This is a genomic window from Stutzerimonas sp. LR2 (assembly GCF_055755175.1).
Genome location: NZ_JBVTRR010000001.1, coordinates 675,288 through 731,338, shown reverse-complemented (window position 1 = coordinate 731,338; position 56,051 = coordinate 675,288). Strand labels below are relative to the sequence as shown.

Here is a 56,051-nt window from a genome sequence, read left to right as displayed (position 1 = left end):
TCCTTCTTGTACAGCTCCATCATCGCCTGGGACATCTTCTGGCGATCGTCACCGAACTGTTCCTTCAGCGCCTGCATCTTCGGCGAGACGGCGCGCATGCGCGCCATGGACCGGTAGCTGGCCGCCGACAGCGGGAAGAACGCCAGCTTGATGACGATGGTCAGGACGATGATCGACCAGCCCCAGTTGCCGAGCAGGGCGTGGATGTTTTGCAGCAGCCAGAAGATCGGCTGGGCGATGAACCAGAGAATGCCGTAGTCGACCGTCAGACGCAGGCCCGGCGACAGCTCTTCCAGCTTGTCCTGGCTCTTCGGACCGGCATACAGCGTGGCGCCGGTCTCGCCCTGGGCGCCGGCGGGCACGGTAACGGCCGGGCCGGTGAAACCGATGATGTAGTTGCCCTGGCTGTCCTTGCGGGTCTGCACCTGATTGGTGTCGCCGGCTTGGGGAATCCAGGCGGTAACGAAATAGTGCTGCAGCCAGGCGATCCAGCCACCCTGTACGGTTTCGCGCAGGTTCTTGTCGTCCATGTTGCTCATGGACACCTTGCGATACGGCTCGTCCTTGGTCCACAGCGCCGCCCCCAGATAGGTCGCGGTGCCGGTGGCAGTGCTGGACGACGGGTCGCCGCTCTTGTCGCGCTTGAGCTGGCCGAACAGATAACCGGTCCAGGGCTGCTGGCTCTGGTTATCGATCAGGTAGTTCACCTTCAGCGCATAGTTGCCTCGCTCCAGGGTGAAACGCTTGATGTAGTTGACGCCATCGGCGCTGTAGTTCAGGTCGACGACCAGCGCATCCTGCCCTTCGGCCAGCTGATACTCGGTCTTCTCGCTGCTGTACTGCGGACGGCCGCTGGCCTTGTCCGGGCCGTCGCCGATCAGGCCGCTCTGCGCCTCATAGGTACGCTCGCTGCTGCGCTCGAACAGCTGGAACGGCACATCGGGGCGATCCTGACGGCGCGGATACTGCGGCAGATGCAGTTCGACGATGTCGCCACCACGCGGATCGATGGCCAGGTCGAGCACGTCGGTACGGACGCGGATCAACTGGCTGCTCGGTGCGCTGGTCGGCAGGGCGCTGGCCTGCTGCTGACCGGCAACCGCCGGAACGTCGTTGGCATTGCCCTCGGTCGTTGCGCTCGGGCTGTCCGGCAGCGCCGGAGCGGCTGGCTGGCTTTGCGCGGTTTCGGTCGGCAGGGCTGCCTGACCGTAGTCCTGATTCCATTGAAGAACCATCAGGTAGGCAACGACTGCTAGTGCTACGAGCAGTATCGAGCGTTTGATATCCATGGTTACTCGGCCATCGGAGATGAATTGGAAGTGTTGTGTGTAGGCACGGGGTCGTAGCCACCGGGGTTCCACGGATGGCAGCGCCCCAGTCTGCGCAGACTCAGCCAACCGCCACGCAGCAGACCATGGGTTTCGATGGCCTCGAGCGCGTAGCAGGAGCAGCTTGGATAGAAACGGCAGTGACTGGCCATCATGGGACTGATGGCGTACTGGTAGACCCGGATCGAAGCGATGGCCAATTTACGCATGGGTATTGTTGGCAGCTCCAGGTTCGGCAGCGGTCTTGGCTGGGTTGCGTGACAGTCGCTTCCAGAGCTTGGCGAACTGCTTCGCCAGTTCGGGATTGTCCAGATCAGCCAATCCCTTGCGGGCGATGATCACGATGTCCCAGCCCGCCAGTTCCATCTGATGATGGCGAAAGGTTTCCCGTATCTGCCGCTTGATGCGGTTACGTTCCACCGAAAGCTTGACGCTTTTCTTGCCGATCACCAGCCCTAGGCGGGGGTGTTGCAGATCGTTCTCGCGTGCCAGCAGCAGGACGTTCCTGCCAGGCACCTTACCGGAAGGGGAGTCGAAGACTGCCTTGAATTGGCGGGGAGTCAGCAGACGCTTTTCCCGGCCGAAGCCCCGACTCACTACCTGTTCCGATATCAGACTGTCAGACGCTTACGGCCTTTGGCGCGACGGCGGGACAGAACTTGACGACCGTTCTTGGTGGCCATGCGGGCACGGAAGCCATGGGTACGAGCGCGCTTGATGGTGCTGGGTTGGAAAGTGCGTTTCATGGTGCGGTTACCTGGTGATCCATTGCGGGCCGGAATGGCCCCCTTTTAAGAGACCGGCGATTGTAGAGAAGCTGTCCGGCCAGGTCAATTTCCAACCAGTTCCATCGAGCTGAAAAATAGATAAGAAAGAAAAGAAATATAAGCTCTTAAGATGTAATGCTTATGTATGTGTGCTCGACTTTCTGTGGATACCTTTCTGAAAGCCTCGCCGTTCATGGCCTTCAGCGTTATTGAAACAGGTGGAAAAGCGGTGTGGCTCTGGTGGGAAGGCTCTGTGAAGCCTGGGGATTAAACTTCCACATATCCACAGATGGGATCGTCCGGAGGTTTCCCACAGCCTTAAACACCGCTCTCAGGCAATGTTATCAACATGCTTGCCGAGCAGCTTTTCATGTGCTGGACGCCGCGGATTCGCAGTGGCATGGGTCGGGTTCTTGTGGATAACCGGCCTGCGCACGGCTACAATGGCCGCCTTCTTGCCTCGACAGAGTCGATAGGAGCTTCCGTGTCGGTGGAACTTTGGCAGCAGTGTGTTGAGCTTTTGCGCGATGAACTGCCTGCTCAGCAATTCAACACATGGATTCGTCCTCTGCAGGTCGAAGGCGACGGCGATGAGCTGCGCGTCTATGCCCCCAACCGTTTCGTGCTCGACTGGGTCAACGAGAAGTACCTGTCGCGCCTGCTTGAGCTGCTGTCCGAGCGCTCGACCGGACTGGCACCGGCACTCTCCCTTCTTATAGGTAGCAAGCGCACCTCCGCCGCCGCCCTGCCCTCTGCCGCCGCCGCTGCGCGTGCCCAGCCGCAGCCAGCCGCAGCCGAATCGGCCGCGCCCGCTGCGGCGCTACAACAGCAAGCCCCCCGCTTCGAGCCGCTGGTTGCCGAGACACCGGAGCCGGAGCCGCCGCGTACCGAGCGGACCGTGCAGGTCGAAGGTGGCCTCAAGCACACCAGTTATCTGAACCGCACCTTCACCTTCGAGAATTTCGTCGAAGGCAAGTCCAACCAGCTGGCACGGGCTGCCGCCTGGCAGGTGGCGGACAATCCGAAGCATGGTTACAACCCGCTCTTCCTTTATGGTGGCGTGGGTTTGGGCAAGACCCACCTGATGCATGCGGTGGGCAACCATCTGCTGAAGAAGAATCCGAATGCCAAAGTGGTGTACCTGCATTCGGAGCGTTTCGTCGCCGACATGGTCAAGGCCCTGCAGCTCAACGCCATCAACGAGTTCAAGCGCTTCTATCGTTCGGTGGATGCGCTGCTGATCGATGACATCCAGTTCTTCGCGAAGAAGGAGCGCTCTCAGGAAGAGTTCTTCCATACCTTCAATGCGCTGCTCGAAGGCGGCCAGCAGGTCATCCTTACCAGTGACCGCTATCCGAAGGAGATCGATGGACTCGAGGAGCGCCTTAAGTCGCGTTTCGGCTGGGGGTTGACCGTAGCGGTCGAGCCGCCCGAACTGGAGACCCGCGTGGCGATCCTGATGAAGAAGGCGGATCAGGCCAAGGTGGACCTGCCCCATGATGCGGCCTTCTTCATCGCCCAGCGTATTCGCTCCAATGTCCGCGAACTCGAGGGTGCGCTGAAGCGCGTGATCGCTCATGCCCACTTCATGGGCCGCGACATCACCATCGAGCTGATCCGTGAGTCGCTGAAAGACCTGCTGGCGTTGCAGGATAAACTGGTCAGCGTCGACAATATTCAGCGCACCGTGGCCGAGTACTACAAGATCAAGATTTCCGATCTGCTGTCCAAGCGGCGTTCCCGTTCGGTCGCGCGTCCTCGGCAAGTGGCCATGGCCCTCTCCAAGGAATTGACCAACCACAGCCTGCCGGAGATCGGCGACGCGTTCGGCGGTCGGGATCACACCACGGTGCTGCACGCCTGCCGTAAGATCGCCGAATTGCGGGAAACGGATGCGGACATACGCGAAGACTACAAGAATTTGCTGCGAACTTTGACAACCTGAGTGCGACCCAATCTATAGGCAAGGGACCAGACCATGCATTTTTCCATTCAGCGCGAAGCCCTGTTGAAACCCCTGCAGCTGGTTGCTGGCGTCGTCGAGCGCCGTCAGACCTTGCCGGTGCTGTCCAACGTTCTTCTCGTCGTACAGGGGCAGCAGCTGTCGCTGACCGGTACCGACCTGGAAGTCGAATTGGTGGGCCGTGTCGCGCTGGAAGATGCCGCCGAGCCTGGCGAGATCACCGTGCCGGCGCGCAAGCTCATGGACATCTGCAAGAGCCTGCCGAGCGATGCGTTGATCAGCATTCGCCTGGATGACCAGAAGGTCGTCATCAAGTCGGGGCGCAGCCGCTTCACGCTGTCGACCCTGCCGGCCAACGATTTCCCTACCGTGGAAGAAGGTCCTGGCTCGCTGTCATTCACCGTCGCGCAGGGCAAGCTGCGCAAGCTCATCGAGCGCAGCGCATTCGCCATGGCCCAGCAGGACGTGCGCTATTACCTCAACGGCATGCTGATCGAAGTGTCCAGCGGCATGTTGCGTGCCGTCGCCACCGATGGCCATCGCCTGGCCATGTGTTCGATGCAGGCCGGCATCGAACAGCCCGATCGCCACCAGGTGATCGTTCCACGCAAGGGTATTCTGGAACTGGCGCGCCTGCTCAACGACCAGGATGCCGAGGTCAGCATCGTGCTGGGTCAGCATCACATTCGCGCCACCACCGGCGAGTTCACCTTCACCTCCAAGTTGGTGGATGGCAAGTTCCCCGACTACGAGCGCGTGCTGCCGCGGGGCGGTGACAAGCTGGTGGTCGGTGATCGCCAGCTGCTGCGCGAGGCGTTCAGTCGCACCGCGATCCTCTCCAACGAAAAGTACCGCGGCATTCGGCTGCAGCTGGAAAGCGGCCTGTTGAAGATCCAGGCCAACAACCCGGAGCAGGAGGAAGCCGAGGAAGAAGTCGCCGTCGACTACAACGGCGGTTCGCTGGAGATCGGTTTCAACGTCAGCTACTTGCTGGATGTCCTCGGCGTGATGACTACCGAGCAGGTGCGGCTGATTCTCTCCGACGCCAACAGCAGCGCGCTGGTGCAGGAGTTCGATAACGACGATTCCGCCTACGTCGTGATGCCGATGCGTCTGTAACCCCGCTTAATGTCCCTCAGCCGTCTCTCCGTCACCGGGGTTCGCAATCTGCACCCGGTGACGCTGACCCCCTCCCCGCGCATCAACATCCTCTTCGGCGACAACGGCAGCGGCAAGACGAGCCTGCTGGAAGCCATCCATCTGCTCGGCCTCGCACGTTCCTTTCGCAGTATTCGACTGAATCCGGTAATCACCTACGAGCAACCGGCTTGCACGGTGTTCGGCCAGGTCGAGCTTCCGGACCAGCACAGTCGAGCCCTGGGCGTCTCCAGAGATCGCAGTGGCGAAGTCCGAATTCGTATCGATGGGCAGAGCGTTCGCTCTGCCGCCGAGTTGGCTGACACCCTGCCGCTGCAGCTGATCAACCCTGACAGTTTCCGCTTGCTGGAGGGCGCTCCCAAACTGCGCAGGCAGTTCCTCGATTGGGGGGTGTTCCACGTGGAACATCGATTCATGAGTGCCTGGCAGCGCCTGCAGCAGGCCCTGCGGCAACGGAACTCATGGCTCCGGCATGGTACACTGGACGGCGCTTCGGACGCTGCCTGGAGCCGGGAACTGAGCCTGGCCAGCGACGAGATCGACGGTTATCGCCGGGCCTACATCCAAGCGCTGAAACCGGTCTTCGAGACCACGCTCAAGGCGCTGTTGGACATGGATGGCCTGACGCTGAGCTATTACCGCGGTTGGGACAAGGATCGGCCACTGGTCGATGTACTGGCTTCGTCACTGGAGCGCGATCGCGCAATGGGCCATACGCAGTCCGGCCCGCAGCGCGCGGATCTGCGACTGAAGGTTGGCAGTCATAACGCGGCTGAAGTGTTGTCGCGTGGGCAACAGAAGCTGGTGGTGTGTGCGTTGCGCATTGCCCAAGGTCATCTCGTCAGTGAGGCCAAGCGCGGGCAATGCATTTATCTGGTCGACGACCTGCCCTCGGAGCTGGATGCGCAGCACCGACTGGCGTTGTGCAGGTTGCTCGAACAGCTGAACTGTCAGGTGTTTATTACCTGCGTTGATTCAACCGTTTTGCAAGAAGGCTGGGGTGAACTGACACCAGTCTCAATGTTTCACGTGGAACATGGGCAAATCACCCAGCTCCACGGCCCCTCGGGAGTGAAGGCATGAGTGAGAACCACACGTACGACTCTTCGAGCATCAAGGTACTGAAAGGTCTTGATGCCGTGCGTAAGCGCCCTGGCATGTATATCGGCGACACCGATGACGGCACCGGCCTGCACCACATGGTCTTCGAAGTCGTCGATAACTCGATTGACGAAGCGCTGGCCGGCTACTGCAGCGATATTTCCATCACCATCCATACCGATGAATCCATCACCGTGCGCGACAACGGCCGCGGCATTCCGGTGGATATTCACGAAGAAGGCGTATCGGCAGCCGAGGTCATCATGACCGTGCTGCACGCAGGCGGTAAGTTCGACGACAACTCCTACAAGGTATCCGGTGGCCTGCACGGCGTGGGTGTCTCGGTGGTGAATGCATTGTCCGAGGAGCTGCTGCTGACCATCCGTCGCGAAGGCAAGGTGTGGGAACAGCTCTATCGCCATGGCGTCCCGCAAGCCCCGCTCGCGGCCGTGGGCGAGACCGATACGTCGGGCACGCAGATCCATTTCAAACCATCCGCCGAGACCTTCCAGAACATCCATTTCAGCTGGGACATTCTGGCCAAGCGTCTTCGCGAACTGTCCTTTCTCAACTCCGGGGTGGGTATCGTCCTGCGCGACGAGCGCACGGCCAAGGAAGAACTGTTCAAGTACGAAGGCGGCCTCAGCGCCTTCGTCGCCTACCTGAACACCAACAAGACCGCGGTGAATCAGGTGTTCCACTTCAACGTCCAGCGTGACGATGGCGTCGGCGTCGAAGTCGCGCTGCAGTGGAACGACAGCTTCAATGAGAACATCCTCTGCTTTACCAACAACATTCCCCAGCGTGACGGCGGCACTCACCTGGCCGGCTTCCGCTCCGCACTGACGCGTAACCTGAACAACTACATCGAGCAGGAAGGCCTGGCGAAGAAGCACAAGATCGCCACCACCGGTGACGACGCGCGTGAAGGTCTGACCGCGATCATCTCGGTCAAGGTGCCGGATCCGAAGTTCAGTTCCCAGACCAAGGACAAGCTGGTTTCCTCCGAGGTGAAGACCGCGGTGGAACAGGAGATGGGCAAGTACTTCGCCGACTTCCTGCTGGAGCATCCAAACGAGGCGAAGGCGGTAGTCGGCAAGATGATCGATGCTGCCCGCGCCCGTGAGGCTGCGCGCAAGGCACGGGAAATGACCCGGCGCAAAGGCGCGCTGGATATCGCCGGCCTGCCGGGCAAGCTTGCCGACTGTCAGGAGAAGGATCCTGCGCTGTCCGAACTGTACATCGTGGAGGGTGACTCCGCGGGTGGCTCGGCCAAGCAGGGCCGCAATCGCAAGACCCAGGCGATCCTCCCGCTCAAGGGCAAGATTCTCAACGTCGAGAAGGCACGCTTCGACAAGATGCTCTCGTCCCAGGAAGTCGGCACGCTGATCACCGCGCTGGGTTGCGGCATCGGCCGCGAGGAATACAACATCGACAAGCTGCGGTACCACAACATCATCATCATGACCGATGCTGACGTCGACGGTTCGCACATCCGCACCCTGCTGCTGACCTTCTTCTTCCGCCAGTTGCCCGAGCTGATCGAGCGTGGCTACGTGTATATCGCGCAACCGCCGCTATACAAGGTCAAGCGCGGCAAGCAGGAGCAGTACATCAAGGACGACGAGGCGATGGAGGAATACCTCACCCAGTCGGCCCTCGAAGAGGCCAGCCTGCACGTCAACGAGGACGCCCCAGGCCTGGCCGGCGAAGCGCTGGAAAGGCTGGTCAACGACTACCGTACGGTGATGAAGACTCTGCAGCGCCTGTCGCGGCTGTACCCTCTGGAGCTGACCGAGCACTTCATCTATCTGCCTCGGGTTACGCTCGAGCAGCTGGCTGACCACTCTGCGATGCAGGCGTGGCTCGAGCAGTACAGCGCGCGGCTCAAGGGCGGTGAGCGGTCCGGGCTGATCTACAACCTCAGCCTGCGCGAGGACAAGGAACGCCACCTGTGGCTCCCGGAGGTGGAGATCAGCTCCCACGGCCTGGCCAGCTACATCACCTTCAACCGTGATTTCTTCGGCAGCAATGATTACCGCACGGTGACCGCGCTGGGCGAGAAGCTCAACAGTCTGCTGGAAGAAGGTGCCTACGTGCAGCGTGGCGAGCGCAAGAAGCCGGTCGCCAGCTTCAAGGAAGCGCTGGACTGGCTGATGAACGAGGGCACCCGTCGGCACAGCGTTCAGCGCTACAAGGGTCTCGGCGAGATGAACCCGGACCAACTCTGGGAAACCACCATGGACCCGAACGTGCGGCGCATGCTCAAGGTGACGATCGAAGACGCCATCGCGGCGGACCAGATCTTCAACACGCTGATGGGCGATGCAGTGGAACCCCGCCGGGAGTTCATCGAAACCAACGCACTGGCGGTCTCGAATCTGGACTTCTGATGCGGCGCGTGTAGATCCAGTGTTATGCAAAAGGAACCCCGGCCTCGGCCGGGGTTTTCGTTTCTAGCATAGACAGATCAAATCGAAGCGACTGTTTTAATCAATTTCGGAATAGCCCTACTGCGGAGTAGAGTTTGCCCCATTCGAGTCATTCATCTTAAGAGCCCTCAGGGCCAATACACTTTGACGGGGTAAGTCGCCAATGTTGGAATCCAATCTCAAGACCCAGTTGAAAGCCTACCTGGAGAAGGTCACCCAGCCCTTCGAGATCGTCGCGTCCCTCGATGACGGCGAGAAATCCCGGGAGCTGCTGAGCCTGCTGCAGGACATCGCCGGCCTCAGCGACAAGATCACCTTGAAGACCGACGGCGACGATGTGCGCAAGCCGTCGTTCTCGCTCAACCGCATCGGCGGCAACATCAGCCTGCGCTTCGCCGGCATCCCCATGGGCCACGAGTTCACCTCGCTGGTGCTGGCTCTGCTGCAGGTCGGCGGGCACCCGTCGAAGACCGCGCCGGAAGTCATTGAGCAGATCAAGGCGCTCGACGGCGACTACCGCTTCGAAACCTACTTCTCGCTGTCCTGCCAGAACTGCCCGGACGTGGTCCAGGCGCTGAACCTGATGGCCGTGCTCAACCCGAACGTCAAGCACGTGGCCATCGACGGCGCGCTGTTCCAGGACGAAGTCGAAGCGCGGCAGATCATGTCGGTGCCGAGCATCTACCTCAACGGCGAGCTGTTCACCCAGGGCCGCATGAGCGAGGAAGAGATCCTCGCCAAGCTCGACACCGGTTCCAGTGCCCGTGATGCCGAGAAGCTCAAGGCCAAGGACGCCTTCGACGTGCTGGTGGTCGGCGGCGGCCCGGCCGGCGCCGCAGCGGCCATCTACGCCGCGCGCAAGGGCATCCGCACCGGCGTCGCGGCCGAGCGCTTCGGCGGTCAGGTGCTGGACACCATGGCCATCGAGAACTTCATCTCGGTGAAGGAAACCGAAGGCCCGAAACTGGCCCGCGCGCTGGAAGAGCACGTGCGCGAGTACGAGGTCGACATCATGAACCTGCAGCGCGCCAGCCAGCTGATCCCGGCCGGCGAAGACGGCCTGCATCGCGTCCGGTTCGACAACGGCGGCGAGCTCAAAGCCAAGACCCTGATCCTCGCCACCGGCGCGCGCTGGCGCGAGATGAACGTGCCCGGCGAGCAGGAATACCGCGGCCGTGGCGTCGCCTACTGCCCGCACTGCGACGGCCCGCTGTTCAAGGGCAAGCGCGTGGCGGTGATCGGTGGTGGCAACTCCGGCGTGGAAGCGGCCATCGACCTGGCCGGCATCGTCGCCCACGTGACCCTGCTGGAATTCGGCGAAGACCTGCGTGCAGACGCCGTGTTGCAGCGCAAGCTCAACAGCCTGCCCAACGTCCGCGTGCTGAAGATGGCGCAGACCACCGAGGTCAAGGGCGACGGCCAGAAGGTCACGGGCCTGGTCTACAAGGACCGCACCAACGACGAGGTGCACAACGTCGAGCTGGAAGGCATCTTCGTGCAGATCGGCCTGCTGCCCAACAGCGAATGGCTCAAGGGCACCTTGGAGCTGTCGCGTTTCGGCGAGATCATCGTCGACGCCAAGGGCCAGACCAGCATCCCCGGTGTGTTCGCCGCCGGTGACGTGACCACGGTGCCGTACAAGCAGATCGTGATCGCCGTCGGCGAAGGCGCCAAGGCCTCGCTGAGCGCCTTCGATCACCTGATCCGCACCTCCGCGCCGGCCTGATCGGGCTCGGCAAACAAAAGGGGAGCAACCCTGAGGTTGCTCCCCTTTTTCGCGTTCACGGTCGGCGTTGCTTCAGCCGGCGTATAGCACGCAGCGATTGCGCCCGCCGTGCTTGGCCTGATAGAGCGCCTGGTCGGCCTGTTGCAGTAGGCGTTCGTAGTCGGGGTGACCGTCGTGCACCGCCATACCGATGCTGACCGTCACCTGCAGCACCTCGCCGCTGGACAGGCGGAAGTGCTCGCGGGCGATGCGTTCGCGCAGTTTCTCGGCAGCCGCCAGCGCCTTGTTGGTATCGATGTCCACCAGCACCAGCAGGAACTCTTCGCCCCCCAGGCGGAACGCATAGTCGCCGCCGCGGGTGTTGCTCGCCAGAAGCGCGCCGACCTGCTGAAGAATCTGGTCGCCGGCGTCGTGGCCATGGGTGTCGTTGATACGTTTGAAGTGATCGACATCGATGGCGAGCACACCGAAGGTGTTGTTCGACTGGCGCGCGTAGAGCACTTCCTTGGCCATCACCACCGGCAGGAATTTTCGATTGAGCAGACGCGTCAGGACATCACGGCCAGCCTCCAGATCGTTGGCCTGCTCGAAAAGGCTGTCGAGCAGAAACTTGATCGAGCGCGTCTGCTCGCGGATCTGATGCAGCTTGCCCAGGCGTCCGGCGGCATCGTCCAGCGTGGCGATGACCTTGAGCTCTTCATCGATCTGCGTGATGTAGTCGAGGATGCTCGCGCTCTCCGGCGAGCCCTGGAAGGCATGGGAAGCCTTGTGGCGGAACCACAGGCCGAACTCGGAGCCGGCCAGCTGCGGCAGCGTGCCGGTGAGGTTGCCGATGGCCAGGTCGAACATCAGCTGGTTCTCCCAGTCCAGCAGTGCCGCGCGCTGGCGCTCCTTCTCGACACCGATGTTCTGCGACACGGAGAACAGCCGATAGGCTTCCTCGGCTCGCGAGTTGCGGTCATGGGACTGGGAATAGGCGAAGCAGATGATCTCCACCGCCAGGTCGATCAGGTCGGCCCCCATGCGCGCGGCTTTGCGCCTGATCGGCTCGGCGAGCTCGCGTTGTTCCAGCAGCTGGCGCAGGCGACCCTTGAGCGAGCGGGAGCCGCGCAGCACCAGGCTGACCGGTATCTCGATACGGGCGTGGATGTCGCCGACCTTGCGCTGCAGGTCGATCACGGCATTGAGGTCGCTGTGGGCCGTCGATGAACAGACCGTCACGATCCACTTCTGCATCGATTTGCCGAGGCGGTTCCTCACCTGATCGTGGGACAGGAAGCTGGCCGAATGGGGATCGGCGAGCATCTGCGAATAGAAGTGCTCGGCCAGTTCCTGGCTCTTCTCGGCGGTCACCGCCTGCAGAGCGGCGGCGGCTTCGGCCGGATAGCCGTCCAGCAGGCGCAGCCACTCGGCGACCAGCTGATGGTTGGGTATTTGCTGCATAGGGACTCGCTAGGTTGGGCGGGCGTCCCTGCCGGCCCCGGCGTTGATCAGTGGGTCGGACGACCCTGTACTTCGAGCTGACTGACTTGCGCGTTGACCCAGTCTTCGGCGCGCTGGTTGAGTTCGGCGACAGCGCGCGGGCCTTCGCTCTCGGCCATCATCGGCGGGCCGATGACCACCTGGATGGTGCCGGGGCGCTTGCCCCAGCCTGCCTTGGGCCAGAACATGCCGGCGTTGTGGGCGATCGGCAGCACCGGCAGTCCGGCATTGACTGCCAGCGCCGCGCCGCTGCGGGAGAACTTGGCCGGCTGGCCGACCGGTACACGGGTACCTTCCGGAAAGATCAGCACCCAGGCGCCCTGCTCCAGTCGCTCGTGACCCTGCTTGGCGACCTGGCGCAGCGCCGCCTTTGGGTTGTCGCGGTCGATGGCGATGGGCTTGAGCAGCATGATCGCCCAGCCGAAGAACGGCACCCGTAGCAACTCGCGCTTGAGCACCTGGGTCAGCGGCTCGAAGTAGGCCGAAAGAAAGAAGGTTTCCCAGGTGCTCTGGTGCTTGGCCAGGATCACGCAGGGACGCGCCGGTACGTTCTCCGCACCATGCACTTCGTAGCGCAGGCCGACCAGCGTCTTGCCCAGCCAGATGGCGCAGTGGCACCAGTTCTGCACCACGAAGCGATAGCGGGCGCGAAACGCCATGAAGGGCGCGAACACCAGACTCACCAGGCACCAGACGAAGGCGGTGAAGGCCAGCAGGAAATAGAACAGCACGATGCGGAGGGGAAACAGGAGGCTCATCGAGAACTCTCGAGTAGATGATCGACTACGGCGGCCAGGTCATCGAATACCTGCGTACCCGGCGGCAGCGTACCTTCCAGAGTGCGCAGGCCCTTGCCGGTCCTGACCAGGTAGGGGACGCCGCCCAGCAGCATGCCGGCATGCAGATCGCGATGGCTGTCACCCACCACCGGAACGCCCTTGAGATCGGCCAGGCCGAAGTGCTCGGCGATGGTGCGAAACATCCCGGGCTTGGGCTTGCGGCAGTCGCAACCATCGTCTGGGCCGTGGGGGCAATGCACGATGAGGTCGATGCGCCCGCCCTGCCCCATCACCAGCTGTTGCATTTTGAAGTGCATGTCGCCGAGGGTGCTCAGGTCGAACTTGCCGCGCGCCACGCCGGACTGGTTGGTGGCCACCGCCACCGTCCAGCCGGCCTTGCACAGCCGCGCAATCGCCTCCAGCGACCCGGGAATGGGAATCCACTCCTCCACCGACTTGACGTACTCGTCGGAGTCCTCGTTGATCACGCCGTCGCGGTCCAGCACGATCAGCTTCACGGGCTTAGCCAAGTGCGGAAATATCGGCAACGCCAAGGAACAATCCTCTCAGCCGGGCCAGCAAGGCGTAACGGTTGGCGCGTACCGAAGCGTCTTCGGCATTGACCAGCACCGCCTCGAAGAAGGCGTCCACCGGACCACGCAGGTGCGCCAGACGCTCCAGTGCCTCTCGGTACTGGCGTGCGGCGGCCAGCGGCTGCACGGCCTGTTCGGCCTGCTGGAGCGCCGAATACAGTGAGAACTCGGTGGCGTTGTCGAACCAGCGCGGTTCGACCGCTTCCGGCAGCTTGGCCTCGAACTTGGCCAGCAGGTTGGAGACGCGCTTGTTCGCAGCAGCCAGCGCCTCGGCTTCCGGCAGGGTGCGGAAGGCCTGCACCGCCTGCACGCGCTGATCGAAGTCCAGCGCCGAACCGGGCTGCACGGCACGCACCGAGAGGTAGGCGGCGACGTCGACGCCCTCGTCCTCGTAACGCGCACGCAGGCGGTCGAAGATGAACTCCAGCACCTGATCGGCAAGGCCGGCCGACTTGACCTGGGTACCGAACTGGCCGATGGCGAAGTTCACCGCCTCGACCAGATTCAGGTCCAGCTGCTTCTCGATGAGGATGCGCAGTACGCCGAGGGCAGCGCGGCGCAGTGCATAGGGGTCCTTGGAGCCGGTCGGCAGCATGCCGATACCGAAGATCCCGACCAGGGTGTCGAGCTTGTCCGCCACTGCCACCGCGGCACCGGTCAGGGTGCTCGGCAGCTCGCCACCGGCGCCACGCGGCATGTACTGCTCGTTCAGCGCCAGTGCAACGTCCTCAGGCTCGCCCTCGTTGAGCGCGTAGTAGTAGCCGGCGATGCCCTGCATCTCCGGAAACTCGCCAACCATCTCGGTGGCCAGGTCGGCCTTGCTCAGCAGGCCGGCACGCATGGCGCGCGCCTTGTCGCCGCCGGTGCGCTCGGCGATCAGCCCGGCCAGACGCGAGACACGCTCGGCTTTGTCGTACACGGTGCCGAGCTGGGCCTGGAACACCACGTTCTTCAGACGATCGTTGAAGCGTTCCAGCGGCTGCTTCTTGTCCTGCTTGAAGAAGAACTCGGCGTCGGTCAGACGCGGACGCACGACCTTCTCGTTGCCGGAGACGATCTGCGCCGGGTCCGTCGATTCGATGTTGGCCACGGTGATGAAGCGTGGCAGCAGTTTGCCGTTGGTATCCAGCAGGCAGAAATACTTTTGGTTGTCCTGCATGGTGGAGATGAGCGCCTCCTGCGGCACCTCGAGGAAACGCTCCTCGAACGAGCAGACCAGCGGCACCGGCCACTCCACCAGGGCGGTGACCTCATCGAGCAGCGCCGGCGGCACGATGGCACTGCCGTTCTGCTCGGACGCCAGCTGCTCGACGCGCTTGGCGATCAGCTCGCGGCGCTCGGCGAAGTCGGCGATCACATGGGCGCCGCGCAGGTCTTCCAGGTAGCTGGAGGGTTTGGAGATATGCACCTGACCCGGGCTGTGGAAGCGGTGGCCGCGGGATTCGCGACCGGCGCGCTGGGCGAGGATCTCGCAGTCGATCACCTGCTCGCCGAACAGCATCACCAGCCACTGGGTCGGACGGACGAACTCTTCCTTGCGTGCGGCCCAGCGCATGCGCTTGGGAATCGGCAGGTCGTTCAGCGAAGCCTCGACGATACCCGGCAGCAGCTGGGTGGCGGGCTGACCTTCGATGGTGCGGCTGAACTTGAGCTTGGGCCCGCTGCGGTCGATTTCGTCCAGGTCCACGCCACACTTGCGGGCGAAACCCAGGGCAGCCTGGGTCGGCTCACCGTGGGCGTCGAAGGCGGCCTGCATCGGCGGGCCGTCGAGGTTGATGCTGCGGTCCGGCTGCTGGGTGGCCAGCTGCTCGACCAGCACGGCCAGGCGACGCGGTGCGGCGTAGGCCTGGGCCTTGGCAAAGCCCAGGCCGGCGTCCTTCAGGCCCTTCTCGATGCCGGCGCAGAAGGCTTCGGCCAGCTTGGCGAGCGCCTTCGGTGGCAGTTCTTCGGTACCCAGTTCGACGAGGAAATCCAGTGCACTCATTCTGCAGCCTCCAGCTTGGCCAGCACTTCGTCACGCAGTTCGGGGGTGGCCATGGGGAAGCCGAGTTTGGCGCGGGCCAGCAGGTAGCTCTGGGCGATCGAACGGGCCAGGCTGCGCACGCGCAGGATGTACTGCTGGCGCGCGGTGACCGAAATGGCGCGACGGGCATCGAGCAGGTTGAAGGTGTGCGAGGCCTTGACCACCATCTCGTAGGCCGGCAGCGGCAGCTCGGCGGCCATCAGCCGGTTGGCTTCGCTCTCGTAGAAATCGAACAGTTCGAACAGCTTCGGCACATTGGCGTGCTCGAAGTTGTAGGTCGACTGCTCCACCTCGTTCTGGTGGAACACATCGCCATAGGTCACGGTGCCGAACGGACCGTCGGCCCAGATCAGGTCGTAGACCGAGTCGACACCCTGCAGGTACATGGCCAGGCGCTCCAGGCCATAGGTGATCTCACCGGTGACCGGGTAGCACTCGACGCCGCCGACCTGCTGGAAGTAGGTGAACTGGGTGACTTCCATGCCGTTGAGCCAGACTTCCCAGCCCAGACCCCAGGCGCCGAGGGTCGGCGATTCCCAGTTGTCCTCCACGAAGCGCACGTCGTGCACCGAGGTATCGACGCCGATGCGGCGCAGCGACTCCAGGTACAGGTCCTGGATGTTGTCCGGGTTGGGCTTGAGCACGACCTGGAACTGGTAGTAGTGCTGCAGGCGGTTGGGGTTCTCGCCGTAGCGGCCGTCGGCCGGGCGGCGCGAAGGCTGGACGTAGGCGGCGTTCCAGGTCTCGGGACCGATGGCGCGCAGGAAGGTGGCGGTGTGGAATGTACCGGCGCCCATTTCCATGTCATAGGGCTGCAGGACCACGCAACCCTGCTCGGCCCAGTAGCTTTGCAGGGCGAGGATCAGGTCTTGGAAGGTGCGCACGGCAGGCGTAGTCTGGCTCAAAATTTCACCTGTGCTGGGCTTCGACAGAAAGCCTCGAAGTATACCCCCCGCATGGCTGCGCTTGCGATGGTTTCGGCCATCGGACGAGCCCTGCGCAAGGAGACCACATGCCACGTTGCGCCTGGTGCGGCACGGATCCGCTGTACATCAACTACCACGATCGCGAATGGGGCGTACCGGCCCACGATCCGCAGGTGCTGTTCGAATTCCTCTTGCTCGAGGCCTTTCAGGCGGGGCTTTCCTGGATCACCGTATTGCGCAAGCGCGAGCGCTATCGGCAGGTGCTGTTCGGCTTCGATGCCGAGCGCCTGGCGCGCATGAGCGATGCCGAGATCGACGAGCGCATGCAGGATCCCGGCATCATCCGCAACCGGCGCAAGCTCGAGGCGGCGCGCAGCAACGCGCGTGCCTGGTTGCAGCTGGAGGATCCGGTAGGGTTCGTCTGGTCGTTCGTCGGCGGCGAACCGAAGATCAATCGCTTCGAGCGCCTGGATCAGGTGCCGGCGGTCTCGCCCGAGGCCGAGGCCATGAGCCGCGCGCTGAAAAAAGCCGGCTTCAGCTTTGTCGGCCCGACCATCTGCTATGCCTACATGCAGGCGTGCGGCATGGTGATGGACCATCTGATCGATTGCGAACGGCATGCCGCGCTGGTCGGCGGCGATTGAGCCGTATGCCACCAAGATATGCGCCATTGCTAGCGTCGCGCCTGAACGCAGCCGCCCGATGCAGGTAGACTAGGCGACCTGAAAATTTCGGAGTGCGGTGTGGAAAAGCTCAAAGGTGCCCTGGTCGTCGGTTCCCTGCGACTCTTCGCCCGGTTGCCCTGGCGCATGGTGCAGGGACTGGGCTCGGCGATCGGCTGGCTGATGTGGAAGCTGCCGAACCGCTCGCGCGAGGTGGCGCGGATCAACCTGCACAAGTGCTTTCCCGAGCTGAGTGCCGCCGAACTGGATGTGCTGCTTGGAAAGACGCTGCGGCAGACCGGCATGACCTTCACCGAAAGCGCCTGCGCCTGGATCTGGCCGGCTGAGAAGACCCTCGGGCTGATTCGCGAAGTCGAAGGCCTCGAGGTGCTGCAGGCGGCGCTGTCGTCTGGCAAGGGGGTGGTCGGTATCACCAGCCACCTGGGAAACTGGGAAGTGCTGAACCATTTCTACTGCGCGCAGTGCAAGCCGATCATCTTCTACCGGCCGCCAAAGTTGAAGGCGGTGGACGAGTTGCTGCAGCAGCAGCGCGTGCAGCTGGGCAACCGGGTCGCGCCTTCGACCCGGGAAGGCATCCTCAGCGTGATCAAGGAAGTCCGTCGTGGCGGTGCGGTTGGCATCCCGGCCGATCCGGAACCGAGCGAAGGCAGCGGGATATTCGTGCCTTTCTTCGCCACCCAGGCGCTGACCAGCAAGTTCGTGCCCGGCATGCTCGCGGGCGGCCAGGCGGTCGGCGTTTTTCTTCACGCGTTGCGCCTGGAGGACGGTTCGGGCTACAAGGTGATCCTCGAGGCGGCGCCCGAAGGGATGTATAGCGAGGACGCCGAAACCGGCGTGGCGGCCATGAGCGCGATGATCGAGAAGTACGTGCGGGCCTACCCCAGCCAGTACATGTGGACGATGAAGCGCTTCAAGAAGCGCCCCGCCGGCGAAAAGCGCTGGTACTGATCAGGCCAGAACAAGAACCAACAAGGACGAACCCATGCGCAACCAGCGTCAGCATCCACGTACCAACATGAAGTGCCGTATTCGCATCACCCATCCGGCCTTCGGCGAGGTGTTCGCCCACACCCGCGACCTGTCCGATGGTGGCGTCTATGTGCGGCATCCGGAGTTGGTGGTGCTGCAGCCTGGCGACGAGGTGACCGGTCAGGTTCAGGACCTGCCGATTCCAGCGCCGGAACTGCGGATGGTGGTGATGCGGGTCGATGCCGAGGGGATCGGCCTGCAGTTCCTGCGCGAGGACTGAGCGGGCGCTCAGTCAGGCGTCAGGCGGTCGAGCCGACGCAGAAAGACGCTCATTTCCTTTTCCGCCTGCTTGTCGCCGCGAGCGTTCGCTGCGGCGATGCCGCTTTCCCAGGCCTCGTGGGCGCCCTGCTTGTCGCCATCGGCCTGCAGCGCCTTGCCCAGCAGCTTCCACGCCGCCGAGTACTTCGGATCGAGCTCCACGCAGCGGCGCAGGTGCTGCGCCGCCCTGCCCGGCTGACCGGCATCCAGGTAGCCCTTGCCGAGTCCGAAGCGCAGCATCGGATTGTCCATGCCTTGAGAGAGCATCTTTTCCAGCGATTCGAGCATGATCGGACCTTGATTGGAGCACGGGCGCCCAGGGAGTCCCCTCCACTGTAGTGCAAAGCGACTGCCCGGCAAGATGGTCAGCATACGCCATTGGTCTTAGCGGGTGCGCGCAATCTTGAGCGCGCCGCGTGACAGCCGCGTGGCATCTCAGTGGGCTTCGTTGACTGCGCTGAGAAACTCCCGGGTGCGCTCTTCCTGCGGGTTGTTGAACAGCGCGTCCGGGCTGCCCTGCTCGTGGATCCGACCCTGGTGAAAGAAGCATACGCGGTCGGCGAACTCGCGGGCGAAGCCCATCTGGTGGGTGACCATCAGCATGGTCAGGTTGTGCGCCTCGCCGAGACGGCGAATCACGCTCAGCACCTCGCCGCAGAGCTCCGGGTCGAGCGCCGAGGTCACTTCGTCGAACAGCATCACCTTGGGACGCATGGCCAGCGCCCGCGCAATCGCCACGCGCTGCTGCTGGCCGCCGGACAGCTGCGCCGGGAAATGCTCCAGCTTGTCCTCCAGGCCGACCATCGCCAGCAGCTCCTCGGCCCGTTCGCGCGCCTCGCGCTTGCTCAGTCCGAGCACCTGAACCGGGGCTTCCATGACGTTCTGCAACGCGTTCATGTGCGGGAACAGGTTGAAGCTCTGGAACACCATGCCGACCTTGCCGCGCACCCGGCGCAGATGACGGGCGTTGGCCGGGACCAGTCGGCCATGGCCGTCGGGCATATGGGTCAGGGGTTCGCCGTCCACCTCGATCAGCCCGTCGTCGATGCCTTCCAGGGTCATCAGCACCCGCAGCAGGGTCGACTTGCCCGAGCCGCTGGGGCCGATGATGGCAACCTTCTCGCCCTCCTGGACATCAAGGTCGAGGCCCTCCAGTACGGTCAGCTCGCCATAGCGCTTGGTCACGCTGGCGAAACGCACCATCGGCTGCGCCGGCGCTGCGGCCGCCACGGCGGCGGTGTTCGATTCTTCTGTGGTGGGCATTGGCGTATTCATCGGGCCAGCTCCATGCGATGTTCCAGGCGGCGCACGCACCAGGCGAGGCCGAGGCTGAGAATGAGGAAGAAGACGCCGACCATGGTGATCGGCTCCAGGTAGCGGAAACTCTCGGAGCCGATGTTCTTGGCCCGCTGCATGATTTCCACCACGGTGATCGCCGACAGCACCGGCGTGTCCTTGAGAATCGAGATCAGGTAGTTGCCCAGCGCCGGCAGTACCGGGCGCAACGCCTGCGGCAGGATCACGTCGCGGTAGGCGGTCCAGGGCTTCATGTTCAGCGCGGTGACCGCTTCCCACTGCGAGCGCGGCACCGCGTCCAGGCCGGCGCGGTAGACCTCGGCGGTGTAGCAGGCGTAGTGCAGCGCGATACCGATGATCCCCGCCTGCATGGCGCTGAGGTTGAGGCCGTAATTGGGGAAGACGTAGAACAGGAAATACACCTGGATCAGTAACGGCGTGCTGCGAATGAATTCGATCAGCCCGGTGACCGGCCAGGACAGCCAGCGGTGGCGGCTGCGCCGACCGATGGCGAGAAACAGGCCGAGCACCACGGCGATGGCGAAGCCGGCCAGGGCGATGCCGATGGTGGTCAGCGAGGCGTCCAGCAGCCGTGGCAGGATTTCGCGGGCGAATTCCCAGTCGAAGAAGTTCATGACAGGCCTCCGCGCATCCGGCCACGGGCCAGGCGCTGTTCCAGCCTGCGCATGGCGAAGTTGATCGTCTGGGCGAGAACGAAGTAGATCACCAGCGCCAGGCCGAAGATCTCCAGGGTCATCAGGGTTGCCTGGTCCAGCTGCCGGGCGCGGAAGGCCAGGTCCGACAGGGCGATCAGCGACACCAGCGAAGTGTTCTTCAGCAGTTCGATCAACAGGTTGGTGCCGGGCGGAATCGCCGCCAGCAGCGCCTGCGGCAGGATGATCCGGCGCATGCGGGTCAGCGGCGTCATGTTCAGCGCGTGGCAGGCCTCGTGCTGGCCGCGATGCACCGAGCGGATCGCGCCACGCAGCACCTCGGCGCCGTAGGCACCGATGTTCAGGCCCAGGCCGACCACCGCCACGGCGAAGGCGCTCATCTCGACGTTGAACGGTGGCAGCGGCAGCACGAAGTACAGCCAGAACAGCTGGACCAGCAGCGACGAGCCACGGAACACCTCGACGTAGATGGCGGCCAGCCAGCGCAATGGTGGCAATGGCGAGAGCCGGGCCAGCGCGGCGATCAGCGCGCAGGCGATGGCCAGCAGGGAACCGAGGGCAGTCACCTTGACGGTGACCCAGGTGCCCTGCAGCAACAGGGGGAGCAGTTCGATCATGGTGGCGCTATCCGGTTGTCCGGAGCGCTGAGCGAGGCTGCGCAAGCGGCGGCGCAGCCTTGGTCAGCGTTCGCAGGCGGGCGGCGGGTCGGCGCAGCAAACCGGCCGCCCGACGGGCTTCAGGCGCCGCAGAGCTCGGCGGCGGTCTTGTCGGTCAGGTTGGAGCGGTCGAAGCCGAACGGTTCCACGGCTTTCAGATGCTCCTCGCTGCCCAGCCACTGCTTGAGCTCGGCATTCACTGCATCGCGCAGGGCTTCGTCCTGCGGGCGGAAGGCCAGCGCACCATAGCCGGCACGCGCGGGATCGTCCTCGAAGTCGGCAATGGCCTCGACATCGTTACTGGCCTTGGCCGCCAGCCCGCGCATGGTCAGCTGGGTGCCGATGGCGGCATCGGCGCGGCCGCTGCGTACCGCCTGCAGCTGAGAGGTGGTATCCGGGACCTGGAGGATCTGCGAATCCTTGATGCCGGCCTTGCGCGCATAGCCCAGGTTCACCGTGCCGGACATGATGGCGATCTTCACCTCGGGGTTGCCGGCGATGTCCTCGTAGCTGCGCAGCTCCTTCGGGTTGCCCTGGGCCACCAGCAGGGTGTCGAGCAGGCGGTAATGCGGGTCGGTGAAAAGCACCTGCTTGCAGCGTTCCGGGGTGATGTACATGCCGGCGGCGATGAGGTCGAAGCGCCCGGCGCGCAGGCCGGGGATCAGCGAGCCCCATTCGGTGAGCACCGGTTTGATGGTGCCGATCTCCATGCGCTCGAAGACCTTGCGCACGATTTCCGGCGACTCGCCGGTGACACTGCCATCCAGCGCCGTATAGGCGAAAGGCGTCTCGTTGGCGTAGCCGATGCGGACGCTGTTGCTGTCCTTGATCTTTTCCAGGGTATCGGCCTGGATGACGCTGGCGAAACCGATGCTGGCCAGGGCGGCACAGGCGATCAGCAGCCGGCGGGGGCTTGTCGTGATGGGGCTGTTCCTCATTGGGAGTTTCTCCTGTTCCTTGTAGAGACCCGAGGAATCGGATCGTTATTTGTCTAGGAGTGGTAACTGCGTTGACCGTAGTAAAGGACGCTTGCGAAGCGACAAGGTGCCGTGAACGTTACGGCGGTCATAGCTTCCTTCAATCGAAGCCCTGACGAGACGGTCATTCTGGAGGGTACAAAAGCTGGCCATAAAATGGAAATCTGAGCCCATCTGGCGCGATCTGACGCAATCGAAGCGGATGATGGAAAACACGCCGTAACGGAGCTACGGGTTTTCTGATTGAGAAAACAAAACGGCCCACCATAAGGCGGGCCGTTCGGGTAAAAGCGGCGGGCTTCAGAAGAAGGTCAGGCCGGCCTGGAACAGGCGCTCCACGTCGCGAATGTGCTTCTTGTCCACCAGGAACAGGATGACGTGGTCGCCGGACTCGATTCGGGTGTCATCGTGCGCGATCAGTACCTGGTCGTCGCGGATCACTGCGCCGATGGTGGTGCCTGGCGGCAGGGCAATCTGCTCGATGGCGCGACCCACCACCTTGCTTGAGCGCGGGTCGCCGTGGGCGATCACCTCGATCGCTTCGGCCGCGCCGCGGCGCAGCGAGTGTGCACTGACGATATCGCCGCGGCGCACGTGGGTCAGCAGGGTGCCGATGGTGGCCAGCTGCGGGCTGATGGCGATGTCGATTTCGCCGCCCTGCACCAGGTCGACGTAGGCCGGGTTGTTGATGATGCACATCACCTTGCGCGCACCGAGCCGCTTGGCCAGCAGCGAGGACATGATGTTGGCCTCGTCGTCGTTGGTCAGGGCGAGGAACACGTCCGCCTCGTTGATGTTCTCTTCCACTAGCAGGTCGCGGTCCGAAGCGCTGCCCTGCAGGATGATGGTGCTGTCCAGGGTGTCGGAGAGGTAGCGGCAGCGTGCCGGGTTCATCTCGATGATCTTGACCTGGTAGCGGCTCTCGATGGCCTCGGCCAGCCGCTCGCCGATGTGCCCGCCACCGGCGATGACGATGCGTTTGTAGTTCTCGTCGAGCCGGCGCATCTCGCTCATCACGGCGCGGATGTTGCCGCGGGCAGCGATGAAGAACACCTCGTCATCGGCCTCGATGACCGTGTCGCCCTGCGGCAGGATCGCGTGGTTGCGGCGGAAGATGGCCGCCACGCGGGTGTCGACGTTGGGCATGTGACGACGCAGCTGGCGCAGCTCCTGGCCCACCAGCGGGCCGCCATAATAGGCGCGTACCGCCACCAGCTGCGCCTTGCCGCCGGCGAAGTCGATCACCTGCAGCGAGCCGGGATGCTCGATCAGGCGTTTGATGTAATTGGTCACCACCTGTTCCGGGCTGATCAGCACGTCCACCGGAATGGCTTCGTTGTTGAACAGACCCGAGCGCACCAGATAGGCCGCCTCGCGCACCCGGGCGATCTTGGTCGGCGTGTGAAACAGCGTGTAGGCGACCTGGCAGGCGACCATGTTGGTTTCGTCGCTGTTGGTCACCGCCACCAGCATGTCGGCGTCGTCGGCGCCGGCCTGGCGCAGCACGGTGGGAAACGAGCCGCGGCCTTGAATGGTGCGGATGTCCAGGCGGTCGCCGAGATCGCGCAGGCGATCGCCGTCGGTGTCCACCACGGTGATGTCGTTGGCTTCGCTGGCGAGGTGTTCGGCGAGGGTGCCGCCGACCTGACCGGCACCGAGGATGATGATCTTCACGCGGTCACTCCTGAGCGGCAGCCATCCGCTGCCGCGTCCATGTTGGGGTCGAGCCTGGCCGGCCCGGGTTCGGCTTACTGATGATGGCCACGCGGTTGAGCTGCGATCTTGATCAGCTTGGCATAGTAGAAGCCGTCGTGGCCGTTCTGCTGCGGCAGCAGCTGGCGACCGTGGGGCTGCGTCAGGCCGAAGCCGGCCGGCAGGTCCAGTTCGCGCGCGCCGGGGGTGCGTGCGAGAAAGGCACCGATCACCTCGCGGTTCTCGGTCGGCAGCACCGAGCAGGTGGCATAGAGCAGCACGCCGCCGACTTCCAGGGTCGGCCACAGTGCATCGAGCATCTCGCCCTGCAGTGCGGCCAGTGGAGCGATGTCCTCGGCCTGGCGGGTCAGCTTGATGTCCGGATGGCGGCGGATCACGCCGGTGGCCGAGCAGGGTGCGTCGAGCAGGATGCGCTGGAACGGTTTGCCATCCCACCACTGCGCGGTGGCGCGCGCATCGGCGGCGAGCAGCTCGGCATCGAGCTGCAGACGCTCGAGATTCTCCCGTACCCGCGCCAGGCGCTTGGGCTCGAGGTCCAGCGCAACCAGCCCGGCCAGCTGCGGCTCGCGCTCGAGCAGGTGGCAGGTCTTGCCGCCCGGAGCGCAGCAGGCGTCCAGCACGCGCTGGCCGGGCGCCAGATCGAGCAGCCCGGCGGCCAGCTGCGCGGCTTCGTCCTGCACGCTGACCCGTCCTTCGGCGAAGCCGGGCAGCTGCTGCACATCGCAGGGGCTGGCGAGTCGGATGCCGTCTTCGCTGAATTCGCAGGGGAAGGCGTCGATACCGGCGGTTTGCAGCTCGGTCAGGTAGACGTCTCGACTGGTCTGACGGCGATTGACCCGCAGCATCATCGGCGGATGCGCATTGTTCGCCGCGCAGATGGCTTCCCAGTGTTCGGGCCAGTGTGCCTTGAGGGCCTTCTGCAGCCAGCGCGGGTGGGCCACGCGAATCACCGGATCGTGTTCCAGTTCGGCCAGCAGTGCTTCACCTTCGCGCTGGGCGCGGCGCAGCACGGCATTGAGCAGCCCCTTGGCCCAGGGCTTCTTCAGCTTGTCCACGCAGCCGACGGTTTCGCCGATGGCGGCATGGGCCGGAATACGGGTATGCAGCAGCTGATAGAGGCCGACCAGCAGCAATGCTTCGACATCGCGGTCGGCGGCCTTGAACGGCTTCTGCAACAGTTGGTTGGCCAGCCCCGCCAGGCGCGGCTGCCAGCGCGCGGTACCAAAGGCCAGTTCCTGGGTCAGACCGCGATCACGGGCGTCCACCTTGCCGAGGACCTCCGGCAGGCTGCTGCCCAGAGACGCCTTGCCCGACAGCACGACGCTCAGCGCACGGGCCGCCGCCAGGCGCGGATTCATTGGCCGAGAACCAGGCCGGGGGCGAACTGCTCACGGCGGCTGTTATACAGGTCGCCGAAGCCAAGCGGCTTGCCACCGGGCAATTGCAGGCGAGTCAGCGACAGCGCGCCTTCACCGCAGGCAACGGTCAGCCCTGCCTTGCTCGCGTCGAGGATAAGGCCGGGCACGCCGCGGCCTTCGCCGAGGCGTGCGGCGTGAATCTTCAGCGTTTCGCCGTTCAGCGTGCTGTGGCAGATCGGCCAGGGGTTGAAGGCGCGAATCAGCCGCTCCAGCTCGACTGCCGGGCGGGTCCAGTCTACGCGCGCCTCGTCCTTGCTCAGCTTGTGCGCATAGGTGGCCAGGCTGTCGTCCTGCACTTCGGGCGTCAGGGTGCCGGCGGCCAGGGCGTCGACGGCCTTTACCACGGCGTGCGCGCCGAGCAAGGCGAGACGGTCGTGCAGCGAGCCGCCGGTGTCTTCGTCACTGATCGGTGTGTTGACCTTGAGCAGCATCGGACCGGTATCCAGGCCCGCTTCCATCTGCATCACCGTGACCCCGGACTCGCTGTCGCCGGCTTCGATGGCGCGCTGGATCGGCGCGGCACCACGCCAGCGGGGCAGCAGCGAGGCATGGCTGTTGATACAGCCCAGGCGCGGCAGGTCGAGCACCGCCTGCGGCAGGATCAGACCATAGGCCACGACCACCATCAGGTCCGCCTGCAGCGCGGCCAGCTCCGCCTGAGCCGCCGGATCACGCAGTGTCTGCGGTTGCAGCACCGGAATGTCGTGCTGCACGGCGAGCTGCTTGACCGGGCTGGGCATCAGCTTCTGGCCGCGCCCGGCCGGGCGGTCCGGCTGGGTATAGACCGCAACGATCGATTTGCCCGCATCGAGCAGGGCCTGCAGGTGCTGGGCGGCGAATTCCGGAGTGCCGGCGAAAACGATGCGCAAGGGCTGGGTCATGGGGACTCGCTAAGAAAAAGGCTTGCCGTAGCAAGCCTTTGAGGTTCGGGAATCAAGCCTGCTGGCGGTGGATCTTTTCCAGCTTCTTCTTGATCCGGTCGCGCTTGAGGCTGGACAGGTAGTCGACGAACAGCTTGCCGTTGAGGTGATCGCACTCGTGCTGGATACACACCGCCAGCAGTCCTTCGGCGATCAGCTCGTAGGGCTTGCCGTCGCGGTCCAGCGCCTTGATGCGCACCTTCTGCGGACGATCGACGTTCTCGTAGAAGCCGGGTACCGACAGGCAGCCTTCCTGGTACTGGTCCATCTGGTCGGTGAGCGGTTCGAATTCCGGGTTGATGAAAACCCGCGGTTCGGAGCGGTCCTCGGACAGGTCCATCACCACCACGCGCTTGTGCACATTGACCTGCGTCGCAGCCAGGCCGATGCCCGGCGCTTCGTACATGGTTTCGAACATGTCGTCGACCAGCTGACGGATGCCGTCATCGACCACGTCCACCGGTTTGGCGATGGTACGCAGCCGCGGATCGGGAAATTCAAGGATGTTCAGAATGGCCATATGCGTTTGTGATGCACTTATGGAATAAAGTCAAAAGCCGCTGCTAAGATGCCGAGCAGCATGGAAAACGGCTTAATGCCGCGTTCCAAATGGGTCCGCGGCGCTAGGGCGCTTCACGTGAAGGCACATAATAAAGGGATTCACCACATGAGGAAATCACTACTCGCCCTGCTGCTGGTGGCGGTCGGCGGGCTCGCCCAGGCCGCGGTGCAGCTCAAGGACAATCATCCGGAGCGGTATACCGTGGTGAAGGGCGACACACTCTGGGGCATTTCCGGCCGCTTCCTGCGCGAGCCGTGGAAATGGCCGGAGCTGTGGCATGCCAACCCGCAGATCGCCAACCCTCACCTGATCTATCCCGGCGACACCCTGAGCCTGGTCTATGTCGACGGCCAGCCGCGACTGGTGCTGGACCGCGGTACCTCGCGCGGCACCATCAAGTTGTCGCCGACCGTACGCACCACGCCGATGGCCGAGGCCATCCCGACCATCCCGCTGGAAGCGATCAACAGCTTCCTGCTGAGCAACCGCATCATCGACACCGCCGAGCAGTTCCAGGGCGCTCCGTACATCGTCGCCGGCAATGCCGAGCGCGTGATCAGCGGCGCCGGCGATCGCATCTATGGTCGCGGCGCGTTCGACGCGAACATGCCGGCCTACGGCATCTTCCGCCAGGGCAAGACCTACGTCGACCCGGACACCGGTGAATTCCTCGGCATCAACGCCGACGATGTCGGCTCCGTCGAGATCGTCGAGATCGAAGGCGACATCGCCACCATGCAACTGACCCGGACCACCCAGGAAGCGCGCATCGGTGATCGCCTGTTCCCGGGCGAGGAGCGCGCGGTCAACTCCACCTTTATGCCGAGCGCCCCGTCCACCCAGGTCGAAGGCCTGATTCTGGATGTGCCGCGTGGCGTCACCCAGATCGGCCAGTTCGATGTGGTCACGCTGAACAAAGGTGCTCGTGACGGTCTGCAGGACGGCAACGTGCTGGCGGTGTACAAGACCGGCGAAACCGTGCGCGATCGCGTGACCGGCGAGAACGTGAAGATCCCGGACGAGCGCTCCGGTCTGCTAATGGTGTTCCGCACCTACGACAAGCTCAGCTACGGCCTGGTGCTGCAGGCCACCCGCTCGCTGTCGGTGAAGGACAAGGTCCGCAACCCCTGAACTAAGAAAGCCCCGCGAATGCGGGGCTTTTTCATGCTGCGATAACACCGCAAGGATGCGGTGCCAGGAGACAAGGAGTGTCTTCCATGCCTGCCATTTCCCCCGCCGAGCTTGAAGCCCGGCTGCGCCTTCATCTGTTGCCGGAACTCGGTCCGCGGCGCCTGCAGCGGTTGCTCAGTGCGTTCCCCGATGCCGCATCGGCCCTCAGCGCGCCGGCCAGCGCCTGGCGCTCCCTGGGTCTGCCGGTCAGCTGCGCCGAACCGCGTCGCAGCAGCGAGGTTCGCGAGCGGGCCAGTGCCGCCCTGGCCTGGCTGCAAGCCCCAGGTCGACATGTGATCTGCTGGGACGATCCGGCCTATCCCGCCCTGCTGGCGGAGCTGCCGGATGCCCCGCCTCTGCTGTTCGTCGCCGGCGATCCGACCTTGCTCGAACGGCCGCAGCTGGCGGTAGTCGGCAGCCGCCGCGCCTCGCGAAACGGCCTGGACAATGCCCGCGCCTTTTCCCGCAGCCTGGCCGGCGCGGGTTTCGTCATCACCAGTGGACTGGCGCTGGGAATCGACGGCGCTGCACATCAGGGTGCGCTGGATGCAAACGGCAAGACCGTCGCGGTGCTCGGCACCGGCATCGAACGGCTGTATCCGCAGCGCCATCTCAGCCTGGCCAAGGAGATCGTCGAACATGGCGGTGCGCTGGTGTCCGAATTGCCGCTGGACTGCCCGCCACAAGCGAGCAACTTTCCGCGCCGCAACCGCATCATCAGCGGCCTTTCGCTGGGCGTGCTGGTGGTCGAGGCGAGTCCGTCCAGCGGTTCGCTGATCACCGCGCGTCTGGCCGCCGACCAAGGCCGGGAAGTCTATGCGATTCCCGGTTCGATCCATCATCCTGGCGCACGCGGCTGCCATCAGCTGATCCGCCAGGGCGCGGCGCTGGTGGAGTCGGTAGAGGATGTCCTGCAGGCCCTGCGCGGCTGGCAGCGCCTTGCGCCGCTGGCTGCTGAAGCGTCGAAGCCGCCGCAGACGGATCACCCATTGCTGCGCGAACTGCTGGCGGCGTCGCGCAGCAGCGAGGCGCTGGCTGCCGCGCTCGATCAGCCGCTGGGTCAGGTGCTGGCACAACTGACCGAGCTGGAGATCGAGGGTCAGGTCAGCTGCGACAACGGACTCTGGTCGGTGCTGATGCGCTAGCCGGCATCGGCTGGACGCGGCGGTGCCAGGCGATGCCGGCTCACTGTTGCAGGCGGTTGCGAATCGGCCCGATCGCCCCCTGCTCGACGGCTGGCGCCTTGGGTACACTGCCGGCTTTTCATCCAGGCAGAGGTCGGCATGATTGGCGATTGGCGTGTGCAGCAGGTAGCGCGGGTGGTCCGGGCTGGCGGGGTGATCGCCTATCCGACCGAAGCGGTTTGGGGGGTGGGCTGTGACCCGTGGGACGAAGACGCGGTGATGCGCTTGCTGGCGCTCAAGGAGCGACCCGTGGAGAAGGGCCTGATCCTCATCGCGGACACCGTGGAACAGTTCGACTTCCTGCTGGATGACCTGCCGGAGCGCTGGCTGGATCGCCTGGCAGGGACCTGGCCGGGGCCCAACACCTGGCTGGTACCGCACCGCGGCCGCTTGCCCGAGTGGATCACCGGACGGCATGACAGCGTGGCCCTGCGCGTCACCGACCACCCGCTGGTCAAGCGCCTCTGCGCGCTGACCGGGCCGCTGGTGTCGACCTCGGCCAACCCGGCCGGGCGGCCCGCGGCGCGTTCGCGGCTGCGGGTGGAACAGTATTTCCCGCAGCAGCTAGACGCCGTGTTCAATGGTGCGCTGGGCGGCCGGCGCAATCCCAGCGTCATCCGAGACCTGCGCAGCGGCGAGGTGATTCGTCCGGCCTGACCCGGGCGAATCGATGGCGGCGCGGCTGCCCTGCAGCGGCGGCCGCCACCGTGTTCAGGGCAGCAGAATGGTCGATCCGGTGGTTTCCCCCGCTGCCAGCTTGCGCTGCGCTTCGGCGGCATCGCCGAGTGCGTAGCGCTGGCCGATCTCCACCTTGACCTTGCCGCTGCCGATCATCTCGAACAGCTCGTCGGCCATGGCCTGCAGGCGCTCCGGGGTGTCGGCATAGCCAGCCAGGGTCGGGCGGGTGACGAACAGCGAACCCTTTTGCGCCAGCACGCCGAGGTTGACTCCGGTGACGGCACCCGACGCATTGCCGAAGCTCACCAGCAGCCCGCGCGGAGCGACGCAATCGAGGGATATCTCCCAGCTGTTCTTGCCCACCGAGTCGTAGACCACCGGGCACTTCTTGCCTTCGGTCAGCTCCAGTACGCGCTGCACCACGTCTTCGCAGCTACGGTCGATGGTCGCCCAGGCGCCGAGCGCCTTGGCGCGTGCGGCCTTCTCCGCCGAGCCGACCACGCCGATCAGCCGAGCGCCGAGCGCATGCGCCCACTGACAGGCAATCGAGCCAACGCCGCCGGCCGCGGCATGGAACAGCACGGTCTCGCCGGCCTGCAGCGCGTGAGTCTGACGCAGCAGATACTGACAGGTCAGGCCCTTGAGCATGACCGCGGCAGCCTGTTCGTAGCTGATGGAGTCCGGCAGCTTGACCAGGTGGCGAGCCGGCAGCGTGTGATACTCCGCGTAGGCACCCAGCGGACCGGTGGCATAGGCGACACGATCACCGGGCTGCAGATGCTGCACGCCCTCGCCCACCGCATCGACCACCCCGGCACCCTCGGTGCCCAGACCGGACGGCAGGCTTGGCGGCTGGTACAGGCCGCTACGGAAATAGGTGTCGATGAAGTTCAGGCCGATGGCGTGGTTGCGGATGCGCACCTCGCCGGCAGCCGGTGCGCTGAGGGGCACATCGACCTGTTCCAGGACTTCGGGACCGCCGTGCTGGCTGAATTGGATGCGCTGGGACATGTCTGGCTCCTGGTCATTGAAAGAGCGCCTATCGAACCTGCCGGGGCTGCGTTCGTCAATCGGCCTGATGTTATGCTTGCCGGCCGACCCCGTTTCAAGCACCGCTCAGCCACGCGCCGCTGGCTGCGTGCGGTCATTCGCAAGGTGATTTCGTGAACGACAGGACCGAAGCCGTCAAAGCCTATCTGCTGGATCTGCAGGATCGAATCTGCGCCGCCCTGGAGGTCGAAGACGGCGGTGCCCGCTTCGTCGAGGATGCCTGGACGCGGCCCGGTGGCGGTGGCGGCCGGACGCGGGTGATCGAGAACGGCGCGCTGATCGAGAAAGGCGGGGTGAACTTCTCCCATGTGCACGGCGACAGCCTGCCGCCATCGGCCAGCGCCCATCGGCCTGAACTGGCCGGTCGCAGCTTCGAGGCGCTGGGCGTGTCGCTGGTGATCCACCCGCACAATCCCTACGTGCCCACCTCCCATGCCAACGTGCGCTTCTTCATCGCCGAGAAGGACGGCGAGGAACCGGTCTGGTGGTTCGGAGGCGGCTTCGACCTGACGCCCTACTACGGTTTCGAGGACGACTGCGTGCATTGGCACCGAGTCGCCCGGGACGCCTGCGCACCCTTTGGCGCCGAGGTCTATCCGCGCTACAAGGAGTGGTGCGACCGCTATTTCCACATCAAGCACCGCAACGAACCGCGCGGCGTTGGCGGACTGTTCTTCGACGACTTGAACCAGTGGGATTTCGACACCAGCTTCGCCTTCATGCGTGCGGTCGGCGATGCCTATCTCCAGGCCTATCTGCCCATCGTGCAGCGGCGCAAGGCCACCCCGTTCGGCGAGCGCGAGCGGCAGTTCCAGCTGCTGCGCCGCGGCCGCTACGTCGAGTACAACCTGGTCTACGACCGCGGCACCCTGTTCGGCCTGCAATCGGGTGGACGCACCGAATCGATCCTGATGTCGCTGCCGCCCCAGGTTGCCTGGGGCTATGACAAGCGCCCCGAGCCGGGCTCGCCGGAAGCGCGGCTGACCGAGTATTTCCTGCAGGACCGCGACTGGCTGGCCGCCGCGCCCGCCTGAACGAAGACGGCATCCGGCCCGAGTTTCGGCGCTGGAGTCGATGCGTCCCGCACCGGGTCTGCAGCCCGAATTTGAAACAGAGGTATTGGATGGACCGCTACGGCGTCTTCGGCAACCCCATCGGCCACAGCAAGTCACCGCAGATTCATGCGCTGTTCGCCACACAGACCGGCCAGGCGCTGAGCTATGAGCCGCTGCTGGCGCCGCTGGATGACTTCCCCGCGTTCGCGCGTGACTTCTTTCGCGAAGGCCGGGGTGCCAACGTGACCGTGCCGTTCAAGGAGCAGGCCTATCGCATGGCCGACGAGCTGACCGAGCGTGCGCGCCGCGCCGGTGCGGTGAATACCCTGAAGAAGCTGGAGGATGGTCGCCTGCTGGGCGACAACACCGATGGCGCCGGGCTGGTCGCCGACCTGCTCAATGCCGGCGTGACCCTGAGCGGCAGTCGCATTCTGCTGCTGGGCGCTGGGGGAGCCGTGCGTGGCGTGCTGGAGCCGTTGCTGGCGCACCGGCCGGCGGCGCTGGTCATCGCCAATCGCACCGCGAGCCGGGCCGAACAGCTGGTGCAGGAGTTCGCCGAGCTTGGCCCGCTGTCGGCGAGCGGCTTCGCCGAGCTTGCCGAACCGGTCGACCTGATCGTCAACGGCACGTCGGCCAGCCTCGGTGGCGAGCTGCCGCCCTTGGCCGACAACCTGATCGTTGCCGGCCGCACCTTCTGCTACGACATGATGTACAGCGCCGAGCCGACGCCCTTCTGCCGCTGGGCCGCGGCGCTGGGTGCGACCACCCGCGACGGTCTCGGCATGCTGGTGGAGCAGGCGGCGGAAGCCTTCGAACTCTGGCGCGGCGTGCGCCCGGATACCGCGCCGGTACTGGCCGAGCTACGGCGCCAGCTGGGCTGAGAGGGCTCTTGGCCGGCCAGATGCCCGCTGGCCATTGGCTGGCCCACGCGCGCAGACATCCATAAGCCGCGCCCAGACGACCAGAAAGGGCTAGCTACGAAAATGGATGCGCTGATGCAGGTGCTGCGGGCGCTCCAGCTCGTCCACGATACCGGCAGCGATGCGCTGCAGCTCGTGAAAGGGATTGGTTTCGCCCTTGCCGGCGGCTTCGGCCAACGTCTCGATGGTCAGCTGGTTGCCGGCCGGGGGCGCATCCACCAGCGTCCACTTGAGCGGATGCGCGGCCAGCCGCTGCAAGGCGGCCTCGACCTCCGGCTGTCGCTCGATGGCCGGGAAGTCGGCGATCAACAGCAGCCGCTCGACGCCGACACGCTCAAGCCCGAGCAGCAGCGCTTCCACCGCCTGGTAGAAATCGCGCCGGGCGGACTCGCCGGTGATGGCATCGGTGCTGGGCAGGCGCGGCGTGTGGTACAGGCAGATCACCGCATCCATCCCTGCCACGCTTTCGCTGACGCTCAGCGGATCGAACGGGTCGCCCGGCTTGGTCCGCAGGCCCGGCCGGGCAGACAGCGAATTGAGATCGTCCAATAGCGCCACAGCCTCGTGCTGCCGGCTGAGCAGCTCGACCAGCAGCGCACTGCCGAGATCGTCATGCGCGCCGTACAGGGCGAACTTGAGGCGTGGCGTTTCGGCGTTGAGCATGGTCGGTCAGCGGCGGGTGACCAGATAGCCGATCAGGGCAAAGGCACCGGCCGCCAGGGCCAGCGTGCCCAGCGGATGTTCCTTGGCACAGTCGCGTGCGGCGCGGCTGGCCTCACGGGTGCGCTTGGACAGGTCGGCATAGTGCTCGTCCCAGTGCTGGTCGTGCCAGAGCGATTCGGCCCGCGAACGCAGGGCGCTGAGGCGATGGCGCGAGTCACGTGCGGCGTCGTGCTTGAGCTCGTCGAGCGCGCGCATCAGGCTGTCGATCTCGCGTTGGACTTCTTCGCGGGTGGTGGGCTTGTGGCTGAACATGGCGGGACCTCCCCTCGGTAAGTGTGTGGGTTTGACCCCGAAACGTTGCAGAGGTGCGGCCAGAGGCCGGCTTTGCTGGCCGAGCAGACCACATCAAGATGTGTCCGGGCCGGCCGCCGCGCTGGTCGACATCCGACGAACCGTTCATCGGGAACAGGCGAGCCGCCCGTCGATTCCCTATACTGCGTCACAGTTCCGGAGCGCTTTATTCCGGCGCATCCCGCGCCGCAGCGCCCTTTTCCAGCGGGGAAATCCAATCGTGAAATTGCGTCGTACGGTGGCCAGCCTGTTGTTCGCCTGCCTGGCCTCGTTGCCGGTGATTCATGCCCAGGCGGCCAGGCCGATGGTTCAGGAGCTCGCCTCGGGCAGCGCCCTGCTGGTCGACCTGAACACCAACGAGGTGCTCTATTCCAGCAATCCCGACATGGTCGTGCCGATCGCTTCGGTGACCAAGCTGATGACCGCCATGGTGGTGCTGGATGCCAAGCTGCCGCTGGACCAGGCGCTACCGGTGACCATCCGCGATGCCAAGGAGATGCAGGGCGTTTACTCCCGGGTGCGCATCGGCAGCGAGATCAGCCGCCGAGAGATGCTGCTGCTGACCCTGATGTCTTCCGAGAACCGCGCCGCCGCCAGTCTTGCCCATCACTATCCCGGTGGCTACTCGGCCTTCATCCAGGCGATGAACGCCAAAGCGCGGGCACTGGGCATGACCCGCACGCACTACGTCGAGCCCACCGGCCTTTCCGAGCGCAACGTCTCCAGCGCCAACGACCTGGTCAAGCTGATTCGCGCCAGTCGCCAGTACCCGCTGATCCAGCAGTTCAGCACCACCGACGAGAAGACCGTGGCCTTCCGCAAGCCCAACTACACGCTGGGCTTTCGCAATACCAATGCCCTGGTGCGCAAGAACAACTGGGACATCCAGTTGAGCAAGACCGGCTTCACCAATGCTGCCGGCCATTGCCTGGTGATGAGCACCACCATGAAGCAGCGGCCGGTGGCCTTCGTGGTGCTCGACGCGTTCGGCAAGTACACCCACATGGCTGACGCCAACCGCCTGAAGAAGTGGCTGGAAACCGGCACGGTTACGCCGGTACCGGCCGCTGCCCTGGCCTACAAGCAGCAGAAGCAGGCCCAGCGGCAGCTCGCCGGCCAGCCGGCCGATGCTGCCCAGGCCCTGCTGGAAACCCGCTGAACCCGGCTCTCGCGGCGCGGCGAAGTGGGCCGCGCCGTGAGCCGGATGAGAATCGATGGGCTTTCTTGAGTTTGCGCAACTCTTTTCCCCGAGAGTCGTTCCTATCATGAACGCCATTCGCAACTGCGCCCCGTCGAGCCGTCGATGAACCGTCGCCGTCTACCTGCCTGGCTCGCCAGCCTGGCCCTGCTGATGCACCTGCTGAGCATGCCGCTGTCCGGCATGCTGCCGGCTGACGCCAAGCGGCTGCTGGGCTGGAGCGGGCATTGCCCGCTGCAGCAGGCCGGCGTATCGCCGGGCCATGCCATGCACGGCGCCGAGACGGCCGGCGAGCATGGCTCCGGCACCCACCATGGCGGGATGCCGCCGTGCTGCTGCTGCGCAGGGTCCATCGGTCTCGCCGCACTGCCGGCACCGTCGCTGCAGCTGCCGCAGGACGTGCAGGGAGGCGCTGTCCGGATCGCCGAAACCCGGGTTCACCGGCCATCTCCGCGCCAGCAGTGGCCCTCGCTGAATCCGCGCGCCTCACCCCTCGCCTGACGCCCTCGGCGTCACCCTTAGTCGCTGTGCCTGAACCGCCCGCACCTGCCATCCGGCAGCGTGCCGGCGCCTGCCGACGGCTGCTCGCCGTGGCCATGCCTGTTGCACAAGGAAACCTGCGAGATGCATCCCCTCTCTGCGCAATCTCCGCGGCGCCTCGCGCTGCCCCGTCTTCTCACCGTGGCCCTGGCCGCCACGTATCTGCCGGCAAGCCTGGCCGATACCGCGCTGTCGCTGGGCAGCAGCACCGTCACCGCGAACCCGTCCAGCGGCAGCCTGCCGACCAGCAGCGTGGTCAGCTCGGTGGACCTGCTGGGCAGCGACATCCTCGAACAGCAGCCGGTGCTCTATAGCTGGGAGCTGTTCCGCCGTGCGCCGGGGGTGATGCTCACCGAGTTCGGCCAGGGCACCAGCTCCGGCAAGCTGTCCTTTCGTGGCTTCAATGGCGAGGGCGAGGTCAACGCGGTCAAGCTGCTGATCGACGGCATCCCGAGCAACAGCAACGACGGCAACATGCCCTACCTGGACATGCTGTTCCCGCTGGAGATCGATGGCATCGAGGTGGTGCGCGGTACCAACGATCCGCGCTACGGCCTGTACAACATCGCCGGCAACGTCGCCGTGCAGTCGCGCATCGGTGGCGACTACGGCAAGGCGCGGCTGCGCTACGGCAGCTACGACACGCAGGAGCTGCAGCTGGCCAAGGGCATCGAAAGCGGCAACTGGACGCAGAACTACTTCATCGGCCAGCAGAAGAGCGATGGCTACCGCGACCATGCCGGCAGCGAGCGCACCAGCCTGTCCGGCAAATGGTTCTACTCGCCGGACGCCGGCAACTGGCGCCTGGGCCTGATCGCCCGGCACTACGAGGCCGAAGCGGACGAGCCGGGGTACCTGTCCCGTGAGGACGCACGGCACTCGCCCCGCCAGTCCTATGCGCTGTCGGCCAGCGACATGGGTGAGCGGCGCATGAACCAGCTCAGCCTGCATCTGGACAGCCAGCTGGCCAGCGACCTCAGCTGGGCGACCAAGGTCTGGCTCAACACCCTGGATGACGACCGCTGGGTGCGTTTCTCCCAGGCCCAGCCGCAACAGCGACGCACCAGCGAGGAGAAGCACTACGGCGCGCGTACTTCGCTGACCTACCGGCCGGACGTGTCCTGGCTCCATGATCTGGCCCTCGAAGGCGGGCTGGACACCGAACAGCAGCGCAACCGCAGCGAGCGCTACACCACCGTCGAGCGCCAGGTCGTGACCCAGACCCGCGACCAGCGCTTCGACTACGACAGCTACGGCGCGTACCTGCAGGCGGTGATCCAGCCGGTGAAATCGCTGAAGATCATCCCGGCATTTCGCGTCGACCGCATTCGGGGTGACTTCACCGACGAGCTGAGTGGCAACGATTACGCGATCAACGACTACGGCAGCATCGAGCAGCCGAAGATCAGCCTGATCTACACCCCCATCGAGCAGCTGAGCCTGTATGGCAACTGGGGGCGGACCTTCCAGATCGGTACCGGCGCGGCCGCCTACAAGGTTCCGCCGCGCACCAGCGATCTCTCGCCGTCGATCAATGACGGCTGGGAAACCGGCATCAAGTTCAGCCCGGTGCACTGGCTCGACGGCCGCGTCGCCTACTGGGAGCAGGTCGCCACGGACGAGGTGCGGCGCCGGCTCAACGATCCCAGTGGCGAATCGGAAAACCTCGGGCAGACCCGTCGCTGGGGCTACGACGCCCAGCTCAACCTCTACCCTGCCAGCGCTCTGAATCTGTGGCTGGCGCACTCCTGGCAGTTCTCCGAGATCGAAAAGGCCGACCCTAGCCTGCCGGCCAGCCAGGGCCAGGAGATCGATCATGTGCCGCGGCGCCTGTACTCGGCCGGCAGCAGCTATCAGGCGACGCCGGACCTGCAGCTCAGCGCCTGGCTCAACGGCCAGACCGATTACTACCTCGAGCGCGAGAACACCCAGGGCAAGTACGGCGGTTACGTGCTGTTCAACCTGGGCGCCAGCTACCAGCTGACCGAGCAGCTGGCCGTCGACCTGCAGCTGAAGAACCTCACCGACCGCTACCACGAATACGTCTGGTACGACGGCGCGCAGACCCTGCATGCGCCGGGCGATGGCCGCGCGCTGTATGCCGCCGTGACCCTGGACTTCTGACCGGCATGAAGCGCTACCTGTACCTGATGCATCGCTGGCTCGGCATCGCCCTGGGGTTGTTCGTCCTGGCCTGGGTCGTCAGCGGCGTGGTGATGCTCTTCGTCGGCTATCCCAAGCTGACACCGGCCGAGCATCTGGCGCGACTGGCACCGCTGGATGCCGGCTGCTGCATCGCGCCGCGTGCGGCGCTTGTCGCCAGTGGCGATCCGCGTACCCCGCTCAGCCTGCGCCTGACCGGTGCCGGCGGCTCACCGCGCTACCTGCTGGACTACGGCGACGGACCGCTGCTGGCGGTGGATGCGCGCAGCGGTCGGCGCATCGAGCGCATCGGTCCTGCCGAGGCGCTGGCCAGCGCGCGGCAGTTCACCCAGGGGGCTGAAGTGCGCCTGCTCGATCAGGTCGAAGAAGATGCCTGGACGCGCAACCATGCGCTGGCCCGCGAGCGCCCGTTGTATCGGGTCCAGGCCGACGATGCCGAACGGCACCTGCTCTACGTCTCCAGCCACAGCGGGCTGGTGGTGCGCGATGCCAGCGCCCACGAGCGGGCCTGGAACCTGCTGGGCGCCTGGCTGCACTGGCTCTATCCGTTGCGCGAGGTGATGCCGAAGGCCGCCTGGTCGCCGCTGCTGGTCTATGGCGCCCTGCTCGGCGCGGTGCTGGTGCTGCTGGGCATGCTGATCGGCCTGCTGCGCTGGCGCTTCACCGGGCGCTACCGCAACGGATCGCACTCGCCCTACCCGGCTGGCGCCAGCCGTGTGCACCACGTCGGCGGGCTGCTGGTCGGCGTCGTGCTGCTGGTCTGGCTGGTCAGCGGCATGCTGTCGATGGAGCCCTGGGGGCTGTTCGAGAAACGCTCGAGCATCGATGCCGCCGCGCTGCGGCAAGCGCCGCTAAACGCCGAAGCGCTGGATGCGGATCTGGCCTCCTCGCTGGCCCGATTCCGCGCGGCTGGTTTCGAAGCGGTGGAACTGCAGTGGCATATGCTCGGCGATCAGCCCTATCTGGTCGGCCTCGATGCCAGGGGCGAGACGCGCATTCTGCCCGCGGCATCCGCCGGGCCGGCGCAGGAACACCTTGAGCGCGCGGTACTGGAGCGCCAGGTCCGCCAGGCCTGGCTGGAGCAGTCGCTGCACTTCGAGTGGCTGGAACAGGAGGATTTCCACTACTACGCTCGCAGCGAACCAAGCCTATACAGCCATCTGCCGCGCCGCTTGCCGCTGCTGCGGGTGCGCTTCGACGATCCGGCCGCCACCTGGCTGCACATCGACCCCTACAGCGGTGCCGTCATCGAACAGCTGGATCAGCGCCGGCGCGCGGTGCGCTGGGCGTTCAAGCTGCTGCACAGCTGGGACTGGCTGCCCTTGCTGCAGCGGCCGCTGCTGCGCGACGGCCTGCTGCTGGCCTTCAGCGCGGGTGCGCTGGTGATCAGCCTGAGCGGCGTGTTGCTGGGCTGGCGACGGCTAAGGCCGCGGGTGCGGCGGCGCCAGGTGCGCCGGCCGGTTCAGCCGCCGCGGTTGTCGTAGGCGGCTTCGTTGCTGTCCTGCTCGCCGGCGCGGGCCTGCTCGTGGGTCAGCTGCAGCTTGAGGCGCTGCAGCGCGTCGGCATTCCAGCCGGGCGGGCTGCTGACCAGGCGCCAGGCATCGACATAGTCGGCCGGCGCATAGACGTGGCCGTAGCCGGGCGGCGTCGGCGTGGTCACCGCCATGTCCACCGCCAGCTGCAACATGGTTACCAGCGGGAACCAGCGTAGCGACGGCGATACATCCGGCCCGCGCGGCTCGGCCAGCCAGTCGGGGCGGCGCCAGGCGTAGCGATGGTCGAAGAAGGTGATCGGATCGCTGGCGTACTGCAGGTAGAGCAGACGCATCGGCCCCCAGGGCGCATCGGCCGGCTCCGCTGTGCCCTGCTGGTTCATGAAGCGGACGAAGCGGCCATCGCGGAACCGTGGACGCCATTCGGGGCTGTCCGGGTCGCGGCTGTCGGTGAGCGTGCGCCACAGGTCGCTGCGAAACGGCGGACCGCTCCAAAGCGCGCCGTGGATGGGATCGCCGAGCAGCTCGTGCAGCTCCCAGGAGCGTTGCGAATGCAGCGCGCCGAGGCTCAGGCCATGCAGATACAGGCGCGGTCGGCGTTCGGCCGGCAGTTCGGTCCAGTAGCCATAGATCTCGGCGAATAGCGCGCGGGCCACGTCGCGGCCGTAGTCGGCCTCCACCAGCAGCGCCAGCGGGCTGTTCAGATAGGAGTACTGCAACGCCACGCTGGCGATATCGCCGTGGTGCAGGTACTCCACTGCGTTCATCGCCGCCGGGTCGATCCAGCCGGTACCGGTGGGCGTCACCAGCACCAGCACCGATCGCTCGAAGGCGCCGCTGCGCTGCAGCTCGCGCAAGGCCAGACGCGCCCGCTGGCGCGGGGTCTCTGCCGCGCGCAGACCGACGTAGACGCGAATCGGCTCGAGCGCCGAGCGGCCGCTCAAGGCGCTGATATCCGCCGCCGACGGGCCGGAGCCGATGAACTCGCGGCCGGTCCGGCCCAGCTCCTCCCAGCGCAGCAACGAGGCCCGGCTGCCGCTTTTCAGCGGCGAGGCCGGTGGTGCCGTCTCCGGTTCGATCAGGGCGTCGTACTGCGCGAAGGATGCGTCCAGCATGCGCAGTGCCCGCGCCGCCAGCACATCGCTGAGCAGCGACCAGAACAGCGCCAGCGCCACCAGCACGCCGATCACGTTGGCCAGGCGCCGTGGCAGCACGCGGTCGGCGTGCCGCGAGACGAAGCGCGACACCAGCCGATACAGACGCGCCAGCGTCAGCAGGATGAGAAAGGTCGCCAGCGCGGTGAGAATGACTTCGAGCAGGTGCGCACTGCTCACCGGCGGCATGCCCATCAGCGCGCGTACCGCGTTCTGCCAGCCGGCGACCTGGCTGAGGAAATACCCGGCCAGCAACAGGCAGCCGACCGCGATCAGCAGATTGACCCGCTCGCGCTGCCAGCCCGGGCGCTCCGGCAGTTCCAGATAGCGCCACAGCCAGCGCCAGAACACGCCGAGGCCATAGCCCACCGCCAGCGCCGCGCCGGCCAGCACGCCCTGGCTCAGCGTCGAGCGCGGCAGCAGCGAGGGCGTCAGCGCCGCGCAGAAGAACAGCGTGCCCAGCAGCAGGCCGAAACCGGACAGCGAGCGCCAGATGTAGAGGACGGGCAGGTGCAGCATGAAGATCTCCGCGGTCGGGTGACGGCGTCGCCGCCTCGGCATATCGAGGCGTGTCCGGTCGTGCGGTTCCCGTGATGGTCCGCAGCAGGCCAATCCGATGCAACGATGGCCGAGCGGCCGACTCAAACGTCTACATTTCCCTAGTGCTGCCGGAACCGATCGCCGATGAGCATCCCAGACAACACCTATATCGAATGGCTGGTCAGCCAGTCCATGCTGCATGCGGCCCGCGAGCGGTCGCGTCATTACGCCGGCCAGGCGCGTCTCTGGCAGCGGCCTTATGCCCAGGCCCGCCCGCGCGATGCCAGCGCCATCGCCTCGGTGTGGTTCACCGCCTATCCGGCGGCCATCATCACGCCGGAAGGCGGCACGGTACTCGAGGCCCTCGGCGACGACCGCCTCTGGAGTGCGCTCTCCGAACTCGGCGTGCAGGGCATCCACAACGGGCCAATGAAGCGTTCCGGTGGCCTGCGCGGACGCGAGTTCACCCCGACCATCGACGGCAACTTCGACCGCATCAGCTTCGATATCGACCCGAGCCTGGGGACCGAGGAGCAGATGCTGCAGCTCAGCCGGGTGGCCGCGGCGCACAACGCCATCGTCATCGACGACATCGTGCCGGCACACACCGGCAAGGGTGCCGACTTCCGCCTCGCGGAAATGGCCTATGGCGACTACCCCGGGCTGTACCACATGGTGGAAATCCGCGAGGAGGACTGGGAGCTGCTGCCCGAGGTGCCGGCCGGGCGTGATTCGGTCAACCTGCTGCCGCCGGTGGTCGACCGGCTCAAGGAAAAGCACTACATCGTCGGCCAGCTGCAGCGGGTGATCTTCTTCGAGCCGGGCATCAAGGACACCGACTGGAGCGTCACCGGCGAGGTCACCGGGGTCGACGGCAAGGTGCGTCGCTGGGTCTATCTGCACTACTTCAAGGAGGGCCAGCCGTCGCTGAACTGGCTCGACCCGACCTTCGCCGCGCAGCAGCTGATCATCGGCGATGCGCTGCATGCCATCGACGTCACCGGCGCCCGGGTGCTGCGCCTGGACGCCAACGGCTTCCTCGGCGTGGAACGGCGCGCCGAGGGCACGGCCTGGTCGGAGGGCCACCCGCTGTCCGTCACCGGCAACCAGCTGCTCGCCGGGGCGATCCGCAAGGCCGGCGGCTTCAGCTTCCAAGAGCTGAACCTGACCATCGATGACATCGCCGCCATGTCGCACGGCGGGGCCGATCTGTCCTATGACTTCATCACCCGCCCGGCCTATCACCATGCGTTGCTCACCGGCGATACCGAATTCCTGCGCATGATGCTGCGCGAAGTGCACGCCTTCGGCATCGACCCGGCGTCACTGATCCATGCGCTGCAGAACCATGACGAGCTGACCCTGGAGCTGGTGCACTTCTGGACGCTGCATGCCTACGACCATTACCACTACAAAGGCCAGACCCTGCCCGGCGGCCACCTGCGCGAACATATCCGCGAGGAAATGTACGAGCGGCTGACCGGTGAACATGCACCGTACAACCTCAAGTTCGTCACCAACGGGGTGTCCTGCACCACCGCCAGCGTGATCGCCGCGGCGCTTAACATCCGTGATCTGGACGCCATCGGCCCGGCCGAGGTGGAGCAGATCCAGCGTCTGCATATCCTGCTGGTGATGTTCAATGCCATGCAGCCCGGCGTGTTCGCCCTCTCCGGCTGGGATCTGGTCGGCGCCCTGCCGCTGGCGCCCGAGCAGGTCGAGCACCTGATGGGCGATGGCGATACCCGCTGGATCAATCGCGGCGGCTATGACCTCGCCGATCTGGCGCCGGAGGCGTCGGTCTCCGCCGAAGGCCTGCCCAGGGCCCGCTCGCTGTACGGCAGCCTGGCCGAGCAGCTGCAGCGGCCAGGCTCCTTTGCCTGCCAGCTCAAGCGCATCCTCAGCGTGCGCCAGGCCTACGACATCGCTGCCAGCAAGCAGATCCTGATTCCTGATGTGCAGGCGCCAGGACTTCTGGTGATGGTCCACGAGCTACCTGCCGGCAAGGGCGTGCAGCTCACGGCACTGAACTTCAGCGCCGAGCCGATCAGCGAGACCATCTGCCTGCCCGGCGTGGCGCCCGGCCCGGTGGTGGACATCATTCACGAGAGTGTGGAGGGCGACCTCACCGACAACTGCGAGCTGCAGATCAACCTCGACCCGTACGAGGGGCTCGCCCTGCGTGTGGTGAGCGCCGCGCCGCCGGTGATCTGAGCGCCCTCTTCGCGCGCCCCAGGTCCGCCGCTATAGTGCGCAGCGCCTGGGGCGCGCATCGCCCTCGCCGTCGAGACCATCCCGTGTCGTTCACTTCGCTTTTCCGCCTTGCGCTGCTGCCGCTGGCGCTGCTTGCCGCACCCGTCTGGGCGCAGACCGCCTGCCCGCCCGGCCAGCAGCCGATCTGCCTGAGTGGCAGCTGCCTCTGCGTGCCGGCCGCCGCTAGCGATCCACAAGCCGTCTACGACCGCGTGCAGCGTATGGCCACCCTGGCCCTGCAGAACTGGATCCAGCAGTCGCGCGACCGCCTGGTGGCCGGCGGCGTCGAGCCGATACCGCTGCACATCCGCTCGCAGCTCGAGCCGTATTTCGATCTTGCCGTGCTGGAGAGTGCGCGGTACCGCGTCGGCGACGAGGTGGTGCTGAATGCCGGCAACACCCTGCTGCGCAACCCGGACGTCAATGCCGTGACCCTGATCGACGTCATCGTCTTTCGCCATGAGGAGGATGCCCGGGACAACGTCGCGCTCTGGGCCCATGAGCTCAAGCACGTCGAGCAATATCTGGACTGGGGCGTTGCCGAGTTCGCCTGGCGCTATACACAGGATTTCCGTGCCGTGGAGCGCCCGGCCTATGCGCTGGAACGTGAGGTGGAAGAGGCCCTGCGCGAGACGCAGACGCGGCGCTGAGCGAGCTGATCGGTGCTGCTGCCTGCATGTGGGCTGAAGCCCACCAATGACGCCGGCGAAAACGAAAAACCCCGCCGAGGCGGGGTTTCTGACGCGGGTTGCGCGGTCAGGCTCAGAAGGCCGGAACGACGGCGCCCTTGTACTTCTCCTCGATGAACTGGCGCACTTGCTCGCTGTGCAGCGCGGCAGCCAGTTTCTGCATGGCATCGCTGTCCTTGTTGTCCGGACGGGCGACCAGGATGTTCACGTACGGCGAGTCGCTGCCCTCGATCACCAGGGCGTCCTGGGTCGGGTTCAGCTTGGCTTCCAGCGCGTAGTTGGTGTTGATCAGCGCCAGGTCGACCTGGGTCAGCACGCGCGGCAGGGTCGCGGCTTCCAGTTCGCGGATCTTGATCTTCTTCGGGTTCTCGGCGATGTCCTTCGGCGTGGCGGTGATGCCGGCGCCGTCCTTCAGACCGATCACGCCGGCCTTGTCCAGCAGCAGCAGTGCGCGGCCGCCATTGGTGGCATCGTTGGGAATGACCACGGTGGCGCCGTTGGCCAGTTCGTCCAGCGACTTAACCTTGCTCGAGTAGGCACCGAAGGGCTCGATGTGTACGCCGGCGACGCTCACCAGCTCGGTGCCCTTGCCCTTGTTGAATTCATCCAGGTACGGCTGGTGCTGGAAGAAGTTGGCGTCCAGGCGCTTCTCGGCGACCTGGATGTTCGGCTGCACGTAGTCGGTGAATACCTTGACGTTCAGCGTCACGCCCTGCTCGGCCAGCTGCGGCTTGACGAACTCCAGCAGCTCGGCATGCGGCACGGCGGTGGCGGCCACGGTCAGGGTTTCGGCGGCCTGGGCGGAAAACGCCGCGACGGTGGCCAGGGCGGCAATCAGTTTCTTCATCGTTCGGTTCCTTCAGGAGTTGAGCGGGGTGCGAAGGTTCGCTCGCCCTGGTTGCGGTTCATTTGCGCGAAAAGTGGGTCACCAGCCGGTCGCCGAGGCTCTGCAGCAGCTGCACCAGCACCAGCAGCAGGACCACGGTGACCACCATCACGTCGGTCTGGAAGCGCTGGTAGCCGAAGCGGATGGCCAGGTCGCCAAGGCCGCCGGCACCCACCACACCGGCCATCGCGGTGTAGGACACCAGGGTGATGGCGGTGACGGTGATGGCGGCGATGATGCCCGGACGCGCTTCCGGCAGCAATGCGCTGAAGATGATCTGCCGGGTGGTGGCGCCCATGGCCTGGGTGGCCTCGATGATGCCGCGGTCGACCTCGCGCAGCGCGGTCTCCACCAGGCGGGCGAAGAACGGCGCGGCGCCCACCACCAGCGGTGGGATGGCACCGGCCACGCCCAGCGAGGTGCCGGTAATCAGCACGGTGAAGGGAATCATCACGATCAGCAGGATGATGAACGGCAGCGAGCGCAGCACGTTGACCACGAACGACAGCGCGGCGTACAGCGGGCCGTTCTCGAACAGCTGGCGCGGACCGCTGAGGAACAGCAGCACGCCCAGCGGCAGACCGAGCAGAATGGTGAACAGCAGCGAGCCGCCGAGCATCAGCAGGGTGTCCAGCGTGGCCAGCCAGATTTCGTACCAGTCCACGTTCCCCAACAAAGAGCTGAACAAGGCTTCCATCAGCGCAGCACCTCCACATGCACGTCAGCGGCTTGCAGACGGCTCATCGCCGCCGCCATGTCACCACCGATCAGCGCCAGGGTGAGCTGACCGTAGGGGGTGTCCTTGATGCGGTCGATGCGCCCGGACAGGATGCTGTAGTCGACGCCGGTTTCGCGGGCGACGGTGCCCAGCAGCGGCTTGTAGGTGGAATCGCCCTGGAAGGTCAGACGCAGGATGCGGCCCGGCACGTGGGCGAAGTCATCGTGCATCTCGCTTTCATCCATTGCCTCGTCTTCCAGCACGAAGCGCTGGGTGGTCGGGTGCTTGGGGTGCAGGAACACCTCGGTCACCGGGCCCTGTTCGACGATCGCGCCGCCGTCCATCACCGCCACGCGGTCGCAGACACGGCGGATCACATCCATCTCATGGGTGATCAGCACGATGGTCAGCTTCAGCTCGCGGTTGATCTCGGCCAGCAGTTGCAGCACCGAGGCGGTGGTCTGTGGATCGAGGGCGCTGGTGGCCTCGTCGCAGAGCAGGATGCTCGGCTCGGTGGCCAGCGCGCGGGCGATGCCGACGCGCTGCTTCTGGCCGCCGGAGAGCTGTGCCGGGTACTTGCGTGCATGGTCCTTGAGCCCGACGCGTTCGAGCAGGCTGGCGACGCGGGCGTCGATCTCGCTGCGCGAGCGGATGCCGGCCAGGCGCAGCGGCATGGCGACGTTGTCGGCCACCGTCTTGGACATCAGTAGGTTGAAGTGCTGAAAGATCATCCCGACGCGCTGGCGGAAGCGCCGCAGGCCGTCGGCATCCAGCGCGGTGACGTCCTCGCCGTTGACCAGGATGCGTCCGCCGGAGGGCTCCTCGAGGCGGTTGATCAGGCGCAGCAGCGTGCTCTTGCCGGCGCCGGAATGGCCGATCAGACCGAACACTTCACCGGAGGCGATTTCCAGCTGCGTCGGTTGCAGCGCGGGAATATCGCGGCCGGCGGTCCGATAGGTTTTATGGACTTGATGGAATTCGATCACGGGCGAACCTTGTGGGTGCGACGTTTGTTGCCGGGATGATCGGCGAAAGCCCGGCATTCTACCCGTTTGCCGGCGACGTCGCTCGCCTGCGCCGCTGCGATTGAGCAAATCCATGGAGCTGATAGGCAAAGCAAATCGTCGCAGGCGGCAACCTTGCGGCGATCAATGGGGTCACTAACCGGTACGCCGTGAATCGATCATGTGTCTGCCCCGCGTTCCGGGCCGATCGTTCGCGGTACCGCTCACCGCAAACGGAGGCCCACCATGACCGACAAGACCCCGCAACAGAGCGAGCTGGCCGGTACCGACACTGTCGACCGCGCCAATCACAACGCCAAGCTCGACCAGCTGGAAGCGTTTCGCAGCGACGCCACCGGCGAGGCGCTGCGCACCAATCAGGGCGTGAAGATCGCCGACAACCAGAACACCCTCAAGGCCGGCGGCCGTGGGCCCTCGCTGCTCGAAGATTTCATCATGCGCGAGAAGATCACCCACTTCGACCATGAGCGCATCCCCGAGCGCATCGTGCATGCCCGCGGTGCCGCGGCGCACGGCGTGTTCGTCAGCTACGCCGACCACAGCTGGCTGACCAAGGCCTCGTTCCTCGCCGCCGAAGGCAAGGAGACGCCGGTGTTCGTGCGCTTCTCCACCGTGCAGGGCTCGCGCGGCTCGGCGGACACCGTGCGCGACGTGCGCGGCTTCGCCACCAAGTTCTACACCGACGAGGGCAACTTCGACCTGGTCGGCAACAACATGCCGGTGTTCTTCATCCAGGACGCCATCAAGTTTCCGGACTTCGTCCACGCGGTGAAACCCGAGCCGCACAACGAGATCCCGCAGGCGCAATCGGCCCACGATACCTTCTGGGATTTCGTCTCGCTGACGCCTGAGTCCGCACACATGGTGCTCTGGACCATGTCCGACCGCGCCCTGCCGCGCAGCTATCGGGCGATGGAAGGCTTCGGCGTGCACACCTTCCGCCTGATCAATGCCGAGGGCGTCAGCCGCTTCGTCAAATTCCACTGGAAGCCGGTGGCCGGCGCCTTCTCGCTGGTCTGGGACGAAACGCTGAAGATCGCCGGCAAGGACCCGGACTTCAACCGCCGCGACATGTGGGAGTCCATCGAGATGGGCGACTACTTCGAGTGGGAGCTGGGCGTGCAGGTGGTCGAGGAGGCCGACGAGCACAAGTTCGACTTCGACCTGCTGGACCCGACCAAAATCATCCCCGAGGAGCTGGTGCCGGTGCAGAAGCTCGGCAAGATGACCCTCAACCGCAACCCGGACAACTTCTTCGCTGAGACCGAGCAGGCCGCCTTCCACATCGGCCATATCGTGCCGGGCATCGACTTCACCAACGACCCGCTGCTGCAGGGCCGGCTGTTCTCCTACACCGACACCCAGCTGCTGCGTCTCGGTGGGCCGAACTTCCACGAAATCCCGATCAACCGTCCGCTGTGTCCGTTTCACAACAACCAGCGCGACGCCTTCCATCGCCAGACGATCCACAAGGGCCGCGCCAACTACGAGCCCAACTCGATCGACAACGGCTGGCCCAAGGAAACCCCGCCGGCAGCTCAGGGCGGCGGTTTCGAGAGCTATCCCGAGCGGGTCGAAGGCCACAAGATCCGCAACCGCAGCGAGTCCTTCGGCGACCACTTCTCCCAGGCCACGCTGTTCTGGAACAGCATGAGCGGTCCGGAGAAGGAGCACATCATCGGTGCCTATACCTTCGAGCTGGGCAAGGTCGAGCGGGTGTTCATCCGTGAGCGTCAGGTCAACGAGATCCTCGCCAACATCGACCTGGAGCTGGCCCGCCGCGTGGCCGAGAACCTCGGCCTGCCGGCACCCGCTGCGCCGACCGTAGCGCCGAAGGTACCGACCCCGCAGAGCTCGCCGGCCCTGAGTTTGATGAACCACGCACCGGGCAATATCAAGTCGCGCAAGATCGCCATTCTGGTGGCCAACGGCGTCGATGGTGCGGCGATCGATGCATTCAAGGCCAAGCTGGCCGAGCAGGGCGCGCTGGCCAAGATCGTCGGCCCCTCGCCGGCGCCGGTGAAGACGGCGGACGGCAAGATGCTGCCGGTCGACGCCGCGATGGACGGCATGCCCTCGGTGATGTTCGACGCAGTGTTCGTCCCCGGCGGTGCCGATGCGGCTGCGGCCATGGCCAAGTCCGGCGAAGCCAAGCACTACCTGCTGGAGGCCTACAAGCACCTGAAACCCATCGTGGTGCTCGGTGCGGCACGGCCGCTGCTGGCATCGCTGAACCTCACTGCCGACAACGGGCTGCTGGAGGGCGATGACGTCGATGCGGTATTCGGCAACTTCGCTCAGGCGCTCGGTCAGCACCGGGTGTGGGCGCGTGAGGCCGCGGCGGAGGCGATCCCGGCGTAACGGGTCAGGGTAGGGTGGATGGCCGAAGCCATCCACGCGGATGAGGCGCCAGGTCCGGCATGAGGCGAAACCGGGCACTGGCGCGTGGGAAATCGCTTCGCGAGTTTTCCACCCTACGCAGGCTCCAGGACCGCCGGGCGGCTGGTCAGCCGTCCTGCAGCTCCCGCCAGTGCAGGAACAGCCGCAGGTCGAACTCGATCTGCCCGTAGCCGGGCAGCATGTGTTCGCACAGCTTGTAGAACGCACGGTTGTGCTCGCTCTCGCGCAGGTGGGCGAGCTCGTGCACCACGATCATCCTGAGAAACTCCGGCGCCGCGTCGCGGAACAGTGCGGCGACGCGGATCTCCTTCTTTGCCTTGAGCTTGCCGCCCTGCACCCGTGACACCGCGGTATGCAGGCCCAGCGCCCGATGGGTCAGGTCCAGCCGATTGTCGTAGAGCACCTTGTCGATCGGCGGCGTGCTTTTCAGGTACTCCTGCTTGAGCGTCTGCACGTAGCCGTACAGCGCCTTGTCGCTCTGCACCTCATGCCGTGCGGGGTAACGCCGCTGCAGATAATCGCCCAGACGGTCCTCTGCAATCAGCTGGCGCACCTGAACCAGCAGCGCTTCAGGGTAGCCGCGCAGGTACTTGAGATCGGTCATGCGCGCTTCGGCCAGGCGAAGCTGAGCAGGAACAGTGCGGCGGCGCTGACCACGATGGACGGGCCGGCCGGAGTGTCCTCGTACCAGGACAGCATCAGCCCCAGGCACACGGCGACGATTCCCAGGATGCTCGCGCCCAGCGCCATCTGTTCCGGCGTGCGCGCATGGCGCTGTGCGGCGGCGGCGGGAATGATCAGCAGTGAGGTGATCAGCAGCACGCCGACGATCTTCATCGCCACGGCGATCACCACGGCGATCAGCAGCATCAGCGCCAGGCGGATGCCGGCCACCGGCAGGCCTTCGACCTTGGCCAGCTCCTCGTGCACGGTGATCGCCAGCAGCGGTCGCCACAGCGGGATCAGCATCAGCAGCACCAGTGCGCTGCCACCGATGATCCAGGCCAGGTCGCTCGGCCCGACGGCCAGCAGGTCGCCGAACAGGTAGCCCATCAGGTCGACACGCACATCCTTCATGAAGCTCAGCGAGACCAGGCCGAGCGATAGCGTGCTGTGGGCCAGGATGCCGAGCAGGGTGTCGGAGGCCAGCGGCTGGCGCTGCTGCAGGGTCACCAGCAGCAGGGCGAGCAGCACGCAGCCGACGGTCACCGCCAGCGTCAGGTTGACGTCCAGCATCAGGCCGAGGGCGACGCCGAACAGCGCGGCGTGGGACAGGGTGTCGCCGAAATAGGCCATGCGCCGCCATACGACGAAGGAGCCGAGCGGGCCGGCGACCAGCGCCAGGGCCAGGCCGGCGAGCAGCGCGTTGAGAAGGAAATCGGGCATCTGATGCTCTGTCTAGTGCTTGCAGTCCGGGCCGTGGACGTGGGGTTTGCCGATCACCACGCTGCCGTGCAGGTCGTGGCTGTGATCGTGCTGGTGGTGGTAGATCGCCAGGCTGCGCGCATCCTGGCCGAACAGCTCGACGAAGGCCGGGTCGCTGCTGACCTGTTCCGGATGTCCCGAGCAGCAGACGTGGCGGTTCAGGCAGACCACCTGATCGGTGGCACTCATCACCAGGTGCAGGTCGTGGGAGACCATCAGCACGCCGCAGCCGTAGCGGTCACGCAACACGCCGATCAGCCGGTACAGCTCGGCCTGGCCGGCGACGTCGACGCCCTGCACCGGTTCGTCCAGCACCAGCAGCTCCGGTTCGCGCAGCAGGGCGCGGGCGAGCAGCACGCGCTGCATTTCTCCGCCGGAGATCTTCTGCAGCGGGCTGTCGATCACATGCTCGGCACCGACTTCACCCAGCGCCGCGAGGGCGCGTGCGCGGTCGACGCCGGGGACCAGGCGCAGAAAGCGCAGCACCGACAAGGGCAGGGTGGGGTCGACGTGCAGCTTCTGCGGCATGTAGCCGACGCGCAGCCGCGGCTTGCGCCAGACCTGGCCATGGTCGGGCTTGAGCAGGCCGAGCACGGCGCGCACCAGGGTGGTCTTGCCGGCCCCGTTGGGGCCGATCAGGGTGACGATCTCGCCGCGATGCACCTGCAGTTGCGCGCCTTCCAGCACGTTCTGATTGGCGAAGCGCACATGGATGTCATCCAGCCGCAGCAGTACCTCGCTCATGCGGCGTTCCGGCAGTTCGAGCAGAGCCCGACGACTTCCACGGTCTGGCCTTCGACGGAGAAGCCGACGCTGCCCGCGGCGCTGTCGATGGCCTCGGCGATGGCCGGGCGCTCCAGCTCGATGGCGGTGTGGCAGAGACGGCAGATGAGGAACTGGCCCTGATGCGGATGCTCCGGGTGGTTGCAGCCGATGAAGGCGTTGAGTGAGGCGATGCGGTGCACCAGGCCGTTCTCCAAGAGGAAATCCAGCGCGCGGTACACGGTGGGCGGCGCGGCGCGTCGGCCGTCCTGCTCGCTCAGCACGGCAAGAATGTCGTAGGCGCCGAGCGGCTTGTGGCTCTGCCAGACCAGCTCCAGCACGCGCTTGCGCAGCGCGGTCAGGCGCACGCCCTGGCGCGCGCAGAGGCTGTCGGCTTCGGCCAGCGCGTGGCTGACGCAGTGGTCGTGGTCATGGGGCGTGCAGGCCAGCGGGGTCTTGGACATGGGCGGCGACGTGTTGGGGGAGAGACGTTATTATGTACCAATTCAACCCCTTCGAGTGATGCCCGTGAATCGTCTTTTCTCCCTCCCGTTGCTGGCGGCGCTGCTCGCCGGTGCCACCTGCGCCCAGGCCGAAGTGCGCGTTCTGACCAGCATCAAGCCCTTGCAGCTGATTGCCGCGGCGGTGCAGGACGGCGTCGGCCAGCCCGATGTGCTGCTGCCGGCCAGCGCCTCGGCGCACCACTATTCGCTGCGCCCGTCCGACGTGCGGCGTCTGCGCGATGCCGAGCTGTTCTACTGGATCGGTCCGGATCTGGAGAGCTTCCTGCCGCGCGCGCTGAGCGCTCGTGAAGGGATGACGGTGGCCGTGCAGGACCTGCCGAAGCTGACCCTGCGGCGCTTCGGCGATGCGCACACACATGCCGAGGACGATCATCACGATCACGATCACGATCACGACCACGACCACGACCACGACCACGACCACGACCGCGATGACGCGCATGAGCACGACCACGCCGCCCATGCCGACGAGCACGATCACGACCATCGTCCGGGTTCGCTCGATGCGCACCTGTGGCTGCTGCCGGCCAACGCCGTGGTGATCGCCGAGCGCATGGCGGCGGATCTGGCTGCTGCCGATCCGGCCAACGCCAGGCGCTACCAGGCCAACAGCAGCGCTTTCGCCGAGCGCGTCGAGGCACTCGACGGGCGGCTCAAGCAGCGTTTCGCCAAGGTGCAGAACAAGCCGTTCTTCGTCTTCCATGAGGCCTACGACTACTTCGAGGCCGCCTACGGGCTGCGCCATGCCGGCGTGTTCACTGCCGGTGGCGAAGCGCAGCCGGGCGCGCGGCATGTGGCGGCGATGCGCGAGCGCCTGCAGCAGGCCGGACCCAGCTGCGTGTTCAGCGAGCCGCCGGCGCGCCCGCGTCTGGCTGAAACGCTGACCGCCGGCTTGCCAGTGAAGATGGCTGAACTGGATGTGCTGGGCGTCGGCCTGCCGACGGACGCCAAGGGCTACGAACAGTTGCTCGAAGGTTTGGGCGACACCCTGGCGGACTGCCTGGAGTCGCTGTGATCTGGAGGCCTGTCTGGTGAGTTCAGTTGGTCAATTTCGGCGCCCATAGCCATCCGGACTTGCCTCGACCCACTCACCGCACAGGCCATTAGCGCCCGGCCTGATCTGACAGGCCGGGTCGCCTCCCGCAGCGCTGTGTCAGCCGGCTTTGCGGATGCCGTCGGCGAGCAGCTCCATCATCCGGTCGATCTCGGCCTTCTCGACGATCAGCGCCGGCGACAGCGCAATGGTGTCGCCGCTGGCGCGCACCAGCAGACCGTTCTCGAAACACTCGCGGAACACCTCGTAACCGCGCTTGCCGACGCCATCGGCATGGGCGGCGAACTGCACGCCGGCCACCAGCCCGACGGTGCGGATGTCGATCACGTTGGGTAGGTCACGCAGGCTGAACAGCGCCTCCTGCCAGTAGGGCTCCAGGTCGATGGCCTTCTGGAACAGGTTTTCCTGCTGATAGATCTGCTGGGTCGCCAGTGCCGCGGCGCAGGCCACCGGATGCCCGGAGTAGGTGTAGCCGTGGAAGAACTCGATGACGCTTTCCGGTCCCTGCATGAAGGCGTCGTACAGCCGTTCGGCGACGAACACCGCACCCATGGGGATCGCGCCGTTGGTCAGGCCCTTGGCACAGGTGAGGATGTCCGGCGTGACGCCCCAGCGCTGCGCGGCGAAGGCTTCGCCGACGCGGCCGAAGCCGGTGATGACCTCATCGAAGATCAGCAGGATGCCGTGCTTGGCGGTGATCTCGCGCAGCCGCTGCAGATAGCCCACCGGCGGCAGGATCACCCCGGCCGAGCCGGACATCGGCTCGACGATCACCGCGGCTATATTCTCCGCGCCATGCAGCGTCACCAGCCGCTCCAGCTCATCGGCGCGCTCCACGCCATGCTGCGGCAGGCCCTTGCTGAAGGCGTTGCGCTGCAGGTCGAGGGTGTGCGGCAGGTGATCGACGCCGGGTAGCATCGGGCCGAAGGCGCGGCGGTTGTTGGCCATGCCACCCACCGACATGCCACCGAAGCCGACGCCGTGATAGGCCAGCTCACGGCCGATCAAGCGGGTACGGCTGCCCTGGCCGATGGCGCGCTGATAGGCCAGGGCGATCTTCAGCGCGGTATCGGCCGATTCCGATCCGGAGTTGGTGAAGAACACCCGGTTCAGTCCCTCGGGGCTGATGGCGGCGAGCTTTTGCGCCAGCTCGAAGGGCAGCGGGTGGCCCATCTGGAAGGTCGGGGCGAAATCCATCCTGGCGATCTGCTTGCTCACCGCCTCGCTGATCTCGCGGCGCCCGTGGCCGGCATTGCAGCACCACAGGCCTGCCGTGCCGTCGAGCACTTGGCGGCCGTCGCTCGCCGTGTAATACATGCCTTCGGCGCGCTCCAGCAGGCGCGGACTGGCCTTGAACTGGCGATTGGCGGTGAAGGGCATCCAGAAGTGTTCGGGCGAGGTGGCAAAATCCTGGGACATGGGCGAGCTCCGGCGACGAGCGACTATGCTGCGACGGCGCCGCAGCGTTTTGATCGGAGTCTATGTTTAATAAAACGAACAAAACAAGGCGATTGACCGGCCGTTCGTAAAAAATATTGATAGGGTCCGCGCCGCTGGTTTAGGGTGCCTTTTCAACAGCCCCGAAGACCTGAGAGAGGATGCACCATGCCCACCCTGACCCTCGCCGACTGGCAACAGCGTGCCCGCGACCTGCACATCGAAGGTCGCGCCTTTATCCAGGGTGAGTATTGCGCCGCGGCGGATGGAGGCCAGTTCGACTGCATCAGCCCGGTGGACGGGCGAGTGCTGGCCCAGGTCGCGAGCTGCGACCAGGCCGATGCCGAGCGTGCAGTGGCCAGCGCCCGTACCGCATTCGAGGCAGGCAGCTGGGCGAAGCTGGCGCCGGCCAAGCGCAAGGCGGTGCTGATTCGCTTCGCCGATCTGCTGGAAGCGAACCGCGAGGAGCTGGCCCTGCTGGAGACCCTCGACATGGGCAAGCCGATCGGCGACTCGCTGGCGGTGGACATCCCCGGTGCGGCGCGGGCGCTGCGCTGGAGCGGCGAGGCGATCGACAAGATCTACGACGAGGTGGCGGCCACGCCCCACGACCAGCTGGGCCTGGTCACCCGCGAGCCGGTCGGCGTGGTGGCGGCCATCGTGCCGTGGAATTTCCCGCTGATGATGGCCTGCTGGAAGCTCGGCCCGGCACTGGCCACAGGCAACTCGGTGGTGCTCAAGCCGTCCGAGAAGTCGCCGCTGACCGCCATCCGCATCGCCCGGCTGGCGATCGACGCCGGCATTCCGGCCGGTGTGCTCAATGTCCTGCCAGGCTACGGTCACACCGTCGGCAAGGCGCTGGCGCTGCACATGGACGTCGACACGCTGGTCTTTACCGGCTCCACGCGGGTGGCCAAGCAGCTGATGATCTACGCCGGCGAGTCGAACATGAAGCGCGTCTGGCTGGAGGCGGGCGGCAAGAGCCCGAACATCGTCTTCGCCGATGCGCCCGACCTGCAGGCGGCTGCCCAGGCGGCGGCGGGTGCGATCGCCTTCAATCAGGGCGAGGTCTGCACTGCCGGTTCGCGGCTGCTGGTGGAGCGTTCGATCAAGGAGCGCTTCCTGCCCATGGTGGTGGAGGCGCTCAAGGGCTGGAAGCCGGGCAACCCGCTGGACCCTTCGACCAACGTCGGCGCCCTGGTGGACACCCAGCAGCTCAACACCGTGCTCGGCTACATCGACGCCGGGCGTCAGGCCGGCGCGCAGGTGCTGATCGGCGGCCAGCGGACGCTGGAGGAAACCGGCGGGCTGTACGTCGAGCCGACCATCTTCGATGGCGTCGACAATGCGATGAAGATTGCTCAGGAGGAAATCTTTGGCCCGGTGCTCTCGGTGATCAGCTTCGACAGCGCCGAGGAAGCGGTGGCGATCGCCAACGACACGCCCTACGGCCTCGCTGCCGCGGTGTGGACCGCCGACCTGTCCAAGGCGCACCGCACCGCACGGGCGCTGCGCGCCGGCAGTGTGTGGGTCAACCAGTACGACGGCGGCGACATGACCGCGCCGTTCGGCGGCTTCAAGCAGTCCGGCAACGGTCGTGACAAGTCGCTGCATGCCTTCGACAAGTACACCGAGCTCAAGGCGACCTGGATTCAGCTCTGACGGCATCCGTAGGGTGGATGTCGCCTTTTACATCCACCTTGTTGCACAGCCATGGTGGATCGATGAAGCGTGATCCACCCTACGGTCTTTTGAGCGTTCAGCTAGCTTTGCCCCCACTGCCCGCTGCGGCGCATCACGCCCCACTGGTGCTTGCGCCGGGAGAACCACTGCCAGAGACCGCGGCAGCGCCAGAGGGTGTTGAGCTGGCGGTAGCCGAAGTTCTCCAGCACGGCCATCAGGAATAGCTGCAGCATGTCGCGTCGACGGCTGTAGACGCGGAAGGACATGGTTTCCAGCAGCAGGCCGTTGACCGACAGCAGGATGCCCATGCCGATCGCCACCAGCAGGAAGGCGGCCAGCGCCGCGTAGGACACCGCGCCGAAGGCGAAGCCCGCCAGCATGAAGCCGTAGCCCACCAGTTCGATCAGCGGGCCGATCCACTCGAACAGCGCCATGAACGGCCAGGCCAGCCAGCCGGGCGTGCCGCCACGCAAGCTGAAGGCCAGGCGGGCATGACGCCCGAGGCTTTCGGCCAGGCCGCGCTGCCAGCGGCTGCGCTGCCGACCGAGGGTACCGAGGTCTTCCGGGCATTC

General features: G+C 65.5%; 53 protein-coding genes (2 of these 53 cut by a window edge). 22 read left to right on the top strand and 31 right to left on the bottom strand.

Annotated features, from left to right (window positions below):
- The 4 genes in view from yidC to rpmH are tightly spaced (at most 14 nt apart) and all read right to left on the bottom strand, a layout consistent with a single transcriptional unit that may run on beyond the window.
- Positions 1-1,289: the 5' portion of a membrane protein insertase YidC gene (gene yidC, locus ACVRRC_RS03375; protein WP_011915210.1), read on the bottom strand. Its footprint begins 382 nt before the window's first position; the window shows 1,289 of its 1,671 coding nt (coding positions 1-1,289); the start codon lies at positions 1,287-1,289; its stop codon lies off the left edge, out of view.
- Positions 1,290-1,291: 2 nt separating this feature from the next.
- Positions 1,292-1,537 (bottom strand): membrane protein insertion efficiency factor YidD, encoded by a 246-nt coding sequence (yidD, locus tag ACVRRC_RS03370; RefSeq protein ID WP_011915211.1) that lies wholly within the window; start codon positions 1,535-1,537, stop codon positions 1,292-1,294.
- Positions 1,530-1,925, bottom strand: coding sequence for a ribonuclease P protein component (gene rnpA / locus ACVRRC_RS03365; protein ID WP_125843158.1), 396 nt, complete (start codon positions 1,923-1,925; stop codon positions 1,530-1,532). Before rnpA ends, yidD begins: the two co-directional genes overlap by 8 nt.
- Before the next feature lie 14 nt (positions 1,926-1,939).
- Positions 1,940-2,074, bottom strand: coding sequence for a 50S ribosomal protein L34 (gene rpmH / locus ACVRRC_RS03360; RefSeq protein WP_003290924.1), 135 nt, complete (start codon positions 2,072-2,074; stop codon positions 1,940-1,942).
- A gap of 505 nt (positions 2,075-2,579) precedes the next feature.
- Here rpmH and dnaA point away from each other — a divergent pair.
- The 5 genes from dnaA (at position 2,580) to ahpF (ending at position 10,475) form a co-directional block, all read left to right on the top strand.
- Positions 2,580-4,040 carry a chromosomal replication initiator protein DnaA gene (gene dnaA, locus ACVRRC_RS03355; protein ID WP_014595304.1) on the top strand — a complete coding sequence of 487 codons (1,461 nt, stop codon included), beginning with the start codon at positions 2,580-2,582 and terminating at the stop codon, positions 4,038-4,040.
- Positions 4,041-4,073: 33 nt separating this feature from the next.
- Positions 4,074-5,177 (top strand): DNA polymerase III subunit beta, encoded by a 1,104-nt coding sequence (dnaN, locus tag ACVRRC_RS03350; protein WP_011911253.1) that lies wholly within the window; start codon positions 4,074-4,076, stop codon positions 5,175-5,177.
- A gap of 9 nt (positions 5,178-5,186) precedes the next feature.
- Entirely contained in the window at positions 5,187-6,299 is a 1,113-nt protein-coding gene (recF, locus tag ACVRRC_RS03345; RefSeq protein ID WP_014595305.1) for a DNA replication/repair protein RecF, read from the top strand.
- Entirely contained in the window at positions 6,296-8,710 is a 2,415-nt protein-coding gene (gyrB, locus tag ACVRRC_RS03340; RefSeq protein WP_014595306.1) for a DNA topoisomerase (ATP-hydrolyzing) subunit B, read from the top strand. The genes recF and gyrB overlap by 4 nt, the downstream gene beginning before the upstream one ends.
- A gap of 202 nt (positions 8,711-8,912) precedes the next feature.
- Positions 8,913-10,475: an alkyl hydroperoxide reductase subunit F gene (ahpF, locus tag ACVRRC_RS03335; protein WP_236451119.1), complete on the top strand. Its 1,563-nt coding sequence runs from the start codon at positions 8,913-8,915 to the stop codon at positions 10,473-10,475.
- Positions 10,476-10,547: 72 nt separating this feature from the next.
- Here ahpF and ACVRRC_RS03330 read toward each other — a convergent pair whose 3' ends face one another.
- The 5 genes from ACVRRC_RS03330 to glyQ are packed head-to-tail and all read right to left on the bottom strand — an operon-like array spanning position 10,548 to position 16,257.
- The gene (locus ACVRRC_RS03330) at positions 10,548-11,918 is read right to left on the bottom strand and encodes a diguanylate cyclase (protein ID WP_472996626.1); all 1,371 of its coding nucleotides are present in this window, start codon (positions 11,916-11,918) and stop codon (positions 10,548-10,550) included.
- 47 nt (positions 11,919-11,965) lie between these two features.
- Positions 11,966-12,715 (bottom strand): lysophospholipid acyltransferase family protein, encoded by a 750-nt coding sequence (locus ACVRRC_RS03325; RefSeq protein WP_014595309.1) that lies wholly within the window; start codon positions 12,713-12,715, stop codon positions 11,966-11,968.
- A complete protein-coding gene (gene gmhB, locus ACVRRC_RS03320) occupies positions 12,712-13,254 on the bottom strand; it encodes a D-glycero-beta-D-manno-heptose 1,7-bisphosphate 7-phosphatase (protein WP_013981184.1) in 543 nt (180 codons plus the stop codon). The genes ACVRRC_RS03325 and gmhB overlap by 4 nt, the downstream gene beginning before the upstream one ends.
- A gap of 4 nt (positions 13,255-13,258) precedes the next feature.
- Positions 13,259-15,313 carry a glycine--tRNA ligase subunit beta gene (gene glyS / locus ACVRRC_RS03315; protein WP_472996625.1) on the bottom strand — a complete coding sequence of 685 codons (2,055 nt, stop codon included), beginning with the start codon at positions 15,311-15,313 and terminating at the stop codon, positions 13,259-13,261.
- Positions 15,310-16,257, bottom strand: coding sequence for a glycine--tRNA ligase subunit alpha (glyQ, locus tag ACVRRC_RS03310; RefSeq protein ID WP_003284253.1), 948 nt, complete (start codon positions 16,255-16,257; stop codon positions 15,310-15,312). Before glyQ ends, glyS begins: the two co-directional genes overlap by 4 nt.
- A 107-nt stretch (positions 16,258-16,364) precedes the next feature.
- On the opposite strand from glyQ, the gene ACVRRC_RS03305 reads away from it, so the two are divergent.
- The 3 genes from ACVRRC_RS03305 (at position 16,365) to ACVRRC_RS03295 (ending at position 18,210) form a co-directional block, all read left to right on the top strand.
- Positions 16,365-16,922: a DNA-3-methyladenine glycosylase I gene (locus ACVRRC_RS03305; protein WP_472996624.1), complete on the top strand. Its 558-nt coding sequence runs from the start codon at positions 16,365-16,367 to the stop codon at positions 16,920-16,922.
- A 99-nt stretch (positions 16,923-17,021) separates the two neighbouring features.
- Positions 17,022-17,909, top strand: coding sequence for a lysophospholipid acyltransferase (locus tag ACVRRC_RS03300; RefSeq protein ID WP_472996623.1), 888 nt, complete (start codon positions 17,022-17,024; stop codon positions 17,907-17,909).
- 34 nt (positions 17,910-17,943) lie between these two features.
- Positions 17,944-18,210 carry a PilZ domain-containing protein gene (locus tag ACVRRC_RS03295; protein WP_014595314.1) on the top strand — a complete coding sequence of 89 codons (267 nt, stop codon included), beginning with the start codon at positions 17,944-17,946 and terminating at the stop codon, positions 18,208-18,210.
- 8 nt (positions 18,211-18,218) lie between these two features.
- Here the strand turns inward: ACVRRC_RS03295 and ACVRRC_RS03290 are convergent, their stop codons facing one another.
- The 9 genes from ACVRRC_RS03290 to def form a co-directional block, all read right to left on the bottom strand.
- Positions 18,219-18,536: a tetratricopeptide repeat protein gene (locus ACVRRC_RS03290; protein WP_013981188.1), complete on the bottom strand. Its 318-nt coding sequence runs from the start codon at positions 18,534-18,536 to the stop codon at positions 18,219-18,221.
- A gap of 147 nt (positions 18,537-18,683) precedes the next feature.
- Positions 18,684-19,523, bottom strand: coding sequence for an ectoine/hydroxyectoine ABC transporter ATP-binding protein EhuA (gene ehuA, locus ACVRRC_RS03285; RefSeq protein WP_472996622.1), 840 nt, complete (start codon positions 19,521-19,523; stop codon positions 18,684-18,686).
- Positions 19,520-20,179 carry an ectoine/hydroxyectoine ABC transporter permease subunit EhuD gene (gene ehuD / locus ACVRRC_RS03280; RefSeq protein WP_014595316.1) on the bottom strand — a complete coding sequence of 220 codons (660 nt, stop codon included), beginning with the start codon at positions 20,177-20,179 and terminating at the stop codon, positions 19,520-19,522. The genes ehuA and ehuD overlap by 4 nt, the downstream gene beginning before the upstream one ends.
- The gene (gene ehuC, locus ACVRRC_RS03275) at positions 20,176-20,835 is read right to left on the bottom strand and encodes an ectoine/hydroxyectoine ABC transporter permease subunit EhuC (protein WP_472996621.1); all 660 of its coding nucleotides are present in this window, start codon (positions 20,833-20,835) and stop codon (positions 20,176-20,178) included. Before ehuC ends, ehuD begins: the two co-directional genes overlap by 4 nt.
- 119 nt (positions 20,836-20,954) lie before the next feature.
- Positions 20,955-21,812, bottom strand: a complete 858-nt coding sequence (gene ehuB, locus ACVRRC_RS03270; RefSeq protein ID WP_200632707.1) for an ectoine/hydroxyectoine ABC transporter substrate-binding protein EhuB — start codon at positions 21,810-21,812, stop codon at positions 20,955-20,957.
- A 339-nt stretch (positions 21,813-22,151) separates the two neighbouring features.
- A complete protein-coding gene (gene trkA / locus ACVRRC_RS03265; RefSeq protein ID WP_045159554.1) occupies positions 22,152-23,525 on the bottom strand; it encodes a Trk system potassium transporter TrkA in 1,374 nt (457 codons plus the stop codon).
- A gap of 74 nt (positions 23,526-23,599) precedes the next feature.
- The gene (rsmB, locus tag ACVRRC_RS03260) at positions 23,600-24,922 is read right to left on the bottom strand and encodes a 16S rRNA (cytosine(967)-C(5))-methyltransferase RsmB (protein WP_472996620.1); all 1,323 of its coding nucleotides are present in this window, start codon (positions 24,920-24,922) and stop codon (positions 23,600-23,602) included.
- A complete protein-coding gene (gene fmt / locus ACVRRC_RS03255) occupies positions 24,919-25,863 on the bottom strand; it encodes a methionyl-tRNA formyltransferase (protein ID WP_017245968.1) in 945 nt (314 codons plus the stop codon). The genes rsmB and fmt overlap by 4 nt, the downstream gene beginning before the upstream one ends.
- A 52-nt stretch (positions 25,864-25,915) precedes the next feature.
- The gene (gene def / locus ACVRRC_RS03250; RefSeq protein WP_011911272.1) at positions 25,916-26,422 is read right to left on the bottom strand and encodes a peptide deformylase; all 507 of its coding nucleotides are present in this window, start codon (positions 26,420-26,422) and stop codon (positions 25,916-25,918) included.
- Between the two features lie 147 nt (positions 26,423-26,569).
- Here def and ACVRRC_RS03245 point away from each other — a divergent pair, with 147 nt between their 5' ends.
- The 3 genes from ACVRRC_RS03245 (at position 26,570) to tsaC (ending at position 29,475) form a co-directional block, all read left to right on the top strand.
- Positions 26,570-27,595, top strand: a complete 1,026-nt coding sequence (locus tag ACVRRC_RS03245; protein WP_408103772.1) for a LysM peptidoglycan-binding domain-containing protein — start codon at positions 26,570-26,572, stop codon at positions 27,593-27,595.
- A gap of 86 nt (positions 27,596-27,681) precedes the next feature.
- On the top strand, positions 27,682-28,779 hold the full coding sequence (gene dprA / locus ACVRRC_RS03240; RefSeq protein ID WP_472996619.1) for a DNA-processing protein DprA: 1,098 nt from the start codon (positions 27,682-27,684) through the stop codon (positions 28,777-28,779).
- Positions 28,780-28,917: 138 nt separating this feature from the next.
- On the top strand, positions 28,918-29,475 hold the full coding sequence (gene tsaC, locus ACVRRC_RS03235) for an L-threonylcarbamoyladenylate synthase type 1 TsaC (RefSeq protein WP_017245970.1): 558 nt from the start codon (positions 28,918-28,920) through the stop codon (positions 29,473-29,475).
- Between the two features lie 54 nt (positions 29,476-29,529).
- Here the strand turns inward: tsaC and ACVRRC_RS03230 are convergent, their stop codons facing one another.
- The gene (locus ACVRRC_RS03230; RefSeq protein ID WP_218650900.1) at positions 29,530-30,507 is read right to left on the bottom strand and encodes an NADPH:quinone reductase; all 978 of its coding nucleotides are present in this window, start codon (positions 30,505-30,507) and stop codon (positions 29,530-29,532) included.
- 152 nt (positions 30,508-30,659) lie between these two features.
- Between ACVRRC_RS03230 and hemF the strand changes: the two genes are divergently transcribed.
- Together hemF and aroE are read left to right on the top strand one after the other, a co-directional pair.
- The gene (hemF, locus tag ACVRRC_RS03225; protein WP_125885876.1) at positions 30,660-31,580 is read left to right on the top strand and encodes an oxygen-dependent coproporphyrinogen oxidase; all 921 of its coding nucleotides are present in this window, start codon (positions 30,660-30,662) and stop codon (positions 31,578-31,580) included.
- An 89-nt stretch (positions 31,581-31,669) separates the two neighbouring features.
- On the top strand, positions 31,670-32,482 hold the full coding sequence (gene aroE, locus ACVRRC_RS03220) for a shikimate dehydrogenase (protein ID WP_265661256.1): 813 nt from the start codon (positions 31,670-31,672) through the stop codon (positions 32,480-32,482).
- 90 nt (positions 32,483-32,572) lie between these two features.
- On the opposite strand, the gene ACVRRC_RS03215 is transcribed toward aroE, so the two are convergent.
- On the bottom strand, positions 32,573-33,184 hold the full coding sequence (locus ACVRRC_RS03215) for an NAD(P)-dependent oxidoreductase (protein WP_014595322.1): 612 nt from the start codon (positions 33,182-33,184) through the stop codon (positions 32,573-32,575).
- 6 nt (positions 33,185-33,190) lie between these two features.
- On the bottom strand, positions 33,191-33,496 hold the full coding sequence (locus tag ACVRRC_RS03210; protein ID WP_011911280.1) for an ElaB/YgaM/YqjD family protein: 306 nt from the start codon (positions 33,494-33,496) through the stop codon (positions 33,191-33,193).
- A gap of 259 nt (positions 33,497-33,755) precedes the next feature.
- On the opposite strand from ACVRRC_RS03210, the gene pbpG reads away from it, so the two are divergent.
- The 4 genes from pbpG to ACVRRC_RS03190 all read left to right on the top strand — a co-directional run bounded on the left by pbpG (position 33,756) and on the right by ACVRRC_RS03190 (position 38,920).
- Entirely contained in the window at positions 33,756-34,694 is a 939-nt protein-coding gene (pbpG, locus tag ACVRRC_RS03205; protein ID WP_368852351.1) for a D-alanyl-D-alanine endopeptidase, read from the top strand.
- A gap of 144 nt (positions 34,695-34,838) precedes the next feature.
- A complete protein-coding gene (locus ACVRRC_RS03200) occupies positions 34,839-35,234 on the top strand; it encodes a DUF2946 domain-containing protein (RefSeq protein WP_125871021.1) in 396 nt (131 codons plus the stop codon).
- Between the two features lie 123 nt (positions 35,235-35,357).
- A complete protein-coding gene (locus ACVRRC_RS03195) occupies positions 35,358-37,397 on the top strand; it encodes a TonB-dependent receptor (protein WP_170799653.1) in 2,040 nt (679 codons plus the stop codon).
- A gap of 5 nt (positions 37,398-37,402) precedes the next feature.
- Positions 37,403-38,920 carry a PepSY domain-containing protein gene (locus ACVRRC_RS03190; protein ID WP_472996618.1) on the top strand — a complete coding sequence of 506 codons (1,518 nt, stop codon included), beginning with the start codon at positions 37,403-37,405 and terminating at the stop codon, positions 38,918-38,920.
- Here the strand turns inward: ACVRRC_RS03190 and ACVRRC_RS03185 are convergent.
- A complete protein-coding gene (locus tag ACVRRC_RS03185; RefSeq protein ID WP_045159562.1) occupies positions 38,899-40,602 on the bottom strand; it encodes an alpha/beta hydrolase in 1,704 nt (567 codons plus the stop codon). The two genes, ACVRRC_RS03190 and ACVRRC_RS03185, sit on opposite strands and share 22 nt — an antisense overlap.
- 165 nt (positions 40,603-40,767) lie before the next feature.
- Here ACVRRC_RS03185 and treS point away from each other — a divergent pair, with 165 nt between their 5' ends.
- Positions 40,768-42,837: a maltose alpha-D-glucosyltransferase gene (gene treS / locus ACVRRC_RS03180; protein ID WP_472996617.1), complete on the top strand. Its 2,070-nt coding sequence runs from the start codon at positions 40,768-40,770 to the stop codon at positions 42,835-42,837.
- Between the two features lie 83 nt (positions 42,838-42,920).
- Positions 42,921-43,526 (top strand): eCIS core domain-containing protein, encoded by a 606-nt coding sequence (locus ACVRRC_RS03175; protein WP_279643327.1) that lies wholly within the window; start codon positions 42,921-42,923, stop codon positions 43,524-43,526.
- Between the two features lie 112 nt (positions 43,527-43,638).
- On the opposite strand, the gene ACVRRC_RS03170 is transcribed toward ACVRRC_RS03175, so the two are convergent.
- From ACVRRC_RS03170 to ACVRRC_RS03160, 3 genes are read right to left on the bottom strand one after another with little or no spacing between them, the layout of a single operon-like run.
- Positions 43,639-44,412, bottom strand: a complete 774-nt coding sequence (locus ACVRRC_RS03170) for a MetQ/NlpA family ABC transporter substrate-binding protein (protein ID WP_019407339.1) — start codon at positions 44,410-44,412, stop codon at positions 43,639-43,641.
- 58 nt (positions 44,413-44,470) lie between these two features.
- Positions 44,471-45,148 carry a methionine ABC transporter permease gene (locus tag ACVRRC_RS03165; RefSeq protein ID WP_011911288.1) on the bottom strand — a complete coding sequence of 226 codons (678 nt, stop codon included), beginning with the start codon at positions 45,146-45,148 and terminating at the stop codon, positions 44,471-44,473.
- Positions 45,148-46,155, bottom strand: coding sequence for a methionine ABC transporter ATP-binding protein (locus ACVRRC_RS03160; protein ID WP_106442589.1), 1,008 nt, complete (start codon positions 46,153-46,155; stop codon positions 45,148-45,150). The genes ACVRRC_RS03165 and ACVRRC_RS03160 overlap by 1 nt, the downstream gene beginning before the upstream one ends.
- Before the next feature lie 225 nt (positions 46,156-46,380).
- Here ACVRRC_RS03160 and katE point away from each other — a divergent pair, with 225 nt between their 5' ends.
- Positions 46,381-48,555, top strand: coding sequence for a catalase HPII (gene katE, locus ACVRRC_RS03155; RefSeq protein WP_260869675.1), 2,175 nt, complete (start codon positions 46,381-46,383; stop codon positions 48,553-48,555).
- Between the two features lie 145 nt (positions 48,556-48,700).
- Here katE and ACVRRC_RS03150 read toward each other — a convergent pair whose 3' ends face one another.
- The 4 genes from ACVRRC_RS03150 to zur are packed head-to-tail and all read right to left on the bottom strand — an operon-like array spanning position 48,701 to position 51,245.
- A complete protein-coding gene (locus ACVRRC_RS03150; RefSeq protein WP_014595333.1) occupies positions 48,701-49,198 on the bottom strand; it encodes a YgjP-like metallopeptidase domain-containing protein in 498 nt (165 codons plus the stop codon).
- On the bottom strand, positions 49,195-49,980 hold the full coding sequence (gene znuB / locus ACVRRC_RS03145; RefSeq protein WP_020308607.1) for a zinc ABC transporter permease subunit ZnuB: 786 nt from the start codon (positions 49,978-49,980) through the stop codon (positions 49,195-49,197). The genes ACVRRC_RS03150 and znuB overlap by 4 nt, the downstream gene beginning before the upstream one ends.
- A gap of 12 nt (positions 49,981-49,992) precedes the next feature.
- Positions 49,993-50,763 carry a zinc ABC transporter ATP-binding protein ZnuC gene (gene znuC, locus ACVRRC_RS03140; protein WP_013981213.1) on the bottom strand — a complete coding sequence of 257 codons (771 nt, stop codon included), beginning with the start codon at positions 50,761-50,763 and terminating at the stop codon, positions 49,993-49,995.
- Positions 50,760-51,245, bottom strand: a complete 486-nt coding sequence (gene zur, locus ACVRRC_RS03135; protein ID WP_013981214.1) for a zinc uptake transcriptional repressor Zur — start codon at positions 51,243-51,245, stop codon at positions 50,760-50,762. The genes znuC and zur overlap by 4 nt, the downstream gene beginning before the upstream one ends.
- A gap of 64 nt (positions 51,246-51,309) precedes the next feature.
- On the opposite strand from zur, the gene znuA reads away from it, so the two are divergent.
- Positions 51,310-52,320: a zinc ABC transporter substrate-binding protein ZnuA gene (znuA, locus tag ACVRRC_RS03130; protein ID WP_472996616.1), complete on the top strand. Its 1,011-nt coding sequence runs from the start codon at positions 51,310-51,312 to the stop codon at positions 52,318-52,320.
- 138 nt (positions 52,321-52,458) lie between these two features.
- On the opposite strand, the gene aptA is transcribed toward znuA, so the two are convergent.
- Positions 52,459-53,778, bottom strand: coding sequence for an omega-aminotransferase AptA (gene aptA / locus ACVRRC_RS03125; protein WP_472996615.1), 1,320 nt, complete (start codon positions 53,776-53,778; stop codon positions 52,459-52,461).
- 186 nt (positions 53,779-53,964) lie between these two features.
- On the opposite strand from aptA, the gene ACVRRC_RS03120 reads away from it, so the two are divergent.
- Complete coding sequence (locus tag ACVRRC_RS03120) at positions 53,965-55,458, top strand: aldehyde dehydrogenase (RefSeq protein WP_061374476.1); 1,494 nt, start codon at positions 53,965-53,967, stop codon at positions 55,456-55,458.
- A 101-nt stretch (positions 55,459-55,559) separates the two neighbouring features.
- Here the strand turns inward: ACVRRC_RS03120 and ACVRRC_RS03115 are convergent, their stop codons facing one another.
- Positions 55,560-56,051, bottom strand: partial view of a glycosyltransferase family 2 protein gene (locus ACVRRC_RS03115; protein WP_011911299.1) — the 3' end only. 912 nt of this gene lie beyond the right edge of the window; 492 of the gene's 1,404 nt are visible here — the last part of the coding sequence; its start codon lies beyond the right edge, outside the window; its stop codon occupies positions 55,560-55,562.

Excerpts from the sequence above, each read along its gene's own strand:
- yidD (WP_011915211.1), bottom strand. The coding sequence starts at position 1,537 with ATGCGTAAATTGGCCATCGCTTCGATCCGGGTCTACCAGTACGCCATC.
- rpmH (WP_003290924.1), bottom strand. The coding sequence starts at position 2,074 with ATGAAACGCACTTTCCAACCCAGCACCATCAAGCGCGCTCGTACCCAT.
- dnaN (WP_011911253.1), top strand. The coding sequence starts at position 4,074 with ATGCATTTTTCCATTCAGCGCGAAGCCCTGTTGAAACCCCTGCAGCTG.
- recF (WP_014595305.1), top strand. The coding sequence starts at position 5,187 with ATGTCCCTCAGCCGTCTCTCCGTCACCGGGGTTCGCAATCTGCACCCG.
- gyrB (WP_014595306.1), top strand. The coding sequence starts at position 6,296 with ATGAGTGAGAACCACACGTACGACTCTTCGAGCATCAAGGTACTGAAA.
- ahpF (WP_236451119.1), top strand. The coding sequence starts at position 8,913 with ATGTTGGAATCCAATCTCAAGACCCAGTTGAAAGCCTACCTGGAGAAG.
- ACVRRC_RS03330 (WP_472996626.1), bottom strand. The coding sequence starts at position 11,918 with ATGCAGCAAATACCCAACCATCAGCTGGTCGCCGAGTGGCTGCGCCTG.
- ACVRRC_RS03325 (WP_014595309.1), bottom strand. The coding sequence starts at position 12,715 with ATGAGCCTCCTGTTTCCCCTCCGCATCGTGCTGTTCTATTTCCTGCTG.
- glyS (WP_472996625.1), bottom strand. The coding sequence starts at position 15,313 with ATGAGTGCACTGGATTTCCTCGTCGAACTGGGTACCGAAGAACTGCCA.
- ACVRRC_RS03305 (WP_472996624.1), top strand. The coding sequence starts at position 16,365 with ATGCCACGTTGCGCCTGGTGCGGCACGGATCCGCTGTACATCAACTAC.
- ACVRRC_RS03295 (WP_014595314.1), top strand. The coding sequence starts at position 17,944 with ATGCGCAACCAGCGTCAGCATCCACGTACCAACATGAAGTGCCGTATT.
- ACVRRC_RS03290 (WP_013981188.1), bottom strand. The coding sequence starts at position 18,536 with ATGCTCGAATCGCTGGAAAAGATGCTCTCTCAAGGCATGGACAATCCG.
- ehuA (WP_472996622.1), bottom strand. The coding sequence starts at position 19,523 with ATGAATACGCCAATGCCCACCACAGAAGAATCGAACACCGCCGCCGTG.
- ehuD (WP_014595316.1), bottom strand. The coding sequence starts at position 20,179 with ATGAACTTCTTCGACTGGGAATTCGCCCGCGAAATCCTGCCACGGCTG.
- ehuC (WP_472996621.1), bottom strand. The coding sequence starts at position 20,835 with ATGATCGAACTGCTCCCCCTGTTGCTGCAGGGCACCTGGGTCACCGTC.
- ehuB (WP_200632707.1), bottom strand. The coding sequence starts at position 21,812 with ATGAGGAACAGCCCCATCACGACAAGCCCCCGCCGGCTGCTGATCGCC.
- rsmB (WP_472996620.1), bottom strand. The coding sequence starts at position 24,922 with ATGAATCCGCGCCTGGCGGCGGCCCGTGCGCTGAGCGTCGTGCTGTCG.
- fmt (WP_017245968.1), bottom strand. The coding sequence starts at position 25,863 with ATGACCCAGCCCTTGCGCATCGTTTTCGCCGGCACTCCGGAATTCGCC.
- def (WP_011911272.1), bottom strand. The coding sequence starts at position 26,422 with ATGGCCATTCTGAACATCCTTGAATTTCCCGATCCGCGGCTGCGTACC.
- ACVRRC_RS03245 (WP_408103772.1), top strand. The coding sequence starts at position 26,570 with ATGAGGAAATCACTACTCGCCCTGCTGCTGGTGGCGGTCGGCGGGCTC.
- dprA (WP_472996619.1), top strand. The coding sequence starts at position 27,682 with ATGCCTGCCATTTCCCCCGCCGAGCTTGAAGCCCGGCTGCGCCTTCAT.
- tsaC (WP_017245970.1), top strand. The coding sequence starts at position 28,918 with ATGATTGGCGATTGGCGTGTGCAGCAGGTAGCGCGGGTGGTCCGGGCT.
- ACVRRC_RS03230 (WP_218650900.1), bottom strand. The coding sequence starts at position 30,507 with ATGTCCCAGCGCATCCAATTCAGCCAGCACGGCGGTCCCGAAGTCCTG.
- aroE (WP_265661256.1), top strand. The coding sequence starts at position 31,670 with ATGGACCGCTACGGCGTCTTCGGCAACCCCATCGGCCACAGCAAGTCA.
- ACVRRC_RS03215 (WP_014595322.1), bottom strand. The coding sequence starts at position 33,184 with ATGCTCAACGCCGAAACGCCACGCCTCAAGTTCGCCCTGTACGGCGCG.
- ACVRRC_RS03210 (WP_011911280.1), bottom strand. The coding sequence starts at position 33,496 with ATGTTCAGCCACAAGCCCACCACCCGCGAAGAAGTCCAACGCGAGATC.
- ACVRRC_RS03200 (WP_125871021.1), top strand. The coding sequence starts at position 34,839 with ATGAACCGTCGCCGTCTACCTGCCTGGCTCGCCAGCCTGGCCCTGCTG.
- ACVRRC_RS03195 (WP_170799653.1), top strand. The coding sequence starts at position 35,358 with ATGCATCCCCTCTCTGCGCAATCTCCGCGGCGCCTCGCGCTGCCCCGT.
- ACVRRC_RS03190 (WP_472996618.1), top strand. The coding sequence starts at position 37,403 with ATGAAGCGCTACCTGTACCTGATGCATCGCTGGCTCGGCATCGCCCTG.
- ACVRRC_RS03185 (WP_045159562.1), bottom strand. The coding sequence starts at position 40,602 with ATGCTGCACCTGCCCGTCCTCTACATCTGGCGCTCGCTGTCCGGTTTC.
- treS (WP_472996617.1), top strand. The coding sequence starts at position 40,768 with ATGAGCATCCCAGACAACACCTATATCGAATGGCTGGTCAGCCAGTCC.
- ACVRRC_RS03170 (WP_019407339.1), bottom strand. The coding sequence starts at position 44,412 with ATGAAGAAACTGATTGCCGCCCTGGCCACCGTCGCGGCGTTTTCCGCC.
- ACVRRC_RS03165 (WP_011911288.1), bottom strand. The coding sequence starts at position 45,148 with ATGGAAGCCTTGTTCAGCTCTTTGTTGGGGAACGTGGACTGGTACGAA.
- ACVRRC_RS03150 (WP_014595333.1), bottom strand. The coding sequence starts at position 49,198 with ATGACCGATCTCAAGTACCTGCGCGGCTACCCTGAAGCGCTGCTGGTT.
- znuB (WP_020308607.1), bottom strand. The coding sequence starts at position 49,980 with ATGCCCGATTTCCTTCTCAACGCGCTGCTCGCCGGCCTGGCCCTGGCG.
- znuC (WP_013981213.1), bottom strand. The coding sequence starts at position 50,763 with ATGAGCGAGGTACTGCTGCGGCTGGATGACATCCATGTGCGCTTCGCC.
- zur (WP_013981214.1), bottom strand. The coding sequence starts at position 51,245 with ATGTCCAAGACCCCGCTGGCCTGCACGCCCCATGACCACGACCACTGC.
- aptA (WP_472996615.1), bottom strand. The coding sequence starts at position 53,778 with ATGTCCCAGGATTTTGCCACCTCGCCCGAACACTTCTGGATGCCCTTC.
- ACVRRC_RS03120 (WP_061374476.1), top strand. The coding sequence starts at position 53,965 with ATGCCCACCCTGACCCTCGCCGACTGGCAACAGCGTGCCCGCGACCTG.